Origin of the sequence: Mesorhizobium sp. M0854 (genome assembly GCF_040319815.1) — a bacterium.
Classification (GTDB): domain Bacteria; phylum Pseudomonadota; class Alphaproteobacteria; order Rhizobiales; family Rhizobiaceae; genus Mesorhizobium.
On record NZ_JAMYOL010000030.1, the window covers coordinates 1 to 56999 of the forward strand.

The window sequence follows — 56999 nt, forward strand, 5'->3', positions numbered from 1 at the left end:
TGCTCCGTCGTCGGGGAGGCCGTGTGTACGGGCGTAGTGGAGTCGGGCCGTAGGCCTGTAGGGCAGTAGGGCAGTAGGTGTCTATTCAGCCGACAGCTTGCGGATCAGAAGCCGCAAGAGCTTTCCTACGCTCTCGCTGTGGGGCATCAATGACTCGACCACCTCGCGAGAGGTAATTCCAACCCTTTGCGCGATTAAAAGGTGTGTCTCCAGTTCCTTGAGTGATCCCTGGGCGATCCTGAGAAACTGCTGGTAGGAAGCTCGGCTTTCTCGGCCGTAACCCTCGGCGATGTTGGCGGGCACCGACGTTGCTGCCCGACGCACCTGACCCGTCAGCCCGTAGATCTCGTCTTTCGGCCAAGTCCTTGTCACCTGGTAGATTGCAACTGTTAGGTCCATGGCTTGCTGCCAAACGATCAGATCCCTGTACGATGCGATCTTGTCCGTCATCCTTGCCCTACTGCCCTACTGCCCTACTGCCATATTGCCCTACTCCCCTACTCCCCTACTCCCCTACTACACATTCAGCAGCAAATACTCCCTCTCCCACGGGCTGATCACTTCCATGAAGGTCTCGAATTCCGCTCGCTTGATCGCCGCATACGTGGCGGCAAATGACTTGCCGAGCAGCGCGCCGAGTTCTTCGTCTGCCTCGAACAGGTCGACGGCTTCGAGCAGGCTGCGCGGCAGGTCGATCTGGTCCTCGTTGGCGGTCGTCAGAACCGGCGGCTCGGCCTTGATCTTGTTGGTCATGCCGATCAGTCCGCAGGCAAGCGATGCCGCCAGCGCCAGATAGGGGTTGGCGTCGGAGGAGGGGATGCGGTTTTCGACGCGCCGCGCCGCCGGGTCGGAGCGGGGCACGCGGAAGGCCGTGGTGCGGTTGTCGTAGCCCCATTTGTTGTTGACCGGCGCCGAGGCCGACTGCGTCAGCCGCCGGTAGGAATTGACATAGGGCGCAAACATTACCAGCGCGTTGGGCACATGTTTCTGCATGCCGCCGATGAAATGGAAGAAGGCCTCGGTCTCCGAGCCGTCCTCCGCCGAAAAGACGTTCTTGCCGGTCTTCTTGTCGATGATCGACTGATGGATATGCATGGCCGAACCGGGCTGCCCTTGGATCGGCTTGGCCATAAACGTGGCGTAGATCTCGTGCTTGAGCGCCGCCTCGCGGATGGTTCGCTTGAACATGAACACCTGGTCGGCGAGCTCGATCGGATCGCCGTGACGCAGATTGATTTCGAGCTGGCCGGCGCCCTCCTCGTGGATCAGCGTGTCGATCTCCAGGCCCTGGCTTTCGGAGAAATGGTAGATGTCGTCGATCAATTCGTCGAATTCGTTAACCCCGGCGATCGAATAGCCGGCGCCGCCGCCGATCGGCCGCCCCGATCGACCTACCGGCGGGGTCAGCGGATAGTCCGGATCGGGGTTCTTGCGCACCAGGTAGAACTCGATCTCGGGTGCCACGACCGGCCTCAGTCCACGCTTGTCATAGGCGGCAAGCACGCGCTTCAGCACGTTGCGCGGCGTGAACTCGACCGAGCGGCCGTCCTGATGGACGAGGTCGCAGATAACCGCCGCAGTAGGGTCCTCCTCCCACGGCACCACCGTCAGCGTCGAGAGGTCAGGCATCAGCTTGAGGTCGCCGTCGTCCTCCGGATAGTGGAAGCCGTTGCCGTCCTCCGGATAGCCGCCGGAAATCGTTGTCATGAACACCGCCGAAGGCAGCGCCAGCGAGGTGTTGGAGGTGAACTTCTTCGATGGCATCATCTTGCCGCGCGCAACCCCGGCCTGGTCGGGTGTGATGCATTCGATATCTTCGATGCCGCGCCATTCCAGCCAGGCGCTGACTTCCTTCCAGTTCTTGACGCCACGTTGGTTTTTCACGAAGGCAGGCGTGCGGGCGCGTCCTCCGCGGCTCGACGGACGGACTTCCTTTTTTGCAGGCGGCATCAATCACCAGATTTGTTGCAGATTGTGGAGTATAGCCGTTGCCGGCGACGAAAGGGAAGGGGAGCCGGCTGGCGTCCGCCTCGACTAGCCGGGGAAACACAACGACTTCCGGATAAAAACATCCTGGTCTAGGGTCGGCGTCCCGCAACGCCGCAATTGAAGACGTCGAATGCAACACAGCCGCAAACTGACAACGATCGGCTTCGATGCCGACGACACGCTGTGGCAGAACGAACAGTTCTTCCGCATGACCGAGCAGCGCCTCGCCGCGCTGCTCGCCGACCACGCCGAGGAGGATCGGATTTCGGCAAGATTGCTGGAGGCCGAGAAGCGCAACCTCGCGGTCTACGGCTTCGGCATCAAGGGATTTACGCTGTCGATGATCGAGACGGCGATCGAGGTCACCGAAGGCCAGGTGCCTGCCTCAACCATTGCTGAAATTCTCGCCGCGGGCCGCGAGATGCTCAGCCATCCGATCGAGCCGCTGCCCCATGCGCGCGAGACCGTGGAAAAGCTGGCCGGCGCTTACCGCCTGGTGCTGATCACCAAGGGCGATCTGTTCGACCAGGAACGCAAGCTCGCGCAATCCGGCCTGGGCGAGCTGTTTGATGCCGTCGAGATCGTCAGCGACAAGAGCGCGGCCACCTATAGCCGCATCTTCAGCCGCCACGGCGACGGCCCGGAAAAGGGCATGATGGTCGGCAACTCGCTCAAATCGGACGTCGTGCCGGCCATCGAAGCCGGCAGTTGGGGCATCCACGTTCCGCATGAGCTGACCTGGGTGCTGGAACATGTCGAGCCGCCGGTCTCGGCACCACGCTTTCGCCAGATAGCCAATCTCGGTGAACTGCCGGGCTTGATCGAGCGTATCGGCGAGATTGATTGATCAGGTCTGCAGCCGAGGCATCGCGGTAGGCGTCAATTGCGGCTAATTGCGATCAGCCGGTCGATCACCGGCTGCAGCCGTTCGGTGGTGATCGGCTTGACGACCACTGCGTCGATGACGCTGGACAGGCCCAGGCTCTCCGGCGTGCCGGTCTTGACTGAAAGCAGGATCACCGACGGAAGCGATCTGCCTGACGCCCTTCGCAGTGCATCGATACCCGACAGCAAGGCGTCGCAGTCCCCGTTCTCCGCACCGCCGTCGAGAACGACAGTGCCGGGAATCAGCGCGTGCAAGGCCTTTGCCGCGGTTTCGGGAGTTTCCGAGATCGGTTTGAGGCCGGACCGCTCGACGATCTTTGAAACCACGACCCGGTTGATCGGTGATTTTCCGACCACCAGCACCCGCGAGAAATCCGGGAGCATCCGCGTCTCCACGTCCCGGCTAGCGAAAGGCAGCTGTTTTGCAGTCTCGATGTCGCGATTCGCAGGGCACATGGCGGGGCAGGCCGTTGTTCAATGTTTCAATGCAGGGTTGAAACTCGAGAGGTAATTGGCGTGAGATCACTGCTCATGTCAAGCTCAAATGGCGTATCAGGAGAATATCGCAAGAAACATTAAAATTAAAATTAAATGCTTTTCTTTGCCGCCGCTCGAAAGGAGAAGTCGCCACCACAAACGGGCAGGCTCAGCTAAGTTTGGCTGTGCAGCGCGAACGCGTCAACTAACAGCTATAGCCAGATTGACGAAAGGTTGGATGAAGTCGAGGCAAGTCTGTCGCGAGCTTGTCGCATCGCCTCGCCGGACTACCCTTCCTCGTTGGCTACACACGTCTCTTTGATCGACGGGAGATGACAATGGAACTCGTGACTCACAAGAAATTCAAAAATGGCCGGTTGATGCCATGGGGAAAGGGTACGGTCGTTACCGGCGCGAAGGGGTTTGTCTACCTTTCCGGAAACACCGCGACCGCCGAGGACTACGATCCGATCGGCAAAAGCGGCGGCGGCGCCATTGGCGGTGCAGCGGCACAGTGGCGCACAATTCTCACCAATATCAAATCAGACCTGGAGGAGCTTGGCAGTGCGCTCGAGCATCTGATCAGGCTGACCTTCTTCGTTAAGGGACCATTTCCCGATGGCGGCGTTCTGAGCTCTCCCAATTTTCGCCTGGACGTCTTGGACGAATTCTTTGCCGAGCACTGCCCGAAGCACTGCAGCTACAACAACCCGCCGCCCTCGGAAGTTATCGGCGTTGCAGCACTTGCGCAGCCTGATCTTGTTATTGAAATCGTTGCACTAGCGGCTCTGCCGGACTAGGCAGAGCCGCTGCCTGCGAGGTGCGATAGCCCGCGTTCAAAAAAGGCGCGGTGCGGTAGAATTCATTAGTCGTGGCTCCGCTGTGTGACGATAACCGGGATCAGCAGATCGCCCCAATTGCCGTCGCCGCCATGGTGCCGTGCCGAGCGCACCAGTTCGACCGAGACGCCGGCCTCGACCGCCTTCATTACCGACTGATTGAGCCTGTGCAGATCGTTCGCCAGCATGCGGATGGTCGCCTGCTGGTCGACATTCATGCTGGTGGCCTGCTCTTCGGCCCGTTCCTTGACGCGGCTTATCGATGCCATTGGTCTTCTCCCTGTGTTGCCTTCCCTGTTGTGTTGCCATGCCCGCTTGGGCGTTCCCTCTGTTTGTCTGCTGTTCCGCTATTCCGCCGCCGGCCTGAATTGGGCGTGCTCGGTCGATCCATGCATGGCCGTGGTCGAAGACTGGCCACCGGTGATCGCCATTGAGACGGCGTCGAAATAGCCGGTGCCAACCTCGCGCTGGTGCTTGGTGGCGGTATAGCCATTGGCTTCCGCGGCGAATTCCGCCTCCTGCAGTTCCGAATAGGCTGCCATCTGCCGCTCCTTGTAGCCGCGGGCGAGCTCGAACATGCCGAAATTGAGCTGGTGGAAACCGGCCAGCGTAATGAACTGGAACTTGTAACCCATGGCGCCGAGTTCCTTCTGGAATTTCGCAATCGTCGCGTCATCGAGATTCTTCTTCCAGTTGAAAGACGGCGAGCAATTATAGGCAAGCAGCTTGCCCGGATGGTGCTTGCGCACGCCTTCGGCAAACGTCCTGGCCTGCGCCAGATCGGGCCTGGAAGTCTCGCACCAGATCAGGTCCGCATAGGGCGCATAGGCGACGGCGCGGGCGATGCAGGGCTCGATGCCGTTGCTGACATGGTAGAAGCCCTCCGCCGTGCGGCCGGCGCCATAATCGACGAAGGGTCGGTCGCGTTCGTCGATGTCGGAGGTCAAGAGCTTTGCCGCTTCAGCGTCGGTGCGCGCCACGACCAGCGTCGGCGTGCCCATGACGTCGGCGGCAAGCCGCGCGGCGTTGAGGTTGCGGATGTGTGCGGCGGTCGGGATCAGTACCTTGCCGCCGAGATGGCCGCATTTCTTCTCCGAAGCCAGCTGGTCCTCGTAATGGACGCCGGCCGCACCCGCCTCGATGAACGCCTTCATGATCTCGAAGGCGTTGAGCGGCCCGCCGAAGCCGGCTTCCGCGTCGGCGACGATCGGCGCGAACCAGGTGTCGACCGACAGCCCGTTGCCTTCCGAAGTCTCGATCTGGTCGGCGCGCTGTAAGGTGCGGTTTATGCGCTTGACCAGTTCGGGCGCGGCATTTGCGGGATAAAGCGACTGGTCCGGGTACATGGCGGAAGCGGTGTTGGCATCGGCGGCGACCTGCCATCCTGACAGATAGATCGCTTTCAGCCCGGCCCGCACCTGCTGCATCGCCTGGTTGCCCGACATGGCACCCAGCGCGTTGACGAAATCCTCTTCATGGATGAGCTGCCACAGCCGGTTTGCCCCCATTTCGGCGAGGCTCTGCCGGATCTGCACCGAGCCGCGCAGCCGCTTCACCTCCTCCGGCGAATAGGGCCTTTCGATGCCATCAAAGCGGCCTTGCGGCGCCGACGGGACGAGGTTGTAAAAGTCGGTCATTGATCACTCCAGGCGGTTTTGATGCCGGTTTAGGAAGGCGTCGCAGAGGGAAAATATGTGCGCCATATGTGTGACACCATTTACACGTTGGCACGACGCAAGCGAGGTAAACCTCCTGATCAGTCATAAAATAAGGGAAAACCTGTGTTGTGTTTGACTGATGAGAGCTGTAAATCTGTCATGATTGTAAAGACAGCCATGCCATCGGCGGATGTAAATTTCTGTCAAGGAAACTCGATTGGCCGACCACAAAATCTTTGCCGGGCCGCGCATTCGTCGCATCCGCAACGCCAAGGGGCTGACCCAGACGGCGATGGCCGAAGGGCTCGGCATCTCGCCGTCCTATCTCAATCTCATCGAGCGCAACCAGCGGCCGCTGACGGTGCAACTGATCCTGAGGCTGGCAACCGTCTACAAGGTCGACCCACATGAATTGCAGGGCGAGGCGAGGGGGTCGGTCGCCGATTTGAAGGAAGTGTTTTCAGATCCGTTGCTGGCCGGCGAACTGCCGGGCGACCAGGAACTCATCGAGCTTGCCGAGGCGGCGCCAAATGCTTCCGCCGCTGTCATAAAGCTGTTTCGCGCCTATCGCGAGCAGGCCGAGCGATTGTCGGATATCAATGAGCTGCTCGCGCGTGAGGGCAAGGCCACCGCCCTCTCCGGTGCCAGGCTGCCGATCGACGAGGTGCATGAGATTTTCGAACGCCGGCCGAACCATTTTGCCGCGCTCGAAGAGGAAGCCGAGGCATTCACGTCGGTGCTCGATCCCGGCGACGATCTGTTCAGTGCGTTGAAGGCTTGGCTGCGGCGTGAATTCGGCATCGTCGTCAAGGTACTGCCGGTCGCCACCATGCCCAACTGGCGGCGTCGCTATGACCGTCACTCGCAGCGCCTGTTCCTGTCCGAGCGGCTGTCGCCATTCGATCAACTGCGCGAGGTGGCGATGGAGGCCTGCCTGATCCGCATGAGCGTCGCTGTCGCCGCCGAGATCCAGGTGCTGAAGCTGACCACCGACGAAGCCCGCCGGCTGGCGCGTTTCGAGCTCGGCCGCTATGCCGCGCACGCGCTGATGATGCCCTATCAGCCTTTTCACGCGGCGGCGGTCCGCGCCCGCTATGACATCGACATGTTGCGGTCGCGCTTCGGCGTTTCGTTCGAGCAGGCGGCCAACCGGCTGACCACCCTGCAGCGGCCGGGTGCGCTGGCTGTGCCGTTCTTCATGCTCGAGGTCGACAATGCCGGCAATCGCTTCCGCAAGGCGGGCAGCCACGGCTTTCCGCAAAGCCGCTTCGGCGGCGGCTGTCCGAAGCTGCCGGTCCATGCCGCCTTCGCTCAGCCCGGCCAGATCCTGGTCGAGGCAGTGGAAATGCCAGATGGCGCAGCGTTTCTCTGCATTGCCCGCACGCTCGAGGGGCCGCAGGGCTCGTTTGCCGAGCGCCCGCGGCGCACGGCGCTGTTGCTCGGCTGCGACATCGGTTTTCGCGACGAGGTCGTCTATGGAGCGGCATTGCCGGGGCCGGCCGCCATCGGCAAGACCGGACAGAGCGCCGCTGCGCTGGCTACGCCGGTCGGCCCTGCCTGCCGGCTGTGCGAACGCATCGGCTGCCTCGCCCGCGCCGAGCCACCCGTTACACGTCCGCTCGGCCTCGACGAGATGGTCACGGGACTGTCGGCGTTCGATTTCCAGTGATTCGGCTCCAGCAATATTGCGGCTGAATCTTCGACCAAAAGGACCTCATCTGTTCCTGCGGCGGCAACCAGTAAGCTGGTTCGCGGTTGCCGGCCAAAATATTGGTTCGGCCAAAATATTGATTCAGCCGAATATTGATTCAGCATTGACGGTACGGTATCAAAAAAAAGAACTGCGCAACGGTCGGGGGATCAATGATGGGCAGGACAGTTTTTTGGCTTGGCTTGGCGCTCGCGTTTTCCGCCGATCCCGCATTGGCTGAAAAGTCCTCGGATTTCTTCAAGTCCTATCAACAGTATAATGATGCCGGCAAGGCGTTCCTGGACAATATCGATCCGAAGACCGGCGCGATAAATCTTGCCGAAGGCATCCATCTCGACCTCAAGGACAAGTTTTATTTTCTGGACAAGAAGGACACGCTCTCCGTCCTCACCGAAGCCTGGGGCAATCCGCCCGACTCTGGTTCCGATGCCCTCGGCATGATCTTTCCAGTCTCCCATGATCCCATTGCCGACAACAATTGGGGGATAGAGCTGCGCTGGGAAAAGATCGGTTACGTCGACGACAGCGACGCCGCGTCCATCGATTACAATGAACTGCTGCGCAACATGCAGTCAGACACTCTGTCCGGCAACGATCAGAGGGTAAAGGATGGCTATGCGCCCATTACGCTGATCGGCTGGGCGTCGCCGCCGGTTTATGACGCGGCCCACAAGCGCCTGCACTGGGCCAAGGAGCTGCAATTTGGCAACGATGCCGCCCATACGCTCAACTACGACGTCCGTTTCCTTGGCAGGGAGGGCGTCTTCGTGATGAGCTATATCGCGACGGTGGAACAATTGCCGGAGATAAGGCAAAGCCTGGATGAAGTGCTTGGCCTCGCGGACTTCAATACCGGCAAGACATACGCTGATTTCGTGCCGGGCGTCGATACGGTTGCGGCGATTGGCGTCGGTGGCCTGATTGCCGGCAAGCTGGCGGCGAAAGCAGGTTTTCTGGTCGTGGCGCTGATCGCGCTGAAAAAGTTTGGGCTGCTCCTGCTGGTTCCGCTGGCCGGTCTCTGGCGCTTTATCCGCGGCAATAGGGGCACGTCGTAAAGCCATCGTCGACAGGTCGCCTCGGATCATCGCCGGGCGAGGGCGATGCGCCCTCATCAGTGCGCCAAACGGAACATCGAACTGGATCACGCCCGGCCTTCTGCTTTGCGTTACGCGAATGAGGCACGTCTCTGTCGTCCATTGCACATCGTGCTGCTCCGAATTCGCCGACAGTCATACCCATGACCGATACCGCATCATCTCCGGTTGCCGCTTCGCCGATCGTGTCGCCGCAAGGCGAACGCGTCGGCTTCCTGCTGGTATTCCTGTCGGCGTTGATGTGGAGCTTCGGCGGCAGCATTGCGCGCTTCATCGACAACGCCGACAGCTGGACGGTGGTGTTCTGGCGCTCGGTCTGGGCCGCCGCCTTCCTGCTCTGCTTCATGGTCTGGCGCGATGGCTGGCGTGGCACGCTGAAGCTGTTTCGCGGCATGGGCCTGGCCGGCCTTGCGGTGGCGTTCTGCTTCGCCACGGCGTCGACCTCTTTCGTCGTGGCGCTTGCCTATACCACCGTCGCCAACATCCTGTTGATGCAGGCCGGTGTGCCGCTTCTGGCGGCGCTGTTTGCCTGGGCGCTGTTTCGCGAACGGGTGGCGGTGGCGACCTGGGTGGCGATCGCCGCCGTTATTGTCGGCGTCGCCATCATGGTGTCGGAATCGCTCGATGGCGCGGTGTCGCCAATCGGCGACGGGCTGGCGCTGCTCATCGCTGTCATGTTCTCGATCGCCACCGTCATCACGCGCCGCTTTGCCCATGTGCGCATGACGCCGGCGACCTGCCTCGGCACGATGCTGGCGGCCGCCTTTGCGGCATCGCAGGCGTCGGCGCTGGGCGTCTCCAGCCACGATATGGGCTTCCTCTTTGCCTTTGGCGTGATCAATCTGGGACTCGGTCTCGCCTTCTTCGCCACCGGTGCCCGGCTTGTTCCGGCCGCTGTGGCGGCGCTGCTCGGCACGTTCGAACCGATCCTTGGCCCGATCTGGGTCTGGCTCATTCATTCCGAGGTGCCGTCGGCGCGTACCATCGTCGGCGGTGCCGTCGTCGTCACCGCGCTCCTCGTCCATATCGGGCTCGAGTTCAAGCGCCAGACGCGGCCCGCGCGAGCGGGCGTCATCGGTGTGCCGTCACCTAATTGATGCAGTGCGCGCGTCAAAGCGAGATGAACCATTGACAACGTCGCAGCCGCGCGGGCAGGCTGCGATCACGGCAACAACAAGACAGGCGTATCTTGCCAAGTCTCCATGCCGGCCGCATTGAGGCCGGACAATATCGTCGTCTCCCTGCCCGCGCCGTAGCGAAAGCTTCCGACGGCGTCGGAACACCACCAACGCCACGCCAGGTCTTCGCTGTCGGCTCGCCGCCGAACCATAATGGCGCCGGCAATTCGCGCTTGTCGCCTGCCTGCAAGCCCAATACCTTGAAGCAAATGCCCAGCCGCGCGGACGCCGCGACGAGCTGGCGATGGAACACTCATCAAAGGAGAATAGCATGACCCGCAAAGCGCTCTGGCTTTCGGCGACTTCGGCGTTTCTGGCAGTTTTTACCTTTGGCGCGCATGCCGAGGATCGCGTCGTCAACGTCTTCAACTGGTCGGACTATATCGACAGTTCGATCATCGACGACTTCACCAAGGAAACCGGCATCAAGGTCGTCTACGACACTTTCGATTCCAACGAGATCCTGGAAACGAAACTGCTCGCCGGCGGCAGCGGCTACGATGTCGTCGTGCCCAGCGGCAATTTCCTTGCACGCCAGATCCAGGCGGGTGTGTTCCAGAAGCTCGACAAGTCGAAACTGCCGAACATTTCAAATATGTGGGACACGGTCATGGAACGGACCGCCAAATATGATCCCAGCAACGAATATTCGATCAACTACATGTGGGGTACGGTTGGCATCGGCTACAACATCAAGAAGGTGCAGGCAGCGCTCGGCACCGACAAGATCGACAGCTGGGACGTGTTCTTCAATCCCGAAAGCCTGGCCAAATTGAAGGACTGCGGCGTCTATGTGCTGGATTCGCCGGCCGACATCATACCGGCGGCACTGAAATATCTGGGCCTCGATCCGAACAGCACGTCGCCCGATGAGATTGCCAAGGCCGAAGAAACCTTGCTGAAGGTCCGGCCCTATATCCGCAAGTTCCACTCCTCCGAATACATCAACGCCCTGGCCAATGGCGACATCTGCCTGGCGGTCGGCTGGTCGGGTGACGTCTTCCAGGCCCGCAACCGCGCGGACGAAGCCAAGCAGGGTGTCGAGATCGGCTACTCCGTGCCGAAGGAAGGTGCCCAGATGTGGTTCGACCAGATGGCGATCCCGGCCGGTGCAGTGCATGTCGCCGAAGCGCATGAGTTCCTGAACTACATGATGAAGCCCGAAGTGATCGCCAAATCGTCGAACTATGTGCTCTATGCCAACGGCAACAAGGCTTCGCAGCAGTTCATCGACAAGGCGATCCTGGAAGATCCGGCGATCTATCCGGATGCAGCCACCTTGCAGAAGCTCTACACCGTATCGCCTTACGATCCCAAGACCCAGCGCATCATCACCCGCACCTGGACCAAGATCGTCACCGGCCAATAGCAATCTGACCAGGCTCCGGCAGCCGTTGCCGGAGCCGCTTTCTCATGGGGCAAGCAGCAGGACGGAGTGGGACATGAAATCGCTTGGCAGCATCCGCAGGGATTTTGCGCCATGGAACGATCCGAACGCCAAGCCATACATCCAGTTCGACAACGTCACCAAGAAATTCGGTGAGTTCACAGCGGTCAACAACCTGTCGCTGACCATTTTCGAACGCGAATTCTTTGCCTTGCTGGGGGCCTCAGGCTGCGGGAAATCGACACTGCTCAGGATGCTTGCGGGCTTCGAGGAGCCGACCGCCGGCCGCATCCTGCTCGACGGCCAGGATCTGCGCGGCATTCCGCCCTACCGGCGGCCGGTCAACATGATGTTCCAGTCCTACGCCTTGTTTCCGCACATGACGGTCGAGAACAATATCGCCTTCGGCCTCAAGCAGGAAGGCATGGCCAAGGCCGACATCGACAAGCGCGTCGCCGAGATGCTGAAGCTGGTCAAGCTCGAGCAGTTCGCCAAGCGCAAACCGCACCAATTGTCGGGCGGCCAGCGCCAGCGCGTTGCACTCGCCCGCTCGGTGGCCAAGCGGCCGAAAGTCCTGCTGCTCGACGAGCCGCTTGGTGCGCTGGACAAGAAGCTGCGCGAGGAGACCCAGTTCGAGCTGATGGACCTGCAGCAGAACCTCGGCCTCACCTTCGTCGTTGTCACCCATGATCAGGAAGAGGCGATGACGATGGCCGACCGCATCGCCATCATCGACAAGGGCGAGGTGATGCAGGTGGCGACGCCGGCCGAGGTCTACGAGGCGCCGGGTTCCCGCTTCGTCGCCGGCTTCGTCGGCAATGTGAATATGTTCGACGGCAAGATCGCGGCTGGCGAGGCCGGCAGCGCGAGCATCGATGCCGGCAACGGCATCACCATCCGGACCGAAAATGCCGGCAGTGCCGCGGCCGGGACATCCGTCACCTTCGCCATCAGGCCGGAGAAGATCAAGGTGTCCTCCATAAAACCGGCCGGTGCCGTCAACGCCATCGAGGGCGAGGTCTACGACATAGCCTATCTCGGCGACATGACCGTCTATCACGTCAGGCTGAACGACGGTCAGGTGGTGCGGGCGAGCACCATGAACGCGGCACGTCTCACCGAGGACCCATTGACCTGGAACGACCGCGCCTGGGTTTCTTTCCGCCCCGACGCCGGCGTCGTCCTGACACGGTAGAGACTGATCATGTCCGCTGTCACTGCCGCAACAAGCTCTCCGGCAAGCGCTGCCGGCAAATCCGCCTTGGTCAGGCTGGGAGCGGCTTTCGTTAGCCGGCTCGTCATCATCATCCCCTACCTCTGGCTGCTGTTCTTCTTTCTCGTCCCTTTCATCATTGTCTTCAAGATTTCGCTGTCGCAGACGGCGATCGCCATGCCGCCCTACACGCCGGTACTTGATTTCCGCGGCGGCATTTCCGGGGTTATCGCGTGGTTTGGCACCCTCAATTTCGACAACTACATCTTGCTGACGCAGGATGCGCTCTACTTCAACGCCTATGTGACGAGCGTCATCGTCGCCGCCATTTCGACCGTCCTGACATTGCTGATCGGCTATCCCATAGCCTATGGCATGGCACGCGCCCCGGCGACGATCCGTCCGACCTTGCTGATGCTGGTGATCCTGCCGTTCTGGACCTCGTTCCTGATCCGTGTCTATGCCTGGATCGGCATTCTCAAGCCCGAGGGCCTGCTCAACGAGCTGCTGCTCGCCACCGGCATCATCAGCCATCGGCTGATCATCCTCAACACCTACACGGCGATCTTCATCGGCATCGTCTACTCCTATCTGCCGTTCATGGTGCTGCCGCTCTATTCGGCCTTGGAGAAGATGGACAATTCGCTGATCGAGGCCGCCAAGGATCTCGGCTGTCCGCCGACCAGCGCCTTCTGGAAGATCACCTTCCCGCTGTCGCTGCCCGGCGTCATCGCCGGCTGCCTGCTGGTGTTCATTCCCGCCGTCGGCGAGTTCGTCATTCCCGACCTGCTCGGCGGCTCGCAGACGCTGATGATCGGCAGGACGCTGTGGAACGAGTTCTTCGGCAACCGCGACTGGCCGGTGTCGTCCGCCGTCGCCGTCATCCTGTTGCTGCTGCTGATCGTGCCGATCATGCTCTTCCAGCGAGCCCAGGCGCGTGCCCAGGAGCAGGACCAATGAACGCGACCTGGAGCCGCTTCAACATCACATCGATCGTGCTCGGCTTTGCCTTTCTTTACCTGCCGATCGTCCTGCTCGTCGTGTTCTCTTTCAACGAGTCGAAGCTGGTCACCGTCTGGGGCGGCTTCTCGACGAAATGGTACGTGTCGCTGTTCCACAACCGGGGTCTGATGGACGCGACCTGGGTGACGGCCCGCGTCGGCGTCATCTCGGCCACGGTGGCGACCGTGCTCGGCACGCTGGCGGCGCTCACCTTGACACGCTACACGCGCTTTCGCGGCCGGCTTCTGTTTTCCGGCATGGTGTTTGCGCCGCTGGTCATGCCGGAAGTCATCACCGGCCTGTCGCTGCTGCTGCTCTTCGTCGCCGTCGGCCTCGACCGCGGCTTTCTGACGGTGACGCTTGCCCACACCACGCTGACCATGTGCTTCGTCGCGGTGGTGGTTCAGTCGCGCCTGATCACTTTCGATCGTTCGCTGGAAGAGGCCGCGATGGACCTCGGTGCGCCACCGGTGAAGACCTTCTTCCAGATCACGCTGCCGGTCATCATGCCGGCTATCGTCTCCGGCTGGATGCTGGCCTTCACGCTGTCGCTCGACGATTTGGTTATTGCCAGCTTCACCTCGGGACCCGGCGCCACGACGCTGCCGATGAAGATCTACAGCCAGGTCCGCCTTGGCGTGACGCCGGAAATCAACGCAGCCTGCACCATCTTGATCGCGGTCGTCGCAGTTGGCGTGATCATCGCTTCGCTCGCAAACAAACGCCGCGAGGTGCAGCGCCAGCGCGACGAGCAGGCCGCGCAGCGCGGTTGAAGCTGCTGCTGCTGCTGCTTACTCTCCCGAAACGCCGCGGCTTATCGGCGAGATGAACGGCGTGTTCCACGTTCCGCCGACGAAGAAGGACGACTGATTGGGTCCCTGGCCGTTCGTCTGCGTGGCAGCCTGGCTCGGCTGGACGATGCCGCCGGACAGCGCCAGCCCGCGTCCGGCATAGGATGCGATGCCGGAAAGCCAGATCTTGTATTGCGCGGAATTCACCTCGGCCTTGTCGATGCGCGCCACGCCGTTCGAAATGCTCGCCTTGAGCTCGGCCCCGTCGATCGGCAGCGTTCCGTCCGAGACGTCGTCCAGCGCGAAGAATCCGCCCTGTTCGGTGTGCTTGAGGAACGCCGGCAGGTTAAGCCGGCTCAGCGCACCCGCGCCGAACGTCGCCGACAGCGAGCCATTGGCGTTTTCGAAAATCGAGTCCCAGGTTCTGCCAGGCCCCTTGAGGATGACCGAAACGGTTCCAGTGCCGATCGGCACCAGCCGCGTCATTCCGGCCGCGGTGCCGAAAGCGCCGCCGTCGATATCGGAAGCAAGCAGCCGGATCTCGACTTCCGTGCCGGCGGGCTTGCGGTCGAAACGGACGCTGCTCTGGACGTTGCCGCCAAAGGCGGATGCATCCGAGATGTCGAAGACGGCAAGGCCGTTCTTGACCTGGGCAGTGGCGGCGACGTCGGCAAGCTGGATGGCGCCGGCGGTGGCATGCGCCGCCGACAGCCTGAGATCGAGATTGATCCGGTCGGCGAAGCTCGTATCGATTTCGCCCGGGCCGGTGCCGCCGGCGGATGGTACCGGCGTAAAGGCGGAGAGAAATGATCTGAGGTCGAGCGTATCGAAGGCAAGTGTGCCGGAGATCACCGGCAGTGCCTCACCATAGGTGAAGTCCAGCGCACCCATTCCCGGGTTGTTGTCGAGGGTCAGGGCCGTGTTTTCAAATTTGACGCGCCCGGCCGTTGCCGTGATCTTGCTTGAAACCGAGATCGAGCCGATTGCGGCACCGGGCGCGATGCCGGCCTGCGACCATTCGAGCACGCGTCGGAGCGAAGGTGCGGCGAATTTCGCCTGGCCGTCGAAATAGCCGTTTTCCGACATGCTGGCGCGGCCGTCGAACGAAAAACTGGCCGGTGCCGCCTTGAAGGAAAATGTGGCCGGTGCTGTGCCGCCACCAAACAGCACGAGCGGGTTCGGCGATGCGGCGTCGATGGCAACGCTTTCGCCGCGCCATATCCCGGTCGCCGACAGCGTCGCATTGCTGTTCATCGCGGCCCAGTTCGCCTGGCCGCTCAGGCTGCTCAATATCTCCTGTTCCTTGCCACCGATGGCAGCCACTACGCGGCCGTCCCTGAACTCGACTGTGCCGAACGGATCTGTCGGCAGCTTGCCGAGATCCGGCTTGGCGGGATTTGTGTTGATCACCGCGCGGGCAGCATCGATCGAACGCGTAATGCGCCCACCGCTGGGAATCGCAGGCAGGAAAAACCCGCTAGCGGTACGCTGAACCCGGATCGTCGGTCGTACCAGCCGCGCCGTCGAAAACACCACATCGCCACGCAGCGCCGCCATCGCTGAGAGGTCGACCTCGACTCGTTCGGCCTCGACCACGGGCGGCGCATCCGTCTCTGTCCATTGCGACAGCGTCACGTCGCTCAGGATCGCCCGGAAATTCGGCCAGACCTCGATACGCGGCGCGCCGTCGATGGTGACCCGGAAACCGCTCCACGCGCTCATTTCCCACGCGATACGGTCGCGTACGATGCGGGTCGAGGCGATCAACGGCAAGGCTGCGACAACCAGCGCGATGACGATGACGGCTGCGCCGATCGCCCATATTCCGCGTCGGATCAAAGGTGATGGCATATCGCCCCGTATGCTTCCATTCCGACAAAATCGCCCGACGGGTGTAACCGACGGCTGACGCATTTCAAGTCTTTATGGCCCGCCGATGGCATTTGCGCACACCCTGACCGGCGCGGTCCAACAAAATCTTGCTCTGCTGCATCGCGATATGCATAAGCGATGCCAATGCATGTCGCCCAAACGTGCGCAGCGGTTTTGGGATAAACGACATGCATAAAGACAAAAGTTTAAAGCGCGTCGCGTGAATCTCTTCAAACGTGACGTGTTTTAAGGAGAAACAATGATGGCTGACGACGCACCGCTCTGGATCCCGACGCAAGAGCAGATCGATGCAGCGCCGATGACCGCCTTCATGAACGCCGCGGCGAACATGGCCGGCAAGGTTTTCTCCTCCTATGCCGACCTGCATCGCTGGTCGATCGATGATCGCGAGACCTTCTGGAGCCTGGTCTGGGACTTTTGTGGCATCGTCGGCGACAAGGGCGAACGCGTGCTGGTCGATGGCGACAAGATGCCCGGCGCGACCTTCTTTCCTGAGGCAAAGCTGAACTTCGCCGAGAATCTCCTCAAGAAAACCGGGCTTGGCGACGCAATCGTCTTTCGCGGCGAGGACAAGGTCGAGCGGCGGCTGTCCTGGAACGAGCTGCATGCGCTGACCTCGCGGCTGCAGCAGCTTTTGCTGTCGCTCAAGGTGAAGAAGGGCGACCGCATCGCCGCGATGATGCCCAACATGCCGGAGACCGTTGCTGCGATGCTGGCGGCCGCCTCGATCGGCGCGGTCTGGTCGTCCTGCTCCCCAGATTTCGGCGAGCAGGGGGTTCTCGACCGGTTCGGCCAGATCGAGCCTGTCGTGTTCATCGCGCCGGACGGCTACTGGTACAATGGCAAGGCGATCGAAGTCGCCGACAAGATCGCGGCCGTGGCGGGCAAGCTCGCCACCGTCCGCAAAGTCCTCATTGTCGACTATCTCGGCACCTCGCTCGACGTCGCCGCGACCATCGGCAAGGCGGCTGCGCTGGAAGAGGCGCTGTCACCCTTTGCCGCAAGGCCTGTCGCCTACGAAAGGCTGCCGTTTTCGCATCCGCTGTACATCCTGTTTTCATCGGGCACGACCGGCATTCCCAAATGCATTGTCCATTCGGCCGGCGGAACGCTGATCCAGCACGTCAAGGAAGAACGGCTGCATGCCGGCCTGCTCGACGGCGACCGCTTCTTCTACTTCACCACCTGCGGCTGGATGATGTGGAACTGGCTGGTGTCGGGCCTGGCATCGGGCGCCACCTTGCTGCTCTACGACGGCTCGCCGTTCTACCCGGACGGCAATGCGCTGTTCGACTTCGCCGATGCCGAAAAGATGACCTATTTCGGCACCTCGGCCAAATTCATCGATTCCGTGCGCAAGGCCGGCCTGAAGCCGATCCGCACGCATGATCTTTCCAGCGTGCGCACCATCTCATCGACCGGCTCGCCGCTATCGCCGGAAGATTTCCGCTTCGTCTATGAAGGCATCAAGAAGGACGTGCATCTGGCTTCGATTTCCGGCGGCACCGATATCGTTTCCTGCTTCGTGCTCGGCGTGCCGATCGAACCGGTATGGACCGGCGAGATCCAAGGGCCCGGGCTCGGCCTTGCCGTCGATGTCTGGGACGATGACGGCCGCCCGCTCCGCCAGGAGAAGGGCGAGCTCGTCTGCACCAAGGCGTTTCCGGCAATGCCGATCGGCTTCTGGAACGACCCTGACGGCAGGAAATACAAAGCCGCCTATTTCGAACGTTTCGACGATGTCTGGTGCCACGGCGATTTCGCCGAATGGACCGTCCATGGCGGCCTGATCATCCATGGCCGTTCCGACGCCACGCTCAATCCGGGCGGTGTCAGGATCGGCACGGCGGAGATCTACAATCAGGTCGAGCAGATGCCGGAAATCCTCGAAGCGCTATGCATCGGCCAGGATTTCGACAATGACGTGCGCGTCGTGCTGTTCGTGCGGCTGGCGGCCGGCGTTGAGCTCGACGCCGAGCTGGAAAAACGCATCCGCGCGAAAATCCGCAGCGGGGCGAGCCCGCGCCATGTGCCGGCCAAGATCGTCGCCGTCAGCGATATTCCGCGAACCAAATCGGGCAAGATCACCGAGCTCGCGGTACGCGACATGGTGCACGGCCGCGCCATCAAGAACAAGGAAGCGCTCGCCAATCCCGAAGCGCTCGAGCTGTTCCGCAGCCTGCCGCAGCTTGCCGACTGACCCCGGGATCCAAGGTGGCGCTGTTTTGAGGTCTCAGGTATCGTTAACAAATTATCTCTTCGGAATTTACCTAGATTTCATGAGTGGTACACATTGGTAAATTTTCCGGCGTGCCGGTAAGGATTTGTTAAGGCCCGGCATCAATAGTCGTGCGTAACTTGAGGGAGAAATCCCGTTCCTCTTAGCCCCGAGAGGATCTGATTCGCTCAAGCCCCGTTGTGACAGCAATTCCAATTTCTCAAGGCGTCCTGTTGGACGCCTTTTTTCTTGCGCAACCATAGCTAACCGGCGAGCACGCGGGTCGAGGGAAAGGCGACTTCGACCAGGGTTCCCTCGCCGGGCGTCGAGTTGATGGTGAACCGGGCCCGGTTCGCTTCGACCATCGCCTTGGTCAGCGGCAGCCCAAGACCCGTGCCGTCGCCACGGCCGCGCTTCAGCGCGTTGATCTGCTTGAACGGCTTCAGCGCCTGCTCGATCTCGGACTGGCTCATGCCGATGCCGGTATCGCGCACGCGCATGACGACATCGCCGGAGATCTCGTAAGCCGTCGACACGATCACCTGGCCGCCAGCCTGCGTGTAGCGGACGGCGTTCGACAGGATGTTGAGCGCGATCTGCCGCACGCTGCGCAGATCGGCCACCACTTCCGGCAGCCGCGAGGCGAAGCTGGAGCGGATGATGACGCGTTCCCGGTTCGCTTGCGGCTGCATCATCGCCACGGTTTCGGCCAGTGTGTCGTTAAGCGACACCGCCTCATAGGCCATCTCCTGCTGGCCGGCCTCGATTTTCGAAATGTCGAGCAGGTCGTTGACCAGGTCGAGAACGTGGTTGCCCGAACGGTTGATGTCGCGCAGATAGTCGCGATAACGGTCATTGGCCACCGGCCCGAATTTCTCGTCGACCATCAGCTCGGAAAAGCCGATTATGGCGTTGAGCGGCGTGCGGATCTCGTGGCTGATGCGGGCCAGAAAATCGGTCTTCTGCGACGAAGCGCGTTCGGCGACTGCGCGCGCCTGGGTCAAGTCCTCTTCGGCCCGCTTCCACTGGGTGATATCGCGCACCACCGCACAGAAGCCGCTGTCGTTGGGCAGCCTGCCGATGGTCATGAACAGCGGAATGAAACGCCCCTGCGCCTCGCGCCCGATCACCTCGCGGCCATCGTTCATCACGCTTGCAACGCCGGGCTCCGACAACCCCTCGAGATAGTCACGCGCCGCGCGCTGGCTTTCGATCGCAAACAGCGAGACGAACGGTTTGCCGGTCACCTCGTCGCTGTCGAAGCCGAACAGCGCTTCCGCCGGACGGCTAATTGAACGGATCGTTCCGTTGCGGCCGATCAGCACGACGCCGTCGGTGGCGGTGTCGATGATAGTGCGCATTTCGGCAATACGTGCCTTGAGCTCGGAAACATCCGGCTGCGTTTGGTCTTCGGCGGCGCCATGTGGAATGGCTGCTGCCTCGTCGTCGCCGGAACGACGTACGACCAGCATCAGCGCCTTGCCGTTTCCCCAGGGCACGGAGCGTAAAATCGCATCGATCGGAAACTCCTGACCTTCGCGCGTTTTCAGCCGCAGAGCGCGGTCGCCGCCATCCGAACTGCCGTCGTCGGCATAAGGGTCGGCAAACAGCGCGCCGAGCCCGCCAGCCTCGTCCAGGGCATTGAGCGTCGCATAGCCGGTCAAGCCGAGGAATTCGTCGTTCGCGTAATGCAGCTGGTCGCCGGAATGGATAAGCACCGGCACTGGCAGCTTGCCGAGGATCGAGGTATCCGGCCCCGTGTTGTCCTCTCCGGCAAACGCCGACGGCACGAAGCCGTCGAGTTTGAGCGGTGGTGCCTGCGGCCGCTCGACGGGCGGCACCTGGCCGGCAGCGTCGGCTGCGGCTGCGCTGTCCTCGGACCAATCCTCGCTGTCCTCGGCGTCACGGAAGTCTTCGGCTGTCATGCTGTCGTCGTCGCCATCCCGCGGCGCTTCGGCGACGATCGTTCGACGGTTCGTGCTGGGCTCAACGCCTTCCTGCGCCTCATCGCTGGGTTCGCGGTCGGCATAGTCGAGCAGCGATCCGGAAACAGGGCGTGTGACGGGTTCGCCGGCTTGCGCCTCTGCTTCCACCTCATCCGGCTGCTCGCCGTCAAGTCGGGCGAGGTCCTTCTGGTCCTCGGCATCGGCCTCGGGCGGTTCGGCGGCAGCCGCCTCGCTTTCCGGACCTGGTTCCGGCATCTCACCCTTGTCCGCCAGCCCGGCTTCTTTCAGCTTTGGCTCGTCGGCCTTGCCGGCTGCCTCGACTTTCGCAACCGGCTTCTGCTTTCCGGCGCTGGGCTGTTCTTCGGCCGGGGTGCTGTCCTTCTTGAGACGCTCGCCAATCTCGCGAAACGCGCTGCGTTCCAGCGTCGACAGGCCCTTGTCGTTGGCCGGCTGCCGGTGCTCGGCCAGCCGGATCACCTTGTCGGCAAAGCGCCGCTCGGGTTTTGGCACGATGGTCAATGCCGGCACTTCGCCCCTGAACGGATCGGCGGGTTTAGGTGTCTCGGGGAGAGGTTCGACGGCTTTCGGCCCGATGGTCGCGGCAGGTTTCTCCTCGGCGACAAGGGCCATGCCGACGGCATCCGGATCGACCACCGCATCGCCGCTCCTGGCCACGCCGAAACCGCGAAAACCTTCGAAAACGCGGCTGCGGCTGTAAACCGGGAGCGCCGCCAGATCGACGGGTATCTTCAGATCGGTGCCGGCGACCGGCCACAGCACGGAGCGGCCGGACCAGGTGTCGCGCCGTTCGAGCAGGCCGGCAATCTCGCCAGAAGCATCGAGGCCATAGGCGGCCGAAACATCCTCGAAGCGGCGGCCGATCACGTCGGCGGCAGGCTTGCCGACGAGCTCGGCAAATTCCGGCGACAGGGCACTGAACCGGCCCTCCGCGTCGGTACGCCAGACGAAACGCATGGGCGCGGCGGTGCGATCGATCGCCGAAGCGCGGTGTTCGGCCGGGGAGGCGGCTTTGGTGGCTTTTGCGGCGCTTTCCGGCGAAGTATCCGCGCCGGCCTGCGAAGCGTCCGGGCTGGTCTCGACTTTGCCGGACGCAGCTGCCCCGGGCGGGACGTGCGCGTCGTCGCCGGCATTGAAGTACCAATGGTCATGCTGCGTCGGCGCGTTGCCAACCGTGCGGTGATCGTCGGTCGCGTCGGCAGGTTCGTGCTCCGCCGATGCCGAGGTGCCTTGCATCGCTGCAAGGTCGATCTCCGCCGCGCCGCTGCTGGCGATTGGCTGCTCGTTGTCCTGGTCCGCTGGCTGGGGGAGATCGCCACCGCTCAGTGCCGTTGCCGCCTCGGTTTCCCCGCCGGCGCGCTCGCCACCGGGAGCCTCGCCGTCAAGCCGGTCCTCGTCGATCATCACCAGCAGGTGCCGCTCGTCCGTCAGCCGGGCAAGGCCCGCGGGATAGGAGCTGGACCCACCCGGAACCAGGCGCTTGACGATGCGGTCGCTCTCGTTCGCCACGTCGGCGACAAGCGCGGCCAGCGTCTCAGGCCGGATGCCGAGCGCCGAAAAGCCGTCCGATGCGGCGTCGATATTGCCCTTGGCATCGACAAAGGCGATGTAGTGGCCGTCTTCCGTAAAGCCACCGATGGCGCGGTCGGCGATCTCGGCGGCGCTTCGCGAGCCGGTCTGCGCCGCCGGCAAGGCCAGCATGATGGCTTCCTCGCCATCAGGCATGGTCACTGCGCTGGCCAGGAAACCGACGGCGCGGCTGGTCAGGCCGGTCGCCAGCCGGACCGTGATGGCACGGTCGCGGCCGATCTGCGGAAAACCGCTGGTTGCCATGATCTGGCGCCGGGCGATCAGCGGCAACCCTGCCGAGGCGCCGATGATAGCGCCGATGTCCGGATAGCCGAATACCGCCGCGCCGGGCCCGTTGGCCCAGATCACCTGCTCGAGATCTGCCGACAGAATGGCGATCGCGTCGCCTGCGGCGAAGCGCAGGCGGACGGCGTCGAGCACGGCGACGTCAAGGAAGGAGTAGTTTTCAGCCGGCATGCGCTTGGCGACCCTCACAGAGCGGGCAATTTGCGGTTAACGCTTTGTTAATAAAAGCCGACGGCGCGAAGGTCCACAAGTCATAGCGTGCAACCAGCGGAATCTCTAGGCGCGTGGTTAACGCTGCGAACCAAATATTTTATGGTGCGATGCAACAAACATGTTGCAATGCACAAAATTTGCCTTTATATTGCCATGATAGATGAACGAGACGGCATTTTGTCAAAGCCGCTGCCGCTGAAAAGGATGGAAAATGTCCAGGACCAAGACCGCTGAAACGATCGAAAACGTTGAATTCCCGAGCTTCGACGCTTCGAAGGCCACCGACCAGATCCGTGCCTTCGCCGAAAAGGGCGTTGAGCAGTCGAAAGAGGCCTATGCCAAGCTGAAGACCGGCGCCGAGGAGACCCAGAAGGCTCTGGAGTCGACCTACGAGACCGCCAAGTCCGTTTCCAGCGACCTGTCGCTCAAGACCATCGCCGCCCTGCGCGCCAATGCCGAAGCCGGCTTCTCGCATTTCGAAGCGCTGATCGGCGCCAAGTCGCTGTCGGAAGTCGTCGAGTTGCAGACCGCTTTCCTGCGCAAGCGCGTCGAAATGACCGTCGAGCAGGCTAAGGACTTCCAGGCGGTTGCTGCCAAGGCGGCCGAGGACGTATCCAAGCCGATCAAGACCGCCTTCGAGAAGGCCGTGAAAGAAATCAAGATCGCCTAATATTTGCGCACAGTTTGACGATGCATCAAAAGGTCGCATTTCGTCAGACAAATAGATGTGCGATATAGTGGTTTAAGTGAATACCCGGCGGGTGGAACCTCCTCCCTCTGCCCACCGGGGTGACCAGCCAGCACCTCCTCCCGCTGGCTCGTAACAGGAAAAGGCCGGCACCTCCTCCCGCCGGCCTTTTCTTTTGTCCGGCGGAAAATGACTCGATGCCGGAGCGAGCTTTTGCCTTGCCAAAAGCCTTGAATTAAACTCCGATAGCCCGTATGGACGCATCGCCGAACGACAGAGCGGGTCCCGAACGTTTCATCTCGATCCCGCTCAGGCAAACGTGCCGTTGTAGCTCAGATGGTTAGAGCGCCGGATTGTGGATCCGGAGGTCGCTGGTTCGATCCCAGCCAACGGTACCATTCAGCTTTCAGCCAGGTTTCTGACCAATAGCGCCGAGCGTTCACTACGATCCCGTAGCGCTCACCCGCGGTCCCGCGCCTGACGCGCGCCGCGCAGGTGATCCACGAGGGCTCTCAGCTTCGGCGCGATATTTCGTCGGCTTGGGAAATAGAGATAGAAACCCGCAAACGGCGGAAGATAGCCGTCGAGGATTGGCACGAGCTCGCCGCGGTCGAGCCAGGGGCGGAATGTATCGGCCATGCCGAACGTGATTCCGGCGCCTGCAACGGCCAGCCGGATCATCAGCCACATGTCGTTGGTAGTGATCTCGGGCGCAACCGCCACGTCGAACTCGCGCCCGTCCTCGCCGAACTCCCAGCGATAGGGCGAAACTCCCGGCGCCGGCCGCCAGCCGATGCATCGACGTGCCACAAGCTCGCGCGGATGGGCGGGTGCTCCGAACTTTTCGAGATAGCGCGGGGCGCAGACGGCCATCTGTCGCTGATCGCCCGATACCGGCACGGCAATCATGTCCTGCTCGATCACTTCGCCGAGCCTCACTCCCGCATCATAGCCTTCGGCAACGATGTCGAATTCCTCGTCGGTGACCACAATATCCAGATGCACCTCGGGAAATCTTTCTGCAAAGGACGCCAGCAATGGTCCTGACAGAAAGGCCTCTGCGATAGACGAAACCGCGATCCGCAGGCGGCCGCGCGGGCGGTCCAGCAACTCCGTGGTGGCTTCGATTGCCGCGTTCACGTCGGCGATCGCCGGTGCGACGCTCGCCAGCAGGCGCTCGCCCGCTTCGGTCAGGTTGACGCTGCGTGTCGTGCGCTGCAGCAATGCGATGCCAAGGCGCTGTTCAAGCCTGAGGATGCTCTGGCTGACCGCTGAGCGCGTCACGCCCAACCGGTCTGCCGCAGCGCGAAAATTGCGTTCCTCGGCCACGGTGACGAAGACGGCAATTGCATTGAGATCGATGTCCATTGGTTAGCCAAACTTACCATATAGGTTAACGGCGGGCGGGTTATCGCGACAATGCCATGGCTCTATCTCTGTCGCAACGGCAAGAAAGGCTTGATCCCCCGATCCAGGTCGATGCCGGCTGACCAAGGAGATACCCCATGACATCACTGCCTTCCTCCTGGAACCTGGATGGAAAGGTCGCCCTCGTGACCGGCGCGGCACGTGGCATCGGCCGTTGCGCGGCGGAACTGCTGCGGGCGCGGGGTGCCCGGATCGTGGCAAGCGATCTCAGCGACAGCGTACGCGAATTGGAAGCCGAGGATGTGGCAACGCTGGCCGGCGATGTCGCCGATGAGGACCTGGCCAGACGCTCGGTCGAACTCGCCGCGAAGCGCTTCGGACGACTGGATATCGTCGTGAACAATGCCGGTCGCACGCTCAACAAACGACTGACTGAGACCTCGGTCGACGACTATGACCGCATTCTGCAGATCAACGCGCGCGGCAGCTTCGTCACTGCCCGTGCCGCTGTGGAACTGATGGCCGCCGGCGGTGGCGGCGCGATCGTCAATGTCTCGTCGATCTCGGCCGTCGCGGCCTTCGAGACGCAGGCGGCCTATGCCTCCTCCAAGGCGGCTGTCGCACAGCTGACCAAGGTGATCGCGATCGAATACGGGCGCATGGGCATTCGCTGCAACGCCGTTGCCCCTGGCGTGATCGAAACCGACATCATGGAAGGCGTGGTGGAGAATGGCCGGGAGATGCTGCGCAGCTTCGGCGGCGCGCATCCAATCGGCCGGATCGGCCAGCCGCAAGAAGTTGCCGAGGCCATCGCCTTTCTTGCCTCGCCGGCGTCCAGCTTCATCACCGGGGCCTTGCTTCTGGTCGATGGCGGCTACACCGCCCAGTGAGCCCCCCAATAGGGCCGGCGCGCCGCGGGAGCTCACCCGCACCCAATCCCTTCACATCGTGAAAATAATCACAGACCAAAAGGATCATCTCGATGACCATGAACAGAGTTGTTCTGATCACCGGTGCCTCCAGCGGCATCGGCGCTGGCATTGCCCGCGAGCTTGGCGCGGCAGGTGCGAAGCTGATGCTCGGCGCACGCCGCACCGACCGCCTTGAAGCGCTTGCGGCCGAAATCGAGGCAGCTGGTGGAACGGTTCGCGTGCGAGCGCTCGACGTCACCAGGAGGGCGGATGTCGCAGCATTCGCCGAGGCAGCCCGGGCCGAATGGGGCCAGGTCGATGTCATCGTCAACAATGCGGGCGTCATGCCGCTGTCGGCCATGGCAGCCATGAAGGTCGACGAGTGGGAGCTGATGGTGGACGTCAACATCAAGGGTGTTCTGTACGGCGTCGCGGCGGTTCTGCCCGAGATGACGGCACGCGGCTCCGGTCACATCATCAATATCGGTTCCATTGGCGCACTGGCCGTCTCGCCCACGGCTGCCGTCTATTGCGCAACGAAATACGCTGTCCGCGCGATTTCCGATGGGCTCCGCCAGGAGAGTGACGATATCCGCGTAACCTGCATTCATCCTGGCGTGGTGGAAAGCGAGCTGGCGAACACGATCTCCGACGAAGCCGCTGCCGCCGCCATGAAAAGCTGGCGTGCTATTGCACTGAAACCCGATGCCATCGCCAGGGCAGTGCGCTATGCAATCGAACAGCCCGACGATGTCGACATCAACGAGATAGTCGTGCGTCCGACGAAGGCGGCGCATTGATGCGATCCACTTTGGCCGCAGTGCTTACGGGTATTGCCGTTGCTGTAGCTCCAACCGGCCTGACCCTTCCTGCAACTCCAATCCTTGCGGAGGAACCAATGACGCACCAAGCTCATCCCTATGTCGGAATGTGGGTCACCGAGGATCGCCATATCAGGCACGAACTCCTGGCGAACGGCCGTTATTACGAAGCGCGCGGTGACCGCGAAAGCGCCTACCGGGGACGCTATGAAGTGCACGGCAACCACATAGAATACTGGGACGATGAGGGCTTCACCGCGGATGGTGAGTTCGTCGAAGGCGTCCTCTATCATGCCGGCATGATCCTTTACCGCCAGCGGTAGAGAGCCACCCTGAGACAAGCACTTCAGGGTTTCCACAAGACGCTATTGCATGCCTTGCATGAGGCGCTCGGCAGCTTGCACGGCAAGGCCCGTCACACCACATATCTCCCAGCAAGCGCGGCGGAAAGAAGCAGGACCGCAAGCAGAGTCGACATTGCAAATGGTTATCACTATATAGCGGCGGCTTTGACGGCTCGCCTCTTACGTCGTGCCAGCGAGAGCGCGGTAAATGTGCTAGTCATTGTGACATCTATTGTGATCTAAAACGGCTTGAAAACCGAAAAAAAGCAAATAGAAACAATAGCGCGGGTCGAACGAGTTTCGTCGAGAGAATCAGTCCTCAAGAACTAGAACGTGCTCCTTGAACCCTCCATTCCCTTCAGCTCTGTGGACCTCGGACAAGTTCGGCTTGCCGGGCGAAGCCGACTCGGCTCGAATGGCAGCACGCATCTTTTCGAAGATGCCGACGTTTATGATTACCAACCGGCATAGCCGCTAGGGAAACAGCAGTATGAGTGAACACGCAATCGAGTTCTTGCGCGGGTGGATTGGCGAAAAAGTCCACTGCCAGCCCTCGCCAGCCAGGATCGAGAAGCAGGCCGAGACCCTCGCCAGGGAATGTGCGGCCAAGGCCGCCGAAGCCGGCATACCCCTGGAGGATATCCAGGAAGAGGTCGGCGACATTCAGGAGCTCATTGCTTCGAGGCTCGAAGAGGCGGCCGAGGCCGATCAGGACGAGCGGAATTCCAACAAGCCTGCCGGCTGACGGACCGCCCCCCGGCAAAACCTGCCGGGCGAACATTGCCTGTCTGATGCAGTTGCGCGGTCTTATCGCCGCGCAGCTTTGCCAAATCTCTCCTCGAGCCATGCTTCCGGCAACGCTGGCACGAAATTGTCGTCGCGCCCGGTCATGTCTTCATTGGCGACCAGAGCATTGAGGATTGCCTCTTCCACGCTCTGAACGACGGCGTCGAAGAACGGGTTGATGTCGGCATCCGGTATATAGCCGGCGCTGACCAGCTTGCCGGCCGCGCCGCGCGCCGCATCGGCATTGGCCGTGCTGAAGGCCAGAAAAATATCGCCAGATGAATTATATCCATAGCCGCCGGTCAGCGCGACGCCGAGCGGCACGCGTTTCGCCAGCCGTTTCAACTGGTGCGGCATGAATGGCGCATCGGTGGCGACGATCGCGATGATGGAGCTCTTTTCCGCTCGCGGCGTGTTGTCCCGGGTCGCCGGTTCGGCGAGTTCCGCTCCGGCTCTGATGCCACGGATCACGAGGTTTCGTCGTGCACCGAAATTCGACTGGACGAAGCAGCCGATCGTGAAACGCTCCCCATTCCAATCGACGCTGCGCGAGGATGTGCCGGACCCTGCCTTGAAGCCGAAGGTGATCATGCCTGTGCCGCCGCCGACGCTGCCCTCTTCGATCGGCCCGCTTTCAGCCGTTTCGAGCGCGGAAAACACCTGCTCGAAGCTCACATGGTGGCCGTTGATATCGTTCAGGAAGCCGTCGTAAGTCTCGCCCGCCACCGGCAGCGCCCAGGCGCTGTCGAGCGATTGCGGCAGCACCGTCTGCATCCAGCGCAACGTTGCGTCGCGGCTGACGCCGCAGGAATGCGTGTTGGTGATGGTGATGGGAAGATTGAACGCTCCGAGCTCCTCTATCAGATGCGAGCCGGTCAGTTCGCCATTGCCATTGGCACTGAACACGCCGGCAAACGCCGGGACGGCCAACTCGTCTCTGGGCCGTGGCAGGATCGCGGTCACGCCGGTGCGTACCGGACCCTTGCCGACGACGAGAGGCCCATCCCCTGAGATCAGCGTGATATAGCCGACCATCACGCCAGGCACATCGGTGATGGCATTGAAGCGGCCTGGCGCGCCCTCGAATGGGATCGCGAAGGCACGGGCGCGCAGTTTGCCCGAGGGCGTCGCAAGATGCGGGTCGGTCATTTCACCCTCAAAGAAGTCTTGGTCACCCTCAGAAAAGCGAACCTTGGCCGCCCGGCGCCTTGAGCTTGGCCGCGGGCTTGGCAACCGTCTTGGGCCGCGTCGTGCCACTGATGGCGACTGCATCGGCGGTGCCGTCGGCGAACTCCAGTGAAAGCGCCATCCCCGACACAACTTCTGCCGCGTGCTTGACCACGGCGCCGTCCACATCCTTGACCAGCGCAAAGCCTCGCGCCAGCACGGCCTTGTGCGAGAGCGTCGCCAGCAGCCGGTCGGCCTGCGTCAGTTTTCCACGCAGGCGGTCCAGCCGTCTTGAAATCGCCTGGTCCTGCCGCCGTGTCAGTGCCAGCAGTGCATCGCCTTGCAGTTTCTGCCGTCTGGCGATCGGCGCCGGTGACAGTCTGGTCGCCGTGCGTGAAAACCGCGCCCGACGCTCGCGCACGATGGCGAAGAACGCCGCTTGCGCTCGGGCGAGGTCGCGGCGGGTCAGAGTGCGGGCTTCGTTCATGCGCCGCGACAAGGTCGCCGGCGTCAGCCGCTGCCCCAGAAGCCTGGCTCGCTTGCGCTCGACGCTGACCGACAGCGCCCGGCCGAGCCGGCTCGTCGCCTCGTCGAAGCGCCGCCGCGGCAGCGCCAGCAACTGGTCGGGCGAGGGCAGCGCCCGGGCGGCCGCGCGTGCCGCCTGCCGCTTGCGTTCGAAATTGCGCGACAGTGCGGTCTTCAACCGCGCGCCAAGGCCGGCAAGCGTCGCTTCGAGGTCGACCTTGACCGGCACGGCGATCTCGGCGGCGCCTGTCGGCGTCGGCGCCCGCACATCCGCAGCCAGATCGATCAATGTCCAGTCGGTCTCGTGGCCGACCGCGGAAATCACCGGAATACCCGAAGCGGCGACGGCCCGGGCGAGCGCTTCGTCGTTGAAGCCCCACAGATCCTCCAGGCTGCCGCCGCCGCGTGCCACGATCAACAGATCGGGCCGCGCGATGGCGCCGTCCCATGGCAGTGCGTTGAAGCCGTTGACGGCAGCGGTCACTTCCGCACCCGCCGTCTCGCCCTGCACCCGCACCGGCCAGACCAACACGTGCAGTGGAAACCGATCCTTGATGCGGTGGATGATGTCGCGGATGACGGCGCCTGTCGGCGAGGTGACGACGCCGATGACGCAGGGCATGAACGGCAGCCTGCGCTTGCGCGCCGCGTCGAACAGGCCTTCGGCCTGCAGCCGGCGCTTGCGCTCGTCCAGCAGCGCCATCAGCGCACCGGCACCGGCGGGCTCGAGATTGTCGATGACGATCTGGTAGGTGGATTTTCCGGGATAGGTGGTGAGCCGGCCGGTGGCGATCACCTCCATGCCTTCCTCTGGACGGAATTTCAGCCGGCTCATCGTGGTCTTCCACACCACGGCGTCGAGCCGCGCGCGATCGTCCTTCAGGCAGAAATAGGCATGGCCGGAGGAATGCGGTCCGCGATAGCCGGAAATCTCGCCGCGCACCCGTACATTGCCGAAGACGTCCTCGACCGTACGCTTCAGCGCGCCGGAAATCTCGCTCACCGTATATTCGGTGGCGTTGGTGCGTGATTCGGATGCTGCGTCGCTCATCGGCCGATTGGGGGACGATTGCTGGCCGGCGTCAAGGCGGCCGTGTTCGATGTCCGCCCCAATCGCGCGATCACCAGCCCGGCAGGATCTGGTTCGGCTTGGTCCGCTTCATCTTGGCGAAGGCGAGGGCGGCGAAGTCGAACGTGCCGGTCTCCTCGCCGAGTGGCACGGAAATATTGTCGAGGCTCTCCGAAATGTGGCGCGCAAGCGCGTCGACGATCTCCGGCCGCGAGGTCTGACCGCGCATGATGCCGATGCGGCAATCGGGCAGGGCGCCGAAACCATCGGCCTCGCCCAGCACCCGCATGCCGGGCCGCAGGGCGCATTCCGGCAGCACCGAGATCGCCAGGCCGGAAAGCACCGCGGCGGCGATGACGGTGGCAGAGAAGCTGGTGAACAGGATGCGATAGTCGCGGCTCTGCTGATCGAGCACGTCGGCGGCGGCCCGCCGCCAGATGCAGTTCGGCCGGCCGAAGGCCATCGGCAGGATCGGCTGCTCATGCGTCGCATGGTTGGCCGAGGTAACCCACAGCAGCGGTTCGCGCCGCACCACTTCCGACTGGCCGCGCGCGTCGTTGTGCGTCACCAGCGCCAGGTCGAGATTGCCGCGCTTGATGTGTTCGACCAGTCCCGGCGTCGGTTCGCAGATAACGGTCAGTTCGACATGCGGGTTGGAACGGGCAAACCGCGCCATGATCTCTGGCAGGAAGCGATCGGCATAATCGTCCGGCGTGCCGATGCGGATGGTGCCTTCGAGCCGGCGGTCGTCGAAGGCGGCCAGTGTTTCCTTGTTGAGATAGAGCAGCCGCCTTGCGTAGGAGAGCAGTCTGTCGCCTTCCTCGGTCAGCCTGTTGGTGCGGCCGTCTTTTTCGAACAGCGGCTTGCCGATCCGTTCCTCCAGCCGCCGCATCTGCATCGACACCGCAGACTGGGTCCGATGCACCGCTTCCGCCGCGCGGGTAAAGCTGCCGGTGTCGACAATCGAGATGAAGGTCTGCAACTGATCGAGATCGAGCGGCGCTTTCATTGGCTTAATCCATCATTGATGCTGATGCTAAAGATTAGAAACATTCGTTGGATTAATCAATCGGGCCATGGCAAATTCCGATTGTCCATATGAGCTAATGCATGTCGCCCAAAAGTGGTCACCGGTTTTGGGCCAACGACATGCATCATCTTAGATGAATCGAAGCCGGAACGGCCGCTGTCGCCAGCGCCCGATCGACCGGTTTCGCCCGTTCGAATGTGAAGGAGACCGACATGGCTACGTTTGATTTCGCTACCGAGACCTCGCGCATCACCTCGCGTCCGGCCGTTGCGACGCGCGTGGCCAATGCCGCTGCCAATGTTTACCGCGCCTGGAAAAACCGCCGCGCCTTTTATCGCCTCGGCGAGATGTCGGATGCCGAGCTCGCCGACATCGGCCTGACCCGCGCCGACCTGCACGTCGCTGTCGGTGTACCCTTTGGCCGCGATCCGACAGAGAGGCTTCGCGTCATCGCGGTCGAGCGCGCCGAAACGATCGGGGATATTGCCCGCAAGGTCGTGTGATCGCGTGGGTTTCGCCGTTCGGGCGCGTTGAACCTTTTTGCCGCACGACGCCACCAAGTTACGCAGGCTCCCCACTCCCTGCCGGATGCCCCCCGGCCAGCCTGCGCGCTGCCCGGTCCTCCCAGGACCGGGCTTTCTTTTTTGGGCGGCACTGATGATTGGTTGCCGGTATCTGGTCTAGCGCCGGCCCATGCCCTGCTTGAACTGGTCGAAGATCGACTCCATGCCTTTCTGGTAGTCGTCGCGCTGCTGGGCGCCTGTCTCGAACATCTTGCCGAACAGGTCGTCAAACGGATTTCTCGGCCTGCCGCTCGGATTGGCCTGCGGCTGCGGCGCCTGGGGTTGCTGCGGCGCCTGACGCGGCTGAGACTGTTGTGCGCCACCGCCGAACATGTCCTGCAGCACCTTGCCGAGCGGATTGTCACCATAAGGGTTCTGTGTCTGTTGGGGTTGGTTCTGCGGCTGCTGTGGCTGTGGTGCACCGCCGCCGAACATATCCTGCAGCACCTTGCCGAGCGGATTGTCACCATAAGGGTTCTGTGTCTGCTGCGGCTGGCTTTGTGGCTGCTGCCCGCCGCCGAACATGTCCTGCAGCACCTTGCCCAGCGGGTTGTCGCCGTAAGGGCTCTGCGTCTGTTGCGGCTGCTGTGCGCCGCCGAACATGTCCTGCAACACCTTGCCGAGCGGGTTATCCGTGGGGGCTGCAGGCTGAGGGGCCGGCGCCTGGCCGCCGCCGCCCGCCTGCCGCATCATCTGCTCGATGAGCTCGCCAAGCGGATTACCGCCACCGCCTGCCGCATGCATCTGCCCGCCTAGCTGGTTGGTGGTCTGCTTGAACAGCCCGCCCATCATCATCGAGGCGATTGCCGGCAGCATCTGCTGCAACACCTGCTGGCTGACGCCGCTCGCCTGCGCGGCCTGGTTGGCGACGGCCCGCGACAGGTCCTTCGAGCCGAACAAATGGCCGAGAATGCCGTTGCCTTCATCGAGGCCCTGCGGCGAGAAGGCCCGGCTTGCATCCTCGAAATATTTGGCGTGCTGGCCGCTGGCCATCGCCGTCATGAAGGAGCCGAGCCCATAAGGGTCGGAAGTGTTGCGCTTCAGCCCCTGCGAAAAGGCCGGCAGCAGCGCCGCGACCGCCGCCTGCGTCTGCTGCTGCGAAAGCCCGAACTGCTGGGCCAGCGCCTGCATGCCGTTGCCGTTCTGGGCCTGTGCCAGAATATCGAACAAGGAAGGCATTGTTTTCTCCTCCGGGAAAATCCTCGTTGGAGAAGCCTAATTCGTTTCCATCACTGATTGAAGCGAATTTGCCGGACCATCGGCCAAGCGGATAGCGAAGCGTTAATATGCGTATTCCATGAACACCGGCTCGATCGAGCCGCCCCAGCGTGTGTGGTAGGCCGAGAGCATCTCTTCGGCGCTGGTGGTGCCACGCGCGACGACCTCGTCCAGCGTGTTGAGGAACGAGGTCTCGTCATAGCCGTCGCGGTTCTTGCGGCCGCGGTTCTTCAGTCCCATGCGCGAGATGACAAGCACGTCGCGGGCGATCTCGCGCAATGTCGTGTTGCGGAAGGGCGCCGAAATGCCCTGTTCCGGCACCGCGTTGCGCATTGCCAGCACTTCGTCATAGCTCCAGCTCGAGGTCAGCGCCTCGGCCGCGTCGAGCGCAGCCGCATCATAGAGCAGCCCGACCCAGAAGGCCGGCAGCGCGCAGATGCGCCGCCACGGCCCGCCATCGGCGCCGCGCATTTCGAGAAAGCGCTTCAGCCGCACATCGGGGAACAGCGTCGACAGATGGTTCGCCCAGTCGCCCATCGTCGGCAGCCCGTCCGGCAGGTCGTTACGGGCAGCACCCGCCATGAACTGGCGGAAGGTGATGTGCGTCATGTCGTGGTACTGGCCGTCGCGGATGACGAAATACATCGGCACGTCGAGCGCCCATTCGACATAGTCGGCAAAGCCGAAATCGGGCGAGAAGCAGAACTCGAGCAGGCCGGAGCGCTGATTGTCGGTGTCGCGCCAGATCTCGCCGCGCCAGCTCTGCAAGCCGTTCGGCCGGCTTTCGGTGAAAGGCGAGTTGGCAAACAGCGCCGTCGACAGCGGCTGCAATTTCAGCGACACCTGCATCTTGCGGCGCATGTCGGCTTCGCTTTCGAAGTCGAGATTCACCTGGATCGTGCAGGTCCGGTACATCATGTCGAGGCCCTTGGTGCCGACCTTGGGCATGTAGCGGGTCATGATCTCGTAGCGCGATTTCGGCATCTTCGGCGTCTCGGCCAGTGACCATTTCGGGCTGCCGCCAAGGCCGAGAAAACGAATGCCCATCGGTTCGGCGATCTCGCGCACCTGCGCCAGATGCGCATTGCCTTCGCGGCAGGTCTGGTGGATCGTCTCCAGCGGCGCGCCGGACAGCTCGAATTGGCCGCCTGGCTCCAGCGAGATCGCGCCTTGGCCGGTCGGCTCGACCAGGCCGATGATGCGGCCGGCATCCATGATCGGGTCCCAGCCGAGTTTGTCCTGCATGCCTTCGAGGATGGCGCGGATGCCGCGCTCGCCGCCATAGGGCACCGGCGCATTGCCGTCGACATAGAACGGGAATTTCTCGTGCTCGGTGCCGATGCGCCATTTGTCGCGCGGCTTGTTGCCTTCGGCCAGATGCTCGACGAGTTCGTCGACGCTTTCTATCGGCCGGAAGTCGGTTGTATCGCGCGCCATAGGAGCCCTCCGCACATGACCCTGAAAATCGGCTTCGATTTTCGGAAGGGATCAGGTGCCTAATCAAATGCTACAGCGTCCTTTACGCGCCCGAAAGGACACGCGGCCACTGCCGGCGCTAGATGGACGAAATGTCAGTAGCCGATCAAGCGAAAAATCCTGAGCCAGCGGGTAATTGGAATTGATCACCAATCGCCGATTGTCGCCTGGATCAGCGCCAGTGCCGCCACCGCCGCCGTATCCGCTCGCAGGATGCGCGGCCCGAGCGGAATCGCGGTAACGAAAGGCAGCGCTCTCAGCATCTTACGTTCCTCGTCGGAAAAGCCGCCCTCCGGTCCGACCAGCAGACCGAGCTTTCTCTCCCGCACCACCTGCAGTGCCGGCAGGGGACTGTTGGTCGATGCATCCTCGTCGCAGAAGATCAGCCGCCGCTCGCGGTCCCAGCCCGCCAGCAGGCGCTCGAATTTTTCCGCTTCGCGCAGCTCTGGCACCGCCAATATGCCGCATTGCTCGGCCGCCTCGACGACATTGGCGCGCAGGCGCTCGATGCCGGGTTTTGCCACTTGCGTATGCTGGGTGATGACCGGCTGCAGGATGCCGGCGCCCATCTCCACCGCCTTTTGCACGAGGTAGTCGAGCCGCCCTTGCTTCAGCGGCGCGAAACAGTAGACGAGATCGGGCAACGGCGGCTGCGGCCGCTGCAATGCCAGCAACTTCAGGCGCAACGCCTTCTTCGATTTTGCCGCGATCGCAGCCGACCATTCGCCGTCGCGGCCGTTGAAGACCAGAATTTCGGCGCCTTCGCCGAGCCGCAGCACGTGCGAGAGATAATGGCTCTGCTGCGGGCCGACGTCGAACTCGATGTCCGGTCCAAGCCCGTCCGGCACGAACAGCCGCTGCATCTTGTAATTGGCGCGCATCGCCGAGGAATGGGCGAGGCCATCGCCGGCGTCAAGCCTCCGCGCTGGCGTGCCAGACAGGTCTGTAGCCACGCTTCAGCACGGAAACAGTTGTCGCCGGCGTGAGCAGGCCGATTGGACCGTCGGTAAAATCGCCGAATCCCACCGGTTCGCCATAACCGCCGAAACTCCAGGGCAGCGCGGCGCCGTCAAACAGGGCGTACGCCCTGTTTCCTGACGAGATCATCGTGCCGTCCGGCAAATCCGCAAGCGCTTCCGGTTTCAGTCTCGTCGCCCGCCCGCCCGATGCCAGGCGCTCCTTGTGCAGGCGCTTGTCGAGTTGCGGCGCGCGTGACTCGGCAATGCCGAAGGCGTCGCCGAAACGCCGGACAAAATCCCTGGCCCGCTCGCGCCGGCAGAAGAAGCAGGGACGGTGGCCGGCGGCAAGTGCCGTCACCTCGTCGAGGAAAAACAGCTCGGTCCAGCCGGCCTTGCCGCCAGCCCGGTTGCGTCCCATCGGCTCGCGCCGCACGTTGCCGAATTCGCAGACGCAGATGATCCAGGCTTGCAGCGCCCAGCGCTTCTTCAACAGCGTTCTCGTCTCGGGGTCGTGAATGATGCCGCGATTGCCCATGAACAGGCCGCGCTCCGGCACGGCATGGATGGTGCCGAACGGGTCGATCCGGTTTTGCAGTGGCATAGGCGTTCCCTGTTGGCTGCAATGCTGGCGCCATGATATCGCTCGTTGCATCAATTTCATGTCAGCAGGTTTCGATGCGGGTCTTGGTTGTCCAGAACTTCGACAATGAGGGCCTTGGCCAGATCGGCGCGGCGCTTGTCGAGGCGGGCGTCGATATCGACCTGCGCCGTCCCTACTGCGGCGACGCGCTGCCGCAAGATAGCGGCGGGCATGACGCCATGGTGGTGCTCGGCGGCGCCCAGAATGCGCTGGACGACGAGCTCTGTCCTTATTTTTCGGGCCTGCTCGACCTGACGCGCGACTTTGCCGAGAGGGATCGCGCGGTGCTTGGTATCTGCCTCGGCAGCCAGTTGGTCGCGCGCGCCTTTGGCGGCGAGAACCAGATCGGCGGCGCATCGGAGTTCGGCTGGCACGAAGTCGCGCTCACCGCGGCGGCGCAGGCCGATCCGGTGCTCGCCGCCTTGCCCGAAAAATTCCCGATCTTCGAATGGCACGACGACACCTTTGTCTTGCCCGAGACTGCCGTGCGGCTGGCCGGCAACGCCGTCGCCGAGAACCAGGCGTTCCGCATCGGCCGCGCCGTCTACGGCTTTCAGTTTCATTTCGAGGCCGACCGGCCGATGGTTCGCGACTGGAGCACGTCCTTTGCACCGTTGATCGCCGAACGCCATCCGGATTGGGCCGTCCGGCTCGACGACGAAATGGCCCGCAACGGACCGCAAGCCGATGCCGCCGGCCTGGCCATCGCCCGCGCCTGGGTGGCGACGATCTGACGGCCCATATAGTCAACGTATTTGGCGACGTTGCATATTTGGCACGCGGCGGCAAATCCGCCGGGGATAACGCGTTTCATCCTTGGCCTGTGTCTGTCCGCCAGCCTAAAAGGCGCGCGCTCTGCATCTTGCGTGCAACCGCGATGAACCTTTCCTGTGACCCGCGCGACACACCGCCGATACAGAACATGCCTAGAAGCGCGAAACCGTCCGACATTTGCGACGTATTTTGCGTTTCAACGCATTGGTAACCCGCTCGTGCATAGATGCAGGAAGCTCAACAAGAGATGACGTCCGTGAAAGCAGCCTTTTTGTCCTTTGTCATGTTGTCGGCTATCGTCTTGTGCGGCCTCGGCATTTATTCCGCCGACGCAGCCAACGACCACAATGCCGTTGACGGCTACGGCGTCACCGCCGCGCTTCGCTAGCCTCTCTGCTCATAATCCGACGCGTTTCCTACGCCCGCTCACCCGTCACTGTCAGGACATGCTTGTCCGCGCCGTCCACCACGAGCGCGGTGAGGTGTCCCGACTGCCAGGCGAGGGTGTCGACATTGACGCGGTTGCCGGTGATTTCGGCCTTGGGCACCGGCGTATGACCGTGCACCACGATCTTCGGATGAAGACCGGTGTGATCGTGGAAGACCTCGCGGATCCAGATCAGGTCCTGCCGGGTCTGGCTTTCCAGCGCAACGCCGGGCCGGATGCCGGCATGGCAGAAGAAGAAGTCGCCGAACGTCACTGAGAAGGGCAGCGAGCGCAGGAACTCGACATGGTTCTGCGGCACCGCCTCGACCAGCGCGGCGTGCCCTTGCCGCAGTGCCGCATCGGCGCGGCCAAACCAGGCGCTGCTCCCACCGAGCGACACGCCATAGGATAGCGCCGTCTGGATGCCGCCATAGCGCATGAACAGGCCGTCCGGGTCGGGGACGTCGAGAAAATCGAGAAAGCCGAGATCATGATTTCCGGCGAGCATCAGGTGACGCGGATCGCGTCTTTGCGCGTCGATCAGGAAATCGATGACGCCCCTGGAGTCCGGGCCGCGATCGACATAGTCGCCGAGATGGATCACGCGCCAATCGGCCGACGGCCTTTGACCGAGCTCCGCCTCGATCCGCCGGTGCATGGCGGTCAGCAAATCGAGCCGGCCGTGCACATCGCCGATCGCGTACAGGCGCATGCCTTGCGGTCCGCGCGCCTCGTAGAAACTGATGCCGGGCTCCGTCAATGCCTGCGTCGCCTCCGTGGTCATGCCGTCACGGGACTTTAGCGCCGAAGCTGATCCTTGCCCATGTCGGTGACCAGGCGCTTTCCGCACAGAGCCAGCGTTATGTCCATCTCCTTGCGGATGATTTCCAGCGCCTTGGTAACCCCTTCCTTGCCGAGTGCGCCGAGGCCGTACAGGAAAGGCCGGCCGATATAGGTGCCCTTGGCGCCGAGGCACAGTGCCTTGAGCACGTCCTGGCCGGAACGGATGCCGCCGTCCATATGCACCTCGATCGCGTCGCCGACGGCGTCGGCGATCTCTTCGAGCGCCATGATCGACGACGAGGCGCCGTCGAGCTGGCGGCCGCCATGGTTGGAAACGATGATCGCGTCGGCGCCTGTCCTGGCCGCCATCAGCGCATCCTCCTTGTCGAGTATGCCTTTCAGGATCAGCTTGCCGCCCCAGCGCTCCTTGATCCAGGCGACGTCCTTCCACGACAGATGCGGATCGAACTGCTCCTTCGTCCACGACGACAGCGAGGCGAGGTCGCCGACGCCCTTGGCATGGCCGACGATGTTGCGGAAGCTCCGGCGCTTGGTCCCGGCCATGCCGACGCACCAGCGTGGCCTGGTCGCCATCTGCCAGATGTGCTTCGGCGTCATCCGCGGCGGCGCCGAAAGCCCGTTGCGGATATCCTTGTGGCGCTGACCGAGGATCTGCAGGTCGAGCGTCAGCACCAGCGCCGAACATTTCGCCGCTTTTGCGCGATCGATCAAATCGAAGACGAAGTCCTTGTCGCGCAGCACATAGAGCTGGAACCAGAACGGCTTCCTGGTCACCGACGCGACATCCTCGATCGAGCAGATGCTCATTGTCGACAGCGTGAACGGCACACCGAATTCTTCCGCAGCCTGGGCCGCCAGCATCTCGCCGTCCGGATGCTGCATGCCGGTCATCCCGGTCGGCGCCAGCGCCACCGGCATCGTCACCTTCTCGCCGATCATGGTCGATTCCAGCGAGCGGTTGTCCATGTCGACAAGCACGCGCTGGCGAAACTTGATCTTCTGGAAATCCTCTTCGTTGGCGCGGTAGGTGCTTTCGGTCCAGGCGCCCGAATCGGCGTAGTCGAAGAACATCTTCGGCACGCGGCGGCGCGCCAGGTCCTTGAGGTCGGCGATGGTGAGAATGCTGCTCATGGATCTTTTTCCGCTGGTTCTTCGCTGGTTCGTCGTTGAATTTTCTGGGCGGGGCCTACGGCTGTTTTCTTGCCGGCTCACCGCCACCGGGCTCGGAGCGCTGCCTGAGCCTCAGCCGCGACACGCGCTGCCAGTCGCCGCTGCGCTCGGCCTCGGCCATCGATCGTTCGACGTAGGAGATGTGGTCCATCGCCGCCTGCCGCGCCGCAGCCGGATCGCCGGCCTTGACCGCCGTGTAGATTGCCCGGTGCTGCGAAAGCAGCGCCTCGCGCGCGCCCGGCACATTAAATACCAGCCGCCGGTTCTGGAACACGCCTTCCGACAGCAGCCGATAGCAGGAGCGCAGCGTGTGCAGCAGGATGATGTTGTGCGCGCATTCGCAGATCGCGTGATGGAACTCGACGTCGATTTCCGCCTCGTCGTCGAAATTGCCGGTCCGGTGCGCCTCGTCCATGCGTGCCATGATGCGGTCGAGCAGCGCCAGATCGTCCGATGTGGCACGCCGCGCCGCATATTCCGCCGCCACCGCCTCGATCTCGCGGCGGTACTCCAGATAGTCGGTCACCGCCTTGCGGTGCATCGAGATCAGGTCGGTCACCGGCTTGGTGAACAGCTGGCCGATGACATCGGCGACATGGGTGCCGCCGCCTGGCCGTGTCGTCAACAGCCCGCGCCCTTCCAAGGCTTTCAAGGCATCGCGCAGGATCGGCCGCGACACCTCGAACTGGCGCGCCAGTTCGCGCTCGCCCGGCAGCCGGTCGCCGGTGCGCAGGACGCCTTCGAGGATCAGGCTCTCGATCTGCTGCACCACCTCGTCGGCGGTGCGCGAATGCTCGATCCGGGAGAAAATGTCGCTCAAACGGGATGCCTGGGGGTTGAACCGATGTCGCGCAAGATAAAGCCGGCGTCGCCAACTGGTCAAATTATTTATCCAATTCGCCGGGGGTCGGGTCCGTTTCACAGCCGCGGCGCCATATCATCTTCAGCTAAATTGGGCGTTTGCGTCCCCTGGCGATTGCCTCTAGAGGGACATCATTGCCAAGGGCTCACAGAAGCCCGGGGGACCAGCCGTGCCAGACGCCGACCCTTCCAACCTCGAATTCCAGCTGCGCGCCAAAGCCGTGGGCGGCACCGTCATGGGCTTTCCGGCGCATGACGGTCGGCCGGGCGCGCTCGGCGAGGTCCACGCCCGGCCGCAGCCGCTGGTCGAAAAGCCGCGCGTGCTGGTGCAGCTTTCCTTCATGACCGAAGCTGGATCCGGGATCGATCAGGCCGTGCTTTCCGAATTGTCGCGACGCCTCGGCATCGCCGCGCCCGACCCTCACGCCCGCCACCACGCGATGAAATGGGGCAAGGGCTCGCTGCGCTGGGAACGCCACACGGAATTCTCGACCTATCTCTGGGAAGGCCCGCTCGCCGAAAACGGCAGGGGGCAAGAAGACACACCCTTCGGCAACGGGTTTTCGCCGCCGGGCACGGTGATTTCCGGCATCAGGCTGGAGATCCGCAAATGGACGCCGGCGAACGAAAAACTGATCGCCGGCTTCGACCCGACCAGCCTGTGCTATTCGCTGGTCGAGCGCGGCAACGCGGCCATCGTCACCGATTTCCGTCAGGATGGCGACGGCTTGACCCGCATGCTGGTGCTCGACCGCGGCCTGACCCCGGCGCGCACCGGGGCACTGTCGCAGCGGCTGATCGACATCGAGACCTACCGCACGCTGGCCATGCTCGGGCTGCCGCTGGCCCTGACGCTGTCCGGTCGGGCCCGCCGCATCGAAGACAGGCTGGCCCAGACCACGTTGGAAATGAAGGTCGCCGAGACCCGCGACAGCCAGACGCTGCTTGCCGACTTGACCGAACTGGCCGCCGAGCTGGAGGCCGATGCCGCCTCCAGCCTCTACCGCTTCGGCGCCAGCCGCGCCTATGACGGCATCGTGCGCGAACGGCTGGAGGCGCTCGACGAAGAGGCGGTGCCCGGCTACGACACCTGGGGCGGTTTTCTGCAGCGCCGCGTGGCGCCGGCGATGCGTACCTGCCGTTCGGTCGAGGAGCGCCAGGCCAACCTGTCGACGAAGCTCACCCGTGCCACCACACTGCTGCGCACCTGGGTCGACGTCGAGGTCGAGAAGCAGAACCGCGATCTTTTGGCATCGATGAACAATCGCGCCCGCCTGCAATTGCGGCTGCAGCAGACGGTGGAGGGGCTCTCGGTCGCCGCGGTTTCCTACTATGTCGTCGGCCTCATCGGCTACGTCGCCAAGGGCGCCTCGATCTTCGGCCATGCCTTCGCGCCGGAAATGGTCACCGCCGCCTCGGTGCCGCTCGCCGTCGTGCTCGTCTGGTGGGGCGTGCGCCGCGTCCGCCGCATGCACTCCGAACCAGGCAAGCAGCCGGGCGAGTAATGTGGGGCGCAGCGGCAGATTGCCGCTGCGGAAGGCTGTCTCGGCCATAGGCCTCTCATCCCGGCCAACGCGGCATTTGCAAGCGACCACTGCCGCTGGTAAATGATTTTTACCAGTCGATCGAAGGAGGCTGTCGATGTCCGGCCTTGCCATGCCGAAACCAGACGACGCCACGATGCGCCGGCGCGACGAGATCGTCGCCGATATGCGCATCATGGTGCCGGGCGAGGGCGTCGTCGACGCCGCCAATGCCATGCGCGCCTTCGAGAGCGACGGGCTCACCGCCTACCGGCAATTGCCGCTCGTCGTTGTACTGCCGCAAACCGTGGCCCAGGTGTCGCGGGTGCTGAAATATTGCAGCGACCGCAACATCCGCGTCGTGCCGCGCGGCTCCGGCACCTCGCTCTCCGGCGGTGCGCTGCCGCTCGAAGACGCGGTGCTGCTGGTGATGAGCCGCTTCAACCGCATCCTCGAGATCGATTTTCAGAACCGCGTCGTCGTCGCCCAGCCCGGCGTCACCAATCTCGGCATCACCACCGCCGTCGAGCAGGAGGGCTTCTATTACGCCCCCGATCCATCCTCCCAGATCGCCTGCTCGATCGGCGGCAATGTCGCGGAAAATTCCGGCGGTGTGCACTGCCTGAAATACGGTCTCACCGCCAACAATGTGCTCGGCATCGAGATGGTGCTGATGAATGGCGAGGTGGTGCGCCTCGGCGGCAGCCATCTCGACGCGGAAGGCTACGACCTGCTCGGCGTCATGACCGGCTCCGAAGGACTGCTCGGCGTCGTAACCGAGGTCACCGTACGCATCCTGAAGAAGCCGGAGACGGCGCGTGCCCTGCTGATCGGTTTCCCGACCAGCGAGCAGGCCGGCCAATGCGTTGCCGACATCATCGGCGCCGGCATCATTCCGGGCGGCATGGAGATGATGGACCGTCCGGCCATCCACGCCGCCGAGGATTTCGTCCAGGCCGGCTATCCGCTCGATGTCGAGGCGCTGCTGATCGTCGAGCTGGACGGGCCGGGTGTCGAGGTCGATCACCTGATCGGCCTGGTCGAAGCCATTGCTTTTAGGAACGGCTCGACCACATGCCGCACGTCGCAGTCGGAACCGGAGCGGCTGAGCTTCTGGGCCGGCCGCAAGGCGGCGTTCCCGGCGGTCGGCCGCATCTCGCCCGACTACTACTGCATGGACGGCACCATCCCGCGCAAGGAACTGCCGCGCGTGCTCGCCGGCATGCGCGAACTGTCGCAGAAATACGGGCTCGGCGTCGCCAATGTCTTCCACGCCGGCGACGGCAATCTGCACCCGCTCATCCTCTATGACGCCAACGTGCCGGGCGAACTCGACAAGGCGGAGAGTTTCGGCGCTGACATATTGCGGCTCTGCGTCAAGGTCGGTGGCGTGCTGACCGGAGAGCACGGGGTCGGCATCGAGAAGCGCGACCTGATGCCGGAAATGTTCAACCAGATCGACCTCGACCAGCAGATGCGCGTCAAATGCGCCTTCGACCCCAACCATCTGCTCAACCCGGGCAAGGTGTTTCCGCAATTGAGGCGATGCGCCGAGCTCGGGCGGATGCACGTGCATCGCGGCCAAGTGGCGTTTCCGGACATTCCGAGGTTTTGAGTGCGTATGTTAGCACTTGAACACCCCCCTCTGTCCTGCCGGACATCTCCCCCTCAAGGGGGGAGATTAGCAGCTTCGGCGCCTCGCCCTCCTGTTAACGCTGGAGATTGGCGAAGCCCGACGCAGCATCCTATCTCCCCCCTTGAGGGGGAGATGTCCGGCAGGACAGAGGGGGGCGCGAAGGAACGCGACGTTCCCCCATTTGCAAATGCCGCGTCCGTCCCATGACCACCTTCACCCCATCAACCGCCGCGGAAACGCTCTCCACCGTCGCTTGGGCAGCCGCAGAGGAATCCCCGCTCGAAATCCTCGGCCACGGCTCCAAGCGCGGTATCGGCCGGCCGCAGCAGAGCGAGCATACGCTCGACCTTTCCAAACTCTCCGGCGTCATGCTTTACGAGCCGGCCGAACTGGTGCTGTCGGCAAAAGCCGGCACGCCGCTGGCCGAAATCGAAAGCCTGCTTGCCGAAAACGGCCAGCAACTTGCCTTCGAACCGATGGATTACGGCCCGCTGCTCGGCGGTGAGCCAGCGCGAGGCACGATCGGCGGCGCGCTCGCCGCGAACCTTTCCGGCCCGCGCCGGCTGAAGGTGGGTGCTGCGCGCGACCATATCCTCGGCATAGCGGCCGTTTCCGGGCGCGGCGAGGCCTTCAAGTCCGGCGGCCGCGTCGTCAAGAACGTCACCGGCTACGATCTGTCCAAGCTGATGGCCAACAGCTGGGGCACGCTGGCGGTGCTCACCGACGTCACCTTCAAGGTGCTGCCTGCTGCCGAGACCGAAGTCACGCTCGCCATCCGCGGCCTGCTCGACGATCACGCCGCCGCCGCCATGGCGCTGGCGCTGGGTTCCAGCGCCGAAGTGTCGAGTGCTGCCCATCTTCCCGAACGGGTCGCAGCTAGGGTCGCCGGCGGCAGTCTCGGCAGCGATGCCGCGACGCTGCTGCGCATCGAGGGCTTCGGCCCGTCGGTCGTTTACCGCATTGCCGCGCTGAAAGACCTGCTGAAAAACGCTGGGCCGCTGCAGGAGATTTCCGGTTCGGTCTCGTACTCGGTCTGGCGCGATGTCCGCGACTGCGCGCCGTTCGCCGATGGCAGCGAAAGGCCGGTGTGGCGCGTCTCGATGGCGCCGTCGCGGGGCCACCAGATGGTGCTGGCGCTGCGCATGCAGGCCCCGGTCGATGCCTTCTATGATTGGCAGGGCGGGCTGATCTGGCTGCGCATGCAGCAGGACGATCCCGAGGCAGGCCTGTTGCGCAGCCTGATCAGAAAACACGGCGGCGGCCATGCGACGCTGGTGCGCGCAACCCCTTCGCACCGCGCCGCCGTACCGGTGTTCGAACCGCAAGCGCCGCAACTGGCAGCACTGTCGGCGCGGCTGAAGGCCGAATTCGACCCGAAGAATATCCTCAATCCTGGCCGTATGGCGCCGGGCGCAAGCTCTGCTACTCTCGCGCCGGCAACCGAGGGAGGAGCACAATGAGCGATCCAGGCCAAAACGGTACGTCACGCCAGACCGACCGCTGGCTGGAGCCCGGCCCGACCAACGCGCTGGTCATCTACATCCTCTATCTCGCCGGCCTGGCCATCGGCGTCAGCGGCATTGTCGGCATCGTCCTGGCCTATATCAATCGCGGCAAGGCCGGCGGCTTCGTCGAGAGCCACTACACATTCCTGATCCGCACCTTCTGGATCGGCCTGCTCTATGCACTGATCTCGGCGCTGCTGATGATCGTGGTCATCGGTGTCGTGCTGATGGTTGCCGTTGCCGTCTGGTTCATCGCCCGCTGCATTCTCGGCCTGCAGGCGCTGCAGCGCGGCGAGGCGGTCAAGAACCCGGAAAGCTGGTTTCTGGGATTATGAGCATGATCCCCAAAACTGGGTACCGGTTTTGGGAAAAGATCATGCTCAAACGGTAGGGATTCGTTTACGTGCAGACCAATTTCTCAGCTGCCCAGCTTGCCGATCCGCATGTCGCGGAATCGGAAAAGATCCTGCGCAAATGTGTGCATTGCGGCTTCTGCACCGCCACCTGCCCGACCTATGTGACGCTCGGCAACGAACTGGATTCGCCACGCGGGCGGATCTACCTGATCAAGGACATGCTGGAGAACGGTCGCCCCGCCGACAAGCAGATCGTCACTCATATCGACCGCTGCCTGTCCTGCCTCGCCTGCATGACTACCTGCCCGTCGGGCGTCAACTACATGCATCTGGTCGACCACGCCCGCGTCCATATCGAGGAGACCTACAAGCGTCCGCTGGCCGATCGCCTGACACGCGCCATGCTGGCCTTCGTGCTGCCCTACCCCTCGCGTTTCCGCGCGGCGCTCAAGCTGGCGAAGCTCGGCCAGCCATTCGCCGGCCTGTTTGAGAAAATCCAGGCATTGAAGCCTTTGGGCGCGATGTTGAAGCTGGCCCCGGCGTCGGTCCCGGCAGTCTCGCCGATGGCCTCGCCGGGCGTCCATGCCGGGCAGGGCGCGAAGAAAAATGGCCGCGTCGCCATCCTCACCGGCTGCGCGCAATCCGTGCTCGATCCCGGCATCAACGACACGACGATTTCGCTGCTGACCCGGCTTGGCGTTGAGGTCGTGGTGGCCGCGGGCGAGGGCTGCTGCGGCGCGCTGGTGCATCATATGGGGCGCGAAGACGCTGCCTTGGCGTCGGCCCGACGGAACGTCGACGCCTGGACGCGCGCCATCGAGCAGGGCGGACTCGACGCCATCGTCATCACCGCATCCGGGTGCGGCACCACCATCAAGGATTACGGCTTCATGCTGCGCCTCGATCCGGCCTATGCCGACAAGGCTGCGCGGGTCTCGGCGTTGGCCAGGGACATCACCGAATATCTGGCAAGCCTCGACCTGCCCGAGCCGGTCCGCAAGCCGGGCACCATCATCGCCTATCACTCAGCCTGCTCAATGCAGCACGGCCAGAAGATCACCCGCCAGCCGAAGGAGCTTCTGGTCCGTGCCGGTTTCGTCGTGCGCGAGCCGCGCGAAGGGCATTTGTGCTGCGGTTCGGCCGGCACCTACAACATCCTGCAGCCCGGGATTTCGGCAACGCTGCGCGACCGCAAAGTCAGGAATATCGAGGCGACCGGTGCTGAAATCGTCGCCACCGGCAATATCGGCTGCATCACCCAGATCGCTTCTGCCGCCAAGCTGCCGGTGGTGCATACGATAAAGCTGCTCGACTGGGCCTATGGCGGCGAGCCGCCAAAATTGGTTTGATTGCTGCGCACCCGCCGATGAGACTGCCGAGATGCCCAACCCAAAGTCCGAAGAGATTGGAACCGTCGTTCGGCTGCTGTCGGACAGATCGCCGGCGACGTTCCAGGCCAGCTATGGCGAATGCCAGACAATCATCGCTCGTCATCTCAAGGATGGGTCCGAATTCCTGTTTGCGCTCATAAAGGCAGCGGTAGAAGCCGACGTCCAGCAAGACAATCTGATTATCGACGCCGTTTCGTTTCTCGACGACGCGCATTTGGCTCGTTTGGCATTTTTCCTGCAAGAGGAAGTGAAACGCGGAATAGACGTGGAGGATCTGCTGGCTCACGTCGCCTTGCAGGTGCCGGAATTGTTTCCAGACGGTACCTTGGGCGACATTCCCGATTTCGCAGACTGGCTGACGCATGATGATCCTCGTTCGCCGCCGGCATGTCATCATTTCAGCTTTGAGGAAGGCGCTCCGAGCGACATGTCTTTTCCGACGCATCGCAATCATCCTACCTGGCATCTGCCGGCGACTGGCAGGCCACTTACGGTCGGCGGCGAAGGATCGGCAGTGTGCCCGACCTGTCGAGAGCGACTGATACATCTGATTACGCTGGACGATCTTGGGAATGAGCTGACGATGCCTCTTCCCAGACTCCGTATCGAGACCTGTGCGAATTCTCTCGAACCGACCTATTATTCCCCGACGCTGCCGGTGTGCCGACGCCGATCGCGCCTCTGCATTCGCCCTACATTGAGAGGCCTGCAAAAGCCGCCGAGAAAAGAACTGTTCGGTTGGCACCGACCCCTAAACGGTGGCTCAGGCAGTCGTACGGGATAAGCAATTCAAGGCAAAACCTGTTTCGGCTTGGTGGGCTGCCGTCATGGATTCAGGGACCGCAGTTTCCAGTCATTCCCGGAACGGACCGGAAAATGAAATTTCTTCTTCAGTTCGATTCACTCGCCGGTTTCTTCTGGGGCAGCGGCGGCGTGCTCTACGTCTTCTGGGATGACGAGTCCCGGATCACCTGCCATGTGCCGCAATACACGTGACGAAGGCGCCTACTCCGCCGCCAGCCGGTCTGCCGTGCCGTAGGTTGCCTGATAGCGGGCACGCTGCCGGCTGAGGGCCACCATCGTGTTGCGCAGCAGGATCGCCACCGTGATCGGGCCGACGCCGCCCGGCACCGGCGTGATCCACGACGCGACATGCCTGACGCTCTCGGCATCGACGTCGCCGACGATGCGGCTCTCGCCGTCCGGCCCGATTTCCGAATTGATGCCGATATCGATGACGGCGGCGCCGGGCTTGACCATGTCGGCCTTGATCAGCCGCGGTTTGCCGACCGCGACGAACAGTGCGTCGGCGCGGCGTGCGTGTGCCGCCACCGAACGCGTCATGTGGTGACAGACGGTCACCGTCGCGCCTTCGCTCATCAAGAGGAACGCGATCGGCTTGCCGACGATCTCGGAATGGCCGACGACCACCACCTCGAGCCCCTTGAGGTCGAGGCCGGTTTCCCTGAGCAGTTCGACCGAAGCGGCGGCGGTGCAGGGCGCCAGGTCGAGCTGGTTGTAGACGATGTTGCCGATCGAGGCCGGATGCATGCCCTCGACATCTTTGAGCGGATGCACCGCCGCCTGCAGCGTCTTGATCGGAATGTGCACCGGCACCGGCCGCTGGATGATGATGCCGGTGACGCGCGGGTCGGCGTTAAGCCCGTGGATTGCCGCTTCCAGCTCGCCGGCGGTGATGTCGGCGCGAAAGCGCCTTTCCTCGAAGCCGATGCCGGCCACCCCGGCCTTGGCGCGCTGGTTGCGGACATAGACATCGACGGCGGCGGTATCGCCGACGGTGACCGACACCAGCTTGGGCGGAAAGCCTTCGGCGGTGGCGATCGCCGCGTCCTCGCGCACGCCGGCGATGATGCGTTGGGCTACCGGGCCGCCTCTGAGATAGCGGCTGTCATCGGAAAGGGACATCGGGATGGGGCCTTTATCTGGATTTTAGCCGCCACATAGCAAAGCAACCGCGAAAAGGCAGCGCGAAAAGCGAACCGCCATGCCGGTCGCGCGACGTGCCGGCAAAATCTTCCCGTCAATTCCTGCTGGCGGAAACAAAAAGGGCAGCACGGCTTGCCGCGCTGCCCTTTCGTGACTGGCCGCATCCCCACACGGCCCGTCCCCCGTTATTCAATGCTCCCGAGGCTTCTGAGCAGAATCATCGATGAGGTCAACCGCAGATTACATCACTACAACCGTCGTGCCAACATTGACCCGCTCGTAAAGGTCGACCACGTCCTCGTTGCGCATGCGGATGCAGCCCGACGACACCGCGCCGCCGATCGTCCAGGGCTGATTGGTGCCGTGGATACGGTACTCGGTCGAGCCGAGATAGAGCGCGCGTGCGCCGAGCGGGTTTTCCATGCCGCCAGCGAGATAGGTCGGCAGATAACGGCCCTTGGCGGCTTCGCGGGCGATCATCACCGCCGGCGGCCGCCAATCCGGCCAGACGCGCTTGTTGGTGATCTTGTGGGTGCCGGACCATTCGAAGCCCGGCTTGCCGGTGCCGACGCCATAACGCCGCGCCTTACCGTTCTTCCCGACCAGATAGAGGAAATTCTCTCGCGTATCGATGACGATCGTGCCCGGCTTCTGCGGGCCGTCATAGGCGACTTCCTGCGGCAGATAGATCGGGTCGATCTGCGGCCGCATCGCCATGCGCTTGGCCGGCGCCTGCACCGCTGCGGTGCGCAGCTGATCGGGTTCGGCCAGCCGCCGGTAGCGCCGTTGCGGCTGCGCCTCTTGCCGGCTCTGCCGCACGGTGCCCGGGGCATGGCCGAGCTGCAGCACCCAGGGCGCCGAAAGATCTGGGCTGACCACCACCGGCGGCCTCTCCGCATAGCGGTCGTTGGCATTGGCGGCGCCGGCCGCAAGCACGGCCGCGGCGCCGAACAGTGGGAACAAGAATGTCTTCATCGCAACGCACCTTGATCGTCGAACATGCCGGGGTGCAAAGCCTCCCCGATTTCGCCGACATTGGGCGCGAAGCGGCAACCGAAACATGAATCGGAATGCGTAAAATGCCGATCTGTCAGTAAAGCTTTTGGTGTGGTTACCGCCCGGTTCAGGAATCTGGTAAAGCCGCGGTAAAGGCCGCGTCAAAACGCGTTAACGCCAAGACACGAACGGAATTCCGCCATGGATGAAAAGACAGGTCTGCTTGCCGGTCCCGACGGCATCGCCCGCTGCTTCTGGCACGGCAACCTGCCGGATTATCTGCACTACCACGACCACGAATGGGGCCGGCCGGTCGCCGACGACCGCCGCCTGTTCGAGAAGATCTGCCTCGAAGGTTTTCAGTCGGGCCTGTCCTGGCTGACCATATTGCGCAAGCGCGACAATTTCCGCGAGGCGTTTGCCGGCTTCGATGTCGACAAGATCGCCGCCTTCACCGACGCCGATGTCGAGCGCCTGCTCGGCAATGCCGGCATCATCCGCCATCGCGGCAAGATCATCTCGACCATCAATAACGCCAAGCGCGCCCGCGAACTCATCGACGAGGCCGGCTCGCTGGCCGCCTGGTTCTGGAAGTTCGAGCCCGGCCCGCACGAGCGGCCCGATATCGTCGACCTCGCGCATTTGCGCGCCAATCCGATGACGGCCGTCTCGGTCCGCATTTCGAAAGAGCTGAAGAAGCGCGGCTGGAGCTTTGTCGGCCCGACCACCGTCTACGCCTTCATGCAGGCGATGGGGCTGGTCAACGACCATCTCGAGGGCTGCGTCTGCCGCGAGCCGGTCGAGGCGGAACGGAAAGCGTTCAAGCGGCCGAAATAGCGGCTCAGGCGCCGCCGGCGCCGGCTAGGAAAAACCCGGCAAGGATGGCCGCCAGCGCGGCGAACACCGGATAGATCACCAGCAGTCCGGTCATCAGCACGTCGCGCATGGTCGGTCCGCTGCGCTGTTGCGCCGCGACCTCGAACGGTCCGGCGATTTGCTTGGTATTCGGGGCATAACCATCGGCCGGCCGCAGCCGGACCGAGGCGTCGCGTGCGCGGCTATCGATGATGTCGAACTTCTGTAGCGTGGCCATGGCCCCGAACCCCTTGTTTCGGCGCGCTTATCGGCCCGGATTGTGTCGGCACGATGCCGCGCGCATGGCACAATTGTTTCATTTGTGACGCGGTTTGTTTCGGTCGCCCTGCCTGATGGCTTTGCGCTGCCCCTCATTGCCCTGCCGGGCATTTCTCCCCGTATAGGGACGGGGAGAAAGGACGCCTCCGCCGGTGGTTTCGCCAATCACAGCGTTGCACAAGTAGCGCCGAGGCTGCGACAAGTCCCCTTCTCCCCGTCACTATACGGGGAGAAGGTGCCGGCAGGCGGATGAGGGGCGGCGCGACATTTGCGAACCAACTGGTCCCGCGACATCGCGGAAAAGCCGCAAACCCTTGCCTTCTCCGGGCTGCATCGGTAGGACACGCCGACCCGAAATAAGTCACCGATTACTTAGCAAAGTACCCATCCCATGGCCGACAAATCCGAAAAGATGAAAGCGCGGCTGCCGCGCGGCTTTGTCGACCGCGGCGCCGACGATCTGCGCACCGTCGAGAAGATGATGGCGACGATCCGCTCGGTCTTTGAGCTCTACGGTTTCGAGCCGGTCGACCAGCCGCTGATCGAATACACCGATGCGCTCGGCAAATTCCTGCCCGACCAGGACCGGCCGAACGAGGGCGTGTTCTCGTTCCAGGACGAGGACGATCAATGGCTGTCGCTGCGCTACGACCTGACCGCGCCGATGGCGCGCTTCGTTGCCGAGAATTTTGAGCGCCTGCCGAAACCCTATCGCAGCTATCGCTCCGGCTGGGTGTTCCGCAACGAGAAGCCCGGTCCCGGCCGCTTCCGCCAGTTCATGCAGTTCGACGCCGACACGGTCGGCACGCCGGGCGTTGCCGCCGATGCCGAGATGGCGATGATGATGGCCGACGTGATGGAGGCGCTCGGCATCAAGCGCGGCGACTACGTCGTCCGCGTCAACAATCGCAAGGTGCTCGATGGCGTGCTCGAGGCGATCGGCCTCGGCGGCGACGAGAACGCTGGCCGCCGGCTGCAGGTGCTGCGGGCGATCGACAAGCTGGACAAGCTGGGCGTCGAGGGCGTGCGCCTGCTTTTGGGCGCCGGGCGCAAGGACGAGAGCGGTGATTTTACCAAGGGCGCCGGGCTGGGTAACGCGCAAATCGATGTTGTGATCAGCTATTTCACGGTCATGGCGCAGCATGATCCCGAACAGATTGTCCAGACACTGGGATCTATCACCCCAGGGCTCAGCAATCTTGTCGAGGAAAGAAAACTCGAACATCTCGGCATCACGAACGCCTCGTTTGTCGAGGGTCTTGCAGAGCTGGAGCAGATAAGAACCATGGTCGCACAAAGCGGCTACGGTGAGGATCGTATCCGCATCGACCCATCCGTCGTCCGTGGCCTCGAATATTACACGGGCCCGGTCTACGAGGCCGAGCTGCTGGCCGAGATCCCCAACGAGGACGGCCAGATCGTGCGCTTCGGCTCGGTTGGCGGCGGCGGACGTTATGACGGCCTCGTCTCGCGCTTTCGTGGCGAGCCGGTGCCGGCGACCGGTTTTTCGATCGGCGTCTCGCGCCTGATGACGGCGCTGAAGAACCTCGGCAAGCTCGATACTTCCGATGTCATCGCGCCGGTCGTCGTGCTGACCATGGACAAGGATACGGAAAGCCTCGGCCGCTACCAGAAGATGGTGGCCGAGCTGCGCGCCGCCGGCATCCGCTCGGAAATGTATCTCGGCGGCGCCGGCATGAAGGCGCAGCTGAAATATGCCGACCGCCGCGGCAGCCCGGTCGCCATCATCCAGGGCGGCGACGAGCGCGCCAAGGGCGAGGTGCAGATCAAGGACCTGATCGAAGGCGCGAAAATGTCGGCCGAGATCGCCGACAACGCCGAATGGCGCGCCGCGCGACCGGCGCAGGTGACCGTGGCGGAAGGCGATCTGGTCGCCGAGGTGAAGAAGATACTGGCGGCGCAGGCGGCCGACCGAGCGAAGGGTGGCGCGTGAGCACCCCCCTCTGGCCTGCCGGCCATCTCCCCCTCAGGGGGGGAGATTGGATATCGCGCCTGCTTTCGCCAATCTCAAGCGTTGGAGAAAAGACGCCGAGGCCGAAGCTGCCGATCTCCCCCCTTGAGGGGGAGATGGCCGGCAGGCCAGAGGGGGGTGCCTCGCGCTCCACATTCCCATGACCTCGCGCCCCGCCATCGCATCCGACATCACCAAGCTCTTCGCCGCGCGCGACACCCATGCGGTCGAGGTCGCTGTGCTGCAGCCGGCCGACCCGTTCCTCGACATGGCCGGCGAGGATTTGCGGCGCCGCATCTTTCTCACCGAGAGCGAGACCGGACAGACGCTTTGCCTGCGGCCAGAATTCACCATTCCGGTCTGCCTCGACCACATCGCCAGCCAGGCCGGCACGCCGCGCCGCTATTCCTATCTCGGCGAGGTGTTTCGCCAGCGCCGCGAGGGCGGCAACGAGTTCTTCCAGGCCGGCATCGAGGACCTCGGCGACCGCGACACGGCCGCCGCCGACGCCCGTTCGCTGGCCGATGCGCATGCGCTGCTGTCGCTGGTGCTGCCCGGCCGGGAGCTGGCGGTGACGCTCGGCGACCAGACCATTTTCGAGGCGGTGCTGGCCGCCCTTGGCCTGCCGCGCGGCTGGCGCATGCGGCTGGCGCGGGCCTTCGGCTCGGCGCCGATGCTGGAGGCCGCCCTTGCCGATCTGGCCAATCCGCCGCGCAACAGCCAGCTCGCCGGCGTGGTCGCCGCCCTTGTCCTCGACGGCGATCTTGACGGTCTTTCGGCGCATGTCGCCGGCGGCATGGAAGAGGCTGGCCTGTCGGCAACGGCCGGGCGTTCGCCGTCCGAGATTGCGCGGCGCCTGATCGAGAAAGCCGAACTGCGCAGCGTGCGGCTGTCGAACGAGGCGTTTGCGGCGCTGAAGAGCTTTTTGGCCATCGACGTGCCGCTCGACAGCGCCGCCGGAGCGCTCCAACGTTTTGCAGCCGATGCCGGGCTTTCGCTGGGCGCAGCGCTGGAGAATTTCGCAGCCCGCGCCGCGGCCATAGAAAGCCTCGGCCTGCCGATGTCTGAAATCAGCTACGACGCCGCCTTCGGCCGGCCGCTCGATTACTACACCGGCATCGTCTTCGAGATCGCGGCGCAAGGCGGCGACCGGCCGCTCGCCGGTGGTGGCCGCTACGACCGGCTGCTGACGCTGCTCGGCGCCAAAACGCCGATCCCCGGCGTCGGTTTTTCCGTCTGGCTCGACCGCATCGAGGCGCTGCGGGAGACGGCGCCATGATCACGCTGGCGATCCCGTCGAAAGGCCGGCTCAAGGAGCAGGCGCTGGGGGTGCTGGCCAAGGCCGGGCTTGCCGTCAGCCTGCCCGGCGACGAGCGCAAATATCGCGCCCGCATCGACGGCCTTGACGGCGTCGAGATAGCGTTCCTGTCTGCCTCGGAGATATCAGGCGAAATCGGCCAGGGGTCGGTCGATCTCGGCATCACCGGCGAGGACCTTTTGCGCGAAAACCTCGCCGATTGCGAGGCGCGCACCGAAATCATCGCCCGCCTCGGTTTCGGCAATGCCGATGTCGTCGTCGCCGTGCCCGACATCTGGCTCGATGTCGACACCATGGCCGACCTCGACGACGTCGCCGCCGATTTCCGCCAGCGCCATGGCCGCCGGCTTAGGATCGCCACCAAATACTGGCGCCTGACCCAGCAGTTCTTTTCGCAAAAGCACGGCATCCAGGTCTATCGCATCGTCGAAAGCCTGGGCGCGACCGAGGGTGCGCCGGCGGCCGGATTGGCCGATATCGTCGTCGACATCACCACCTCAGGTGCGACGCTGCGCGCCAACCATCTCAAGGTGCTGGCCGACGGCCTCATCCTGCGCTCGCAGGCCTGCCTCGTGGCGTCGAGGAAGATGCGTTCGGCGACGGACGAGGCCGTGTTGCGCGATATTGCGGGCAGGATGGCATCGGTGAACGCAGGCTGACGACCAGCCGATCTCCCCCCTTGAGGGGGAGATGTCGCCGAAGGCGACAGAGGGGGGTCGGTAGGTCTTGACGCGACTCTCCTAACGGACAGAACAGGCAGGTGCTCCACGCGAGACGACCCCCTCTGGCCTGCCGGCCATCTCCCCCTCAAGGAGGGAGATTGGCAGCTTGGCCGCTGGCACCGACCTGACGCGATTTTCTTGACGTACAGCAATTTTGTTCTTGCTTTGTGCCGGCAGCTATGCTACTAATCTCGCTGTGGTGCCAATTGGCCCCGAAGACCCGCCCGCCGAGGCGGGTTTTTTATTTTCGGCCTTTACAGGCGAGTTCCCACCCAGCCCCACCATGGACGGGATTTCCACCACCCCGCCGGGCTGATAGGCTCGGCTGGTCTGCGGAGGACACGGCGATGCCGATCAATCTCGACGAGTTGAAGAATGCCACCAGCCTGCGCTCCAAGCGCGATGGCGGTTCGTTCATTGCGCCGGTCGACGGCACGGCGCATGTCTCGGGCGAGCGCAGCGTGCCGCTGCTCAACCTGACCATCCCGGCGCTGTTTGCCGATACGGTCGGCAAATACGGCACGCTCGATGCCGCCGTCTTCGTCGAGCAGGACAAGCGCTTTACCTGGGAAGAGCTATCCGAGACTGTCGATGCGCTCGCCGCCGGCTTCCTGGCGCTCGGCCTCGAGAAAGGCGATCGCGTCGGCATCTGGTCGCCGAACCGCTGGGAATGGCTGGTGACGCAATTCGCCACCGCCCGCATCGGCCTGATCCTGGTCAACATCAACCCGGCCTATCGGTTGGTCGAGCTGGAATATGCCTTGAACAAGGTCGGTTGCAAGGCGCTGGTCACCGCCGCCACATTCAAGAGCTCCGACTATCTCGGCATGATCGCGGCGCTGGCGCCGGAGATCGCCAACGCTGCGCCGGGCAAGCTCGACGCCAACAAGCTGCCGGCGCTGAAGACCGTCATCCGCATGGACGAGGAGAATTCTGCGGGCATGTTCAATTTCGCCGACGTGCTGGCGATGGCCGGCCGCGACGAGCATGACAAGCTCGACCGGATTTCAGCGGGGCTGAAACCGGACGACGCCATCAACATCCAGTTCACCAGCGGCACGACAGGCGCGCCCAAGGGCGCGACGCTGACCCACAACAACATCGTCAACAACGGCAATTTCGTCACCGCGGCGATCCGGCTCACCGTCGACGACCTGCTGTGCATCCCGGTGCCGCTCTACCATTGCTTCGGCATGTCGATGGGCACGATGGGCTGCGTCACCAAGGGCGCGACCATGGTTTTCCCCAGCGAGGGGTTCGATGCCGGCGCCACGCTGAGGGCGGTGGCAACGGAACGCTGCACCGCGCTCTACGGCGTGCCGACCATGTTCGTCGGCGTGCTCGACCATCCGGATTTCGCCTCCTTCGATCTCACCAGCCTGCGCACCGGCATCATGGCCGGCTCGCCATGCCCGATCGAGGTGATGAAGAAGGTGGTGTCGCTGATGCATATGGTTGAGGTGACCATCGCCTACGGCATGACCGAGACCAGCCCGGTGTCGTTCCAGAGCAGCGTCGACGATCCCCTGGAAAAGCGCGTCTCGACCGTTGGCCGCGTCCATCCGCATGTCGAGGTCAAGGCCATCGACGCCGAAGGTGCCACCGTCGCGGTCGGCGCGCCGGGCGAGCTCTGCACGCGCGGTTATTCCGTGATGAAGGGCTATTGGGACGATGAGCAGAAGACCCGCGAAGCCATCGACGCCGACGGCTGGATGCACACCGGCGACCTCGCCACTATCGATGCCGAGGGCTATTGCAACATCGTCGGCCGGGTCAAGGACATGGTCATCCGCGGCGGCGAGAACGTCTATCCACGCGAGGTCGAGGAGTTTCTCTATCGCCACCCCAAGGTCAAGGAGGTGCAGGTGTTCGGCATTCCCGACCCGAAATACGGCGAGGAGCTGTGCGCCTGGATCGTGCTGAAGCCCGGCCAGATCACCACGGAGCAGGAGATCAAGGCCTTCTGCGCCGGCCAGATCGCCCATTTCAAGATCCCGCGCTACATCCGCTTCCGCACCGAATTGCCGATGACGGTGACCGGCAAGCCGCAGAAATTCCTGATGCGCCAGGCGATGGTCGACGAGCTGGGATTGGTGACGCAGAAGACGGCGTGAAAAGGCTTCCGTTTGTGCCTACGCGTGACGGAGGCGTTGTTTGGGCAACATATTTGAGGGGTGTTCCATGCGGATTGGGTTAGGCGTGCTTTTCCTGGCAACTCAGCTGGCAGCCACCGCAGTGCTGGCGCAGACGGCGGCCGAGCGTGAGGCCTGCCAAGCAGATTACCAGAGATTGTGCAAGGGCGTGTTGCCGGGCGGTGGCCGCGTCGTAAAATGCCTGGCCGGTCACATGAGCGAGCTGACGCCCGAATGCAAGAAGGTCGTCAAGGCCAACACGCCCGGCTAGCGCGCGAGCTTCCTGCGGGTGACATGATGTTTCGAGGTGTGCGGGGGCAGGAGGCAGCGCAATCGCTGCGGATTCTTGCGAAGAGGACCCCCACCCCTAACCCCTCCC

52 protein-coding genes and 1 tRNA gene are annotated in these 56999 nt (G+C 63.2%); 32 read left to right on the forward strand and 21 right to left on the reverse strand.

Translation table 11 applies throughout. The annotated features are described in order from the left end of the window. Positions 1–81 precede the first annotated feature (81 nt). Together NKH99_RS27560 and NKH99_RS27565 are read right to left on the reverse strand one after the other, a co-directional pair. Positions 82–450: a four helix bundle protein gene (locus NKH99_RS27560; RefSeq protein ID WP_353016770.1), complete on the reverse strand. Its 369-nt coding sequence runs from the start codon at positions 448–450 to the stop codon at positions 82–84. 66 nt (positions 451–516) lie between these two features. Further along, positions 517–1950 carry a glutamine synthetase family protein gene (locus NKH99_RS27565; protein WP_352457076.1) on the reverse strand — a complete coding sequence of 478 codons (1434 nt, stop codon included), beginning with the start codon at positions 1948–1950 and terminating at the stop codon, positions 517–519. Positions 1951–2119: 169 nt separating this feature from the next. Here NKH99_RS27565 and NKH99_RS27570 point away from each other — a divergent pair, with 169 nt between their 5' ends. Further along, a complete protein-coding gene (locus tag NKH99_RS27570; protein ID WP_352850976.1) occupies positions 2120–2836 on the forward strand; it encodes an HAD family hydrolase in 717 nt (238 codons plus the stop codon). Between the two features lie 32 nt (positions 2837–2868). On the opposite strand, the gene NKH99_RS27575 is transcribed toward NKH99_RS27570, so the two are convergent. Then, on the reverse strand, positions 2869–3258 hold the full coding sequence (locus NKH99_RS27575) for an ANTAR domain-containing protein (RefSeq protein WP_245274728.1): 390 nt from the start codon (positions 3256–3258) through the stop codon (positions 2869–2871). A gap of 425 nt (positions 3259–3683) precedes the next feature. Here NKH99_RS27575 and NKH99_RS27580 point away from each other — a divergent pair, with 425 nt between their 5' ends. After that, positions 3684–4151, forward strand: coding sequence for a RidA family protein (locus NKH99_RS27580; RefSeq protein ID WP_353016773.1), 468 nt, complete (start codon positions 3684–3686; stop codon positions 4149–4151). 65 nt (positions 4152–4216) lie between these two features. Here the strand turns inward: NKH99_RS27580 and NKH99_RS27585 are convergent, their stop codons facing one another. Continuing rightward, complete coding sequence (locus NKH99_RS27585; protein ID WP_023719402.1) at positions 4217–4459, reverse strand: SMc00767 family acetate metabolism repressor; 243 nt, start codon at positions 4457–4459, stop codon at positions 4217–4219. Between the two features lie 78 nt (positions 4460–4537). Next, positions 4538–5827, reverse strand: coding sequence for an isocitrate lyase (gene aceA / locus NKH99_RS27590; RefSeq protein ID WP_353016775.1), 1290 nt, complete (start codon positions 5825–5827; stop codon positions 4538–4540). A gap of 238 nt (positions 5828–6065) precedes the next feature. Between aceA and NKH99_RS27595 the strand changes: the two genes are divergently transcribed. The 8 genes from NKH99_RS27595 (at position 6066) to NKH99_RS27630 (ending at position 14206) form a co-directional block, all read left to right on the forward strand. Beyond that, the gene (locus tag NKH99_RS27595) at positions 6066–7517 is read left to right on the forward strand and encodes a helix-turn-helix domain-containing protein (protein ID WP_352472710.1); all 1452 of its coding nucleotides are present in this window, start codon (positions 6066–6068) and stop codon (positions 7515–7517) included. Positions 7518–7533: 16 nt separating this feature from the next. Next, entirely contained in the window at positions 7534–7779 is a 246-nt protein-coding gene (locus NKH99_RS27600) for a hypothetical protein (RefSeq protein ID WP_353016778.1), read from the forward strand. After that, positions 7772–8614 (forward strand): DUF2167 domain-containing protein, encoded by an 843-nt coding sequence (locus NKH99_RS27605; protein WP_353016780.1) that lies wholly within the window; start codon positions 7772–7774, stop codon positions 8612–8614. Before NKH99_RS27600 ends, NKH99_RS27605 begins: the two co-directional genes overlap by 8 nt. A gap of 182 nt (positions 8615–8796) precedes the next feature. Next, positions 8797–9750: a DMT family transporter gene (locus tag NKH99_RS27610; RefSeq protein WP_352680813.1), complete on the forward strand. Its 954-nt coding sequence runs from the start codon at positions 8797–8799 to the stop codon at positions 9748–9750. A 352-nt stretch (positions 9751–10102) separates the two neighbouring features. Beyond that, entirely contained in the window at positions 10103–11200 is a 1098-nt protein-coding gene (locus tag NKH99_RS27615; RefSeq protein WP_353016782.1) for a polyamine ABC transporter substrate-binding protein, read from the forward strand. A gap of 73 nt (positions 11201–11273) precedes the next feature. Continuing rightward, positions 11274–12413 carry an ABC transporter ATP-binding protein gene (locus tag NKH99_RS27620; RefSeq protein WP_352850982.1) on the forward strand — a complete coding sequence of 380 codons (1140 nt, stop codon included), beginning with the start codon at positions 11274–11276 and terminating at the stop codon, positions 12411–12413. A 9-nt stretch (positions 12414–12422) separates the two neighbouring features. Continuing rightward, positions 12423–13391, forward strand: a complete 969-nt coding sequence (locus tag NKH99_RS27625) for an ABC transporter permease subunit (RefSeq protein WP_352768117.1) — start codon at positions 12423–12425, stop codon at positions 13389–13391. After that, positions 13388–14206 carry an ABC transporter permease gene (locus NKH99_RS27630; protein ID WP_352577544.1) on the forward strand — a complete coding sequence of 273 codons (819 nt, stop codon included), beginning with the start codon at positions 13388–13390 and terminating at the stop codon, positions 14204–14206. The genes NKH99_RS27625 and NKH99_RS27630 overlap by 4 nt, the downstream gene beginning before the upstream one ends. 18 nt (positions 14207–14224) lie before the next feature. On the opposite strand, the gene NKH99_RS27635 is transcribed toward NKH99_RS27630, so the two are convergent. Then, a complete protein-coding gene (locus NKH99_RS27635; protein ID WP_353016784.1) occupies positions 14225–16075 on the reverse strand; it encodes an AsmA family protein in 1851 nt (616 codons plus the stop codon). Between the two features lie 283 nt (positions 16076–16358). Between NKH99_RS27635 and NKH99_RS27640 the strand changes: the two genes are divergently transcribed. Then, positions 16359–18317 (forward strand): acetoacetate--CoA ligase, encoded by a 1959-nt coding sequence (locus tag NKH99_RS27640; RefSeq protein ID WP_353016786.1) that lies wholly within the window; start codon positions 16359–16361, stop codon positions 18315–18317. A gap of 281 nt (positions 18318–18598) precedes the next feature. Here NKH99_RS27640 and NKH99_RS27645 read toward each other — a convergent pair whose 3' ends face one another. Further along, positions 18599–22345: a PAS domain S-box protein gene (locus NKH99_RS27645; protein WP_353016789.1), complete on the reverse strand. Its 3747-nt coding sequence runs from the start codon at positions 22343–22345 to the stop codon at positions 18599–18601. 253 nt (positions 22346–22598) lie between these two features. Between NKH99_RS27645 and NKH99_RS27650 the strand changes: the two genes are divergently transcribed. Beyond that, positions 22599–23057, forward strand: coding sequence for a phasin (locus tag NKH99_RS27650; protein ID WP_254819298.1), 459 nt, complete (start codon positions 22599–22601; stop codon positions 23055–23057). 339 nt (positions 23058–23396) lie between these two features. Beyond that, positions 23397–23473: transfer RNA gene (locus tag NKH99_RS27655), tRNA-His, on the forward strand. A 61-nt stretch (positions 23474–23534) separates the two neighbouring features. Here the strand turns inward: NKH99_RS27655 and NKH99_RS27660 are convergent. Continuing rightward, positions 23535–24443: a LysR family transcriptional regulator gene (locus NKH99_RS27660; RefSeq protein ID WP_352616690.1), complete on the reverse strand. Its 909-nt coding sequence runs from the start codon at positions 24441–24443 to the stop codon at positions 23535–23537. 137 nt (positions 24444–24580) lie between these two features. Here NKH99_RS27660 and NKH99_RS27665 point away from each other — a divergent pair, with 137 nt between their 5' ends. The 4 genes from NKH99_RS27665 to NKH99_RS27680 all read left to right on the forward strand — a co-directional run bounded on the left by NKH99_RS27665 (position 24581) and on the right by NKH99_RS27680 (position 27264). Further along, positions 24581–25333 (forward strand): SDR family NAD(P)-dependent oxidoreductase, encoded by a 753-nt coding sequence (locus NKH99_RS27665; protein WP_353016791.1) that lies wholly within the window; start codon positions 24581–24583, stop codon positions 25331–25333. Between the two features lie 92 nt (positions 25334–25425). After that, positions 25426–26154 (forward strand): SDR family oxidoreductase, encoded by a 729-nt coding sequence (locus tag NKH99_RS27670; protein WP_353016793.1) that lies wholly within the window; start codon positions 25426–25428, stop codon positions 26152–26154. Next, entirely contained in the window at positions 26154–26498 is a 345-nt protein-coding gene (locus tag NKH99_RS27675; RefSeq protein ID WP_352768131.1) for an Atu4866 domain-containing protein, read from the forward strand. Before NKH99_RS27670 ends, NKH99_RS27675 begins: the two co-directional genes overlap by 1 nt. A 511-nt stretch (positions 26499–27009) precedes the next feature. Further along, positions 27010–27264 (forward strand): DUF768 domain-containing protein, encoded by a 255-nt coding sequence (locus NKH99_RS27680; RefSeq protein ID WP_023677464.1) that lies wholly within the window; start codon positions 27010–27012, stop codon positions 27262–27264. A 62-nt stretch (positions 27265–27326) separates the two neighbouring features. Here NKH99_RS27680 and NKH99_RS27685 read toward each other — a convergent pair whose 3' ends face one another. The 3 genes from NKH99_RS27685 to NKH99_RS27695 all read right to left on the reverse strand — a co-directional run bounded on the left by NKH99_RS27685 (position 27327) and on the right by NKH99_RS27695 (position 31075). Then, positions 27327–28454: a DmpA family aminopeptidase gene (locus tag NKH99_RS27685; RefSeq protein WP_353016796.1), complete on the reverse strand. Its 1128-nt coding sequence runs from the start codon at positions 28452–28454 to the stop codon at positions 27327–27329. A 28-nt stretch (positions 28455–28482) separates the two neighbouring features. Then, complete coding sequence (gene xseA, locus NKH99_RS27690) at positions 28483–30048, reverse strand: exodeoxyribonuclease VII large subunit (RefSeq protein ID WP_352821925.1); 1566 nt, start codon at positions 30046–30048, stop codon at positions 28483–28485. 70 nt (positions 30049–30118) lie between these two features. Beyond that, the gene (locus NKH99_RS27695) at positions 30119–31075 is read right to left on the reverse strand and encodes a LysR substrate-binding domain-containing protein (protein WP_023680469.1); all 957 of its coding nucleotides are present in this window, start codon (positions 31073–31075) and stop codon (positions 30119–30121) included. 233 nt (positions 31076–31308) lie between these two features. Between NKH99_RS27695 and NKH99_RS27700 the strand changes: the two genes are divergently transcribed. Further along, a complete protein-coding gene (locus NKH99_RS27700; RefSeq protein ID WP_352472697.1) occupies positions 31309–31599 on the forward strand; it encodes a DUF1127 domain-containing protein in 291 nt (96 codons plus the stop codon). 177 nt (positions 31600–31776) lie between these two features. Here NKH99_RS27700 and NKH99_RS27705 read toward each other — a convergent pair whose 3' ends face one another. The 4 genes from NKH99_RS27705 to NKH99_RS27720 form a co-directional block, all read right to left on the reverse strand. After that, positions 31777–32838 carry a DUF937 domain-containing protein gene (locus NKH99_RS27705; RefSeq protein ID WP_353016799.1) on the reverse strand — a complete coding sequence of 354 codons (1062 nt, stop codon included), beginning with the start codon at positions 32836–32838 and terminating at the stop codon, positions 31777–31779. Positions 32839–32940: 102 nt separating this feature from the next. After that, the gene (locus NKH99_RS27710) at positions 32941–34314 is read right to left on the reverse strand and encodes a glutamate--cysteine ligase (RefSeq protein WP_352541776.1); all 1374 of its coding nucleotides are present in this window, start codon (positions 34312–34314) and stop codon (positions 32941–32943) included. Between the two features lie 185 nt (positions 34315–34499). Next, positions 34500–35234 carry a 16S rRNA (uracil(1498)-N(3))-methyltransferase gene (locus tag NKH99_RS27715; RefSeq protein ID WP_352747864.1) on the reverse strand — a complete coding sequence of 245 codons (735 nt, stop codon included), beginning with the start codon at positions 35232–35234 and terminating at the stop codon, positions 34500–34502. Between the two features lie 31 nt (positions 35235–35265). Beyond that, positions 35266–35913 carry a hypothetical protein gene (locus NKH99_RS27720; RefSeq protein WP_352747853.1) on the reverse strand — a complete coding sequence of 216 codons (648 nt, stop codon included), beginning with the start codon at positions 35911–35913 and terminating at the stop codon, positions 35266–35268. A gap of 74 nt (positions 35914–35987) precedes the next feature. Here NKH99_RS27720 and NKH99_RS27725 point away from each other — a divergent pair, with 74 nt between their 5' ends. Both NKH99_RS27725 and NKH99_RS27730 read left to right on the forward strand, forming a co-directional pair. Then, positions 35988–36686: a type 1 glutamine amidotransferase gene (locus tag NKH99_RS27725; protein WP_353016801.1), complete on the forward strand. Its 699-nt coding sequence runs from the start codon at positions 35988–35990 to the stop codon at positions 36684–36686. A gap of 287 nt (positions 36687–36973) precedes the next feature. Next, the gene (locus tag NKH99_RS27730) at positions 36974–37114 is read left to right on the forward strand and encodes a hypothetical protein (protein WP_292664785.1); all 141 of its coding nucleotides are present in this window, start codon (positions 36974–36976) and stop codon (positions 37112–37114) included. A 28-nt stretch (positions 37115–37142) separates the two neighbouring features. Here the strand turns inward: NKH99_RS27730 and NKH99_RS27735 are convergent, their stop codons facing one another. The 3 genes from NKH99_RS27735 to NKH99_RS27745 are packed head-to-tail and all read right to left on the reverse strand — an operon-like array spanning position 37143 to position 39947. Continuing rightward, complete coding sequence (locus NKH99_RS27735) at positions 37143–37913, reverse strand: metallophosphoesterase (protein WP_353016835.1); 771 nt, start codon at positions 37911–37913, stop codon at positions 37143–37145. Between the two features lie 38 nt (positions 37914–37951). After that, entirely contained in the window at positions 37952–39088 is a 1137-nt protein-coding gene (locus NKH99_RS27740) for an alpha-hydroxy acid oxidase (protein WP_352541778.1), read from the reverse strand. A 55-nt stretch (positions 39089–39143) separates the two neighbouring features. Next, a complete protein-coding gene (locus NKH99_RS27745; protein WP_352502088.1) occupies positions 39144–39947 on the reverse strand; it encodes a FadR/GntR family transcriptional regulator in 804 nt (267 codons plus the stop codon). 211 nt (positions 39948–40158) lie between these two features. Between NKH99_RS27745 and NKH99_RS27750 the strand changes: the two genes are divergently transcribed. The 6 genes from NKH99_RS27750 to NKH99_RS27775 all read left to right on the forward strand — a co-directional run bounded on the left by NKH99_RS27750 (position 40159) and on the right by NKH99_RS27775 (position 47183). Then, a complete protein-coding gene (locus tag NKH99_RS27750; protein WP_352898662.1) occupies positions 40159–41493 on the forward strand; it encodes a DUF3422 family protein in 1335 nt (444 codons plus the stop codon). Positions 41494–41629: 136 nt separating this feature from the next. Further along, complete coding sequence (locus NKH99_RS27755) at positions 41630–43126, forward strand: FAD-linked oxidase C-terminal domain-containing protein (protein ID WP_353016803.1); 1497 nt, start codon at positions 41630–41632, stop codon at positions 43124–43126. A 224-nt stretch (positions 43127–43350) separates the two neighbouring features. After that, a complete protein-coding gene (locus tag NKH99_RS27760) occupies positions 43351–44607 on the forward strand; it encodes an FAD-binding protein (RefSeq protein WP_353016805.1) in 1257 nt (418 codons plus the stop codon). After that, complete coding sequence (locus NKH99_RS27765) at positions 44604–44987, forward strand: DUF4870 family protein (RefSeq protein WP_352614815.1); 384 nt, start codon at positions 44604–44606, stop codon at positions 44985–44987. Before NKH99_RS27760 ends, NKH99_RS27765 begins: the two co-directional genes overlap by 4 nt. A 68-nt stretch (positions 44988–45055) precedes the next feature. Continuing rightward, on the forward strand, positions 45056–46357 hold the full coding sequence (gene glcF / locus NKH99_RS27770) for a glycolate oxidase subunit GlcF (RefSeq protein WP_353016808.1): 1302 nt from the start codon (positions 45056–45058) through the stop codon (positions 46355–46357). Positions 46358–46388: 31 nt separating this feature from the next. Next, positions 46389–47183, forward strand: a complete 795-nt coding sequence (locus tag NKH99_RS27775; protein ID WP_353016810.1) for a hypothetical protein — start codon at positions 46389–46391, stop codon at positions 47181–47183. Between the two features lie 221 nt (positions 47184–47404). Here NKH99_RS27775 and NKH99_RS27780 read toward each other — a convergent pair whose 3' ends face one another. Together NKH99_RS27780 and NKH99_RS27785 are read right to left on the reverse strand one after the other, a co-directional pair. Continuing rightward, on the reverse strand, positions 47405–48325 hold the full coding sequence (locus tag NKH99_RS27780; protein ID WP_353016812.1) for a bifunctional 5,10-methylenetetrahydrofolate dehydrogenase/5,10-methenyltetrahydrofolate cyclohydrolase: 921 nt from the start codon (positions 48323–48325) through the stop codon (positions 47405–47407). A 261-nt stretch (positions 48326–48586) separates the two neighbouring features. Beyond that, positions 48587–49321 (reverse strand): L,D-transpeptidase, encoded by a 735-nt coding sequence (locus NKH99_RS27785; RefSeq protein WP_353016814.1) that lies wholly within the window; start codon positions 49319–49321, stop codon positions 48587–48589. Positions 49322–49543: 222 nt separating this feature from the next. Here NKH99_RS27785 and NKH99_RS27790 point away from each other — a divergent pair, with 222 nt between their 5' ends. Continuing rightward, positions 49544–50179: a DNA-3-methyladenine glycosylase I gene (locus tag NKH99_RS27790; protein WP_353016817.1), complete on the forward strand. Its 636-nt coding sequence runs from the start codon at positions 49544–49546 to the stop codon at positions 50177–50179. Between the two features lie 4 nt (positions 50180–50183). Here the strand turns inward: NKH99_RS27790 and NKH99_RS27795 are convergent, their stop codons facing one another. Beyond that, the gene (locus tag NKH99_RS27795; protein WP_352472681.1) at positions 50184–50435 is read right to left on the reverse strand and encodes a hypothetical protein; all 252 of its coding nucleotides are present in this window, start codon (positions 50433–50435) and stop codon (positions 50184–50186) included. A 432-nt stretch (positions 50436–50867) separates the two neighbouring features. Here NKH99_RS27795 and hisS point away from each other — a divergent pair, with 432 nt between their 5' ends. From hisS to NKH99_RS27820, 5 genes are all read left to right on the forward strand, one after another. Further along, entirely contained in the window at positions 50868–52430 is a 1563-nt protein-coding gene (hisS, locus tag NKH99_RS27800; RefSeq protein WP_353016821.1) for a histidine--tRNA ligase, read from the forward strand. A 178-nt stretch (positions 52431–52608) separates the two neighbouring features. Then, a complete protein-coding gene (locus NKH99_RS27805) occupies positions 52609–53727 on the forward strand; it encodes an ATP phosphoribosyltransferase regulatory subunit (protein WP_353016823.1) in 1119 nt (372 codons plus the stop codon). Further along, positions 53724–54425 (forward strand): ATP phosphoribosyltransferase, encoded by a 702-nt coding sequence (gene hisG, locus NKH99_RS27810; RefSeq protein WP_352981094.1) that lies wholly within the window; start codon positions 53724–53726, stop codon positions 54423–54425. Before NKH99_RS27805 ends, hisG begins: the two co-directional genes overlap by 4 nt. Before the next feature lie 410 nt (positions 54426–54835). After that, the gene (locus tag NKH99_RS27815; protein WP_353016825.1) at positions 54836–56602 is read left to right on the forward strand and encodes an AMP-binding protein; all 1767 of its coding nucleotides are present in this window, start codon (positions 54836–54838) and stop codon (positions 56600–56602) included. A gap of 67 nt (positions 56603–56669) precedes the next feature. Next, entirely contained in the window at positions 56670–56891 is a 222-nt protein-coding gene (locus NKH99_RS27820; protein ID WP_352450969.1) for a cysteine rich repeat-containing protein, read from the forward strand. Positions 56892–56999: the final 108 nt, after the last annotated feature.

Coding starts and splice junctions, on each gene's coding strand:
- NKH99_RS27565 (WP_352457076.1), bottom strand. CDS start 1,950: ATGCCGCCTGCAAAAAAGGAAGTCCGTCCGTCGAGCCGCGGAGGACGC.
- NKH99_RS27630 (WP_352577544.1), top strand. CDS start 13,388: ATGAACGCGACCTGGAGCCGCTTCAACATCACATCGATCGTGCTCGGC.
- NKH99_RS27610 (WP_352680813.1), top strand. CDS start 8,797: ATGACCGATACCGCATCATCTCCGGTTGCCGCTTCGCCGATCGTGTCG.
- NKH99_RS27660 (WP_352616690.1), bottom strand. CDS start 24,443: ATGGACATCGATCTCAATGCAATTGCCGTCTTCGTCACCGTGGCCGAG.
- NKH99_RS27755 (WP_353016803.1), top strand. CDS start 41,630: ATGTCCGGCCTTGCCATGCCGAAACCAGACGACGCCACGATGCGCCGG.
- NKH99_RS27760 (WP_353016805.1), top strand. CDS start 43,351: ATGACCACCTTCACCCCATCAACCGCCGCGGAAACGCTCTCCACCGTC.
- NKH99_RS27620 (WP_352850982.1), top strand. CDS start 11,274: ATGAAATCGCTTGGCAGCATCCGCAGGGATTTTGCGCCATGGAACGAT.
- NKH99_RS27725 (WP_353016801.1), top strand. CDS start 35,988: ATGCGGGTCTTGGTTGTCCAGAACTTCGACAATGAGGGCCTTGGCCAG.
- NKH99_RS27635 (WP_353016784.1), bottom strand. CDS start 16,075: ATGCCATCACCTTTGATCCGACGCGGAATATGGGCGATCGGCGCAGCC.
- NKH99_RS27640 (WP_353016786.1), top strand. CDS start 16,359: ATGGCTGACGACGCACCGCTCTGGATCCCGACGCAAGAGCAGATCGAT.
- aceA (WP_353016775.1), bottom strand. CDS start 5,827: ATGACCGACTTTTACAACCTCGTCCCGTCGGCGCCGCAAGGCCGCTTT.
- NKH99_RS27670 (WP_353016793.1), top strand. CDS start 25,426: ATGACCATGAACAGAGTTGTTCTGATCACCGGTGCCTCCAGCGGCATC.
- NKH99_RS27580 (WP_353016773.1), top strand. CDS start 3,684: ATGACAATGGAACTCGTGACTCACAAGAAATTCAAAAATGGCCGGTTG.
- NKH99_RS27815 (WP_353016825.1), top strand. CDS start 54,836: ATGCCGATCAATCTCGACGAGTTGAAGAATGCCACCAGCCTGCGCTCC.
- NKH99_RS27695 (WP_023680469.1), bottom strand. CDS start 31,075: ATGAAAGCGCCGCTCGATCTCGATCAGTTGCAGACCTTCATCTCGATT.
- NKH99_RS27575 (WP_245274728.1), bottom strand. CDS start 3,258: ATGCTCCCGGATTTCTCGCGGGTGCTGGTGGTCGGAAAATCACCGATC.
- hisG (WP_352981094.1), top strand. CDS start 53,724: ATGATCACGCTGGCGATCCCGTCGAAAGGCCGGCTCAAGGAGCAGGCG.
- NKH99_RS27765 (WP_352614815.1), top strand. CDS start 44,604: ATGAGCGATCCAGGCCAAAACGGTACGTCACGCCAGACCGACCGCTGG.
- NKH99_RS27585 (WP_023719402.1), bottom strand. CDS start 4,459: ATGGCATCGATAAGCCGCGTCAAGGAACGGGCCGAAGAGCAGGCCACC.
- NKH99_RS27795 (WP_352472681.1), bottom strand. CDS start 50,435: ATGGCCACGCTACAGAAGTTCGACATCATCGATAGCCGCGCACGCGAC.
- NKH99_RS27740 (WP_352541778.1), bottom strand. CDS start 39,088: ATGAGCAGCATTCTCACCATCGCCGACCTCAAGGACCTGGCGCGCCGC.
- NKH99_RS27805 (WP_353016823.1), top strand. CDS start 52,609: ATGACCTCGCGCCCCGCCATCGCATCCGACATCACCAAGCTCTTCGCC.
- NKH99_RS27790 (WP_353016817.1), top strand. CDS start 49,544: ATGGATGAAAAGACAGGTCTGCTTGCCGGTCCCGACGGCATCGCCCGC.
- NKH99_RS27775 (WP_353016810.1), top strand. CDS start 46,389: ATGCCCAACCCAAAGTCCGAAGAGATTGGAACCGTCGTTCGGCTGCTG.
- NKH99_RS27730 (WP_292664785.1), top strand. CDS start 36,974: ATGACGTCCGTGAAAGCAGCCTTTTTGTCCTTTGTCATGTTGTCGGCT.
- NKH99_RS27645 (WP_353016789.1), bottom strand. CDS start 22,345: ATGCCGGCTGAAAACTACTCCTTCCTTGACGTCGCCGTGCTCGACGCC.
- NKH99_RS27700 (WP_352472697.1), top strand. CDS start 31,309: ATGGCTACGTTTGATTTCGCTACCGAGACCTCGCGCATCACCTCGCGT.
- NKH99_RS27820 (WP_352450969.1), top strand. CDS start 56,670: ATGCGGATTGGGTTAGGCGTGCTTTTCCTGGCAACTCAGCTGGCAGCC.
- NKH99_RS27710 (WP_352541776.1), bottom strand. CDS start 34,314: ATGGCGCGCGATACAACCGACTTCCGGCCGATAGAAAGCGTCGACGAA.
- NKH99_RS27650 (WP_254819298.1), top strand. CDS start 22,599: ATGTCCAGGACCAAGACCGCTGAAACGATCGAAAACGTTGAATTCCCG.
- NKH99_RS27665 (WP_353016791.1), top strand. CDS start 24,581: ATGACATCACTGCCTTCCTCCTGGAACCTGGATGGAAAGGTCGCCCTC.
- NKH99_RS27685 (WP_353016796.1), bottom strand. CDS start 28,454: ATGACCGACCCGCATCTTGCGACGCCCTCGGGCAAACTGCGCGCCCGT.
- NKH99_RS27615 (WP_353016782.1), top strand. CDS start 10,103: ATGACCCGCAAAGCGCTCTGGCTTTCGGCGACTTCGGCGTTTCTGGCA.
- NKH99_RS27680 (WP_023677464.1), top strand. CDS start 27,010: ATGAGTGAACACGCAATCGAGTTCTTGCGCGGGTGGATTGGCGAAAAA.
- NKH99_RS27705 (WP_353016799.1), bottom strand. CDS start 32,838: ATGCCTTCCTTGTTCGATATTCTGGCACAGGCCCAGAACGGCAACGGC.
- hisS (WP_353016821.1), top strand. CDS start 50,868: ATGGCCGACAAATCCGAAAAGATGAAAGCGCGGCTGCCGCGCGGCTTT.
- NKH99_RS27570 (WP_352850976.1), top strand. CDS start 2,120: ATGCAACACAGCCGCAAACTGACAACGATCGGCTTCGATGCCGACGAC.
- xseA (WP_352821925.1), bottom strand. CDS start 30,048: ATGAGCGACGCAGCATCCGAATCACGCACCAACGCCACCGAATATACG.
- NKH99_RS27715 (WP_352747864.1), bottom strand. CDS start 35,234: ATGCGCGCCAATTACAAGATGCAGCGGCTGTTCGTGCCGGACGGGCTT.
- NKH99_RS27560 (WP_353016770.1), bottom strand. CDS start 450: ATGACGGACAAGATCGCATCGTACAGGGATCTGATCGTTTGGCAGCAA.
- NKH99_RS27675 (WP_352768131.1), top strand. CDS start 26,154: ATGCGATCCACTTTGGCCGCAGTGCTTACGGGTATTGCCGTTGCTGTA.
- NKH99_RS27780 (WP_353016812.1), bottom strand. CDS start 48,325: ATGTCCCTTTCCGATGACAGCCGCTATCTCAGAGGCGGCCCGGTAGCC.
- NKH99_RS27785 (WP_353016814.1), bottom strand. CDS start 49,321: ATGAAGACATTCTTGTTCCCACTGTTCGGCGCCGCGGCCGTGCTTGCG.
- NKH99_RS27625 (WP_352768117.1), top strand. CDS start 12,423: ATGTCCGCTGTCACTGCCGCAACAAGCTCTCCGGCAAGCGCTGCCGGC.
- NKH99_RS27720 (WP_352747853.1), bottom strand. CDS start 35,913: ATGCCACTGCAAAACCGGATCGACCCGTTCGGCACCATCCATGCCGTG.